Origin of the sequence: beta proteobacterium MWH-UniP1, assembly GCA_036362785.1 — a bacterium.
GTDB lineage: Bacteria > Pseudomonadota > Gammaproteobacteria > Burkholderiales > Burkholderiaceae_A > Lacustribacter.
Genome location: CP143625.1, coordinates 516,767 through 574,027 on the forward strand (window position 1 = coordinate 516,767; position 57,261 = coordinate 574,027).

Annotated in this window: 54 protein-coding genes, 2 pseudogenes and 2 riboswitches (1 of these 58 running past the window's edge); of the genes and pseudogenes, 40 read left to right on the forward strand and 16 right to left on the reverse strand. The window is 54.3% G+C overall.

Features of this window, described 5'->3' with window-relative positions:
• Positions 1–6: 6 nt before the first annotated feature.
• Positions 7–576 (reverse strand): hypothetical protein, encoded by a 570-nt coding sequence (locus AOB54_02515; protein ID WVN42273.1) that lies wholly within the window; start codon positions 574–576, stop codon positions 7–9.
• Positions 577–738: 162 nt separating this feature from the next.
• Between AOB54_02515 and AOB54_02520 the strand changes: the two genes are divergently transcribed.
• The 6 genes from AOB54_02520 to AOB54_02545 all read left to right on the forward strand — a co-directional run bounded on the left by AOB54_02520 (position 739) and on the right by AOB54_02545 (position 11,083).
• Positions 739–960 carry a helix-turn-helix domain-containing protein gene (locus AOB54_02520; GenBank protein ID WVN42274.1) on the forward strand — a complete coding sequence of 74 codons (222 nt, stop codon included), beginning with the start codon at positions 739–741 and terminating at the stop codon, positions 958–960.
• Positions 957–1,142 carry a helix-turn-helix domain-containing protein gene (locus AOB54_02525; protein ID WVN42275.1) on the forward strand — a complete coding sequence of 62 codons (186 nt, stop codon included), beginning with the start codon at positions 957–959 and terminating at the stop codon, positions 1,140–1,142. Before AOB54_02520 ends, AOB54_02525 begins: the two co-directional genes overlap by 4 nt.
• A complete protein-coding gene (locus tag AOB54_02530; GenBank protein ID WVN42276.1) occupies positions 1,132–4,653 on the forward strand; it encodes a helicase-related protein in 3,522 nt (1,173 codons plus the stop codon). Before AOB54_02525 ends, AOB54_02530 begins: the two co-directional genes overlap by 11 nt.
• Positions 4,650–7,520, forward strand: a complete 2,871-nt coding sequence (locus tag AOB54_02535) for a DUF1156 domain-containing protein (protein WVN42277.1) — start codon at positions 4,650–4,652, stop codon at positions 7,518–7,520. Before AOB54_02530 ends, AOB54_02535 begins: the two co-directional genes overlap by 4 nt.
• An 11-nt stretch (positions 7,521–7,531) precedes the next feature.
• Complete coding sequence (locus tag AOB54_02540) at positions 7,532–10,420, forward strand: DUF499 domain-containing protein (protein WVN42278.1); 2,889 nt, start codon at positions 7,532–7,534, stop codon at positions 10,418–10,420.
• 312 nt (positions 10,421–10,732) lie between these two features.
• Positions 10,733–11,083 carry a hypothetical protein gene (locus AOB54_02545; GenBank protein WVN42840.1) on the forward strand — a complete coding sequence of 117 codons (351 nt, stop codon included), beginning with the start codon at positions 10,733–10,735 and terminating at the stop codon, positions 11,081–11,083.
• Here the strand turns inward: AOB54_02545 and AOB54_02550 are convergent.
• From AOB54_02550 to AOB54_02565, 4 genes and pseudogenes are all read right to left on the reverse strand, one after another.
• Positions 11,046–11,369, reverse strand: a pseudogene (locus tag AOB54_02550) (GTP-binding protein). The gene AOB54_02545 and the pseudogene AOB54_02550 sit on opposite strands and share 38 nt — an antisense overlap.
• Positions 11,366–12,334, reverse strand: coding sequence for a zinc ABC transporter substrate-binding protein (locus AOB54_02555; protein WVN42279.1), 969 nt, complete (start codon positions 12,332–12,334; stop codon positions 11,366–11,368). Before AOB54_02555 ends, AOB54_02550 begins: the two are co-directional and overlap by 4 nt.
• A gap of 2 nt (positions 12,335–12,336) precedes the next feature.
• A complete protein-coding gene (locus tag AOB54_02560) occupies positions 12,337–13,239 on the reverse strand; it encodes a metal ABC transporter permease (protein ID WVN42280.1) in 903 nt (300 codons plus the stop codon).
• Positions 13,236–14,021, reverse strand: coding sequence for a metal ABC transporter ATP-binding protein (locus tag AOB54_02565; protein WVN42281.1), 786 nt, complete (start codon positions 14,019–14,021; stop codon positions 13,236–13,238). The genes AOB54_02560 and AOB54_02565 overlap by 4 nt, the downstream gene beginning before the upstream one ends.
• 189 nt (positions 14,022–14,210) lie before the next feature.
• On the opposite strand from AOB54_02565, the gene AOB54_02570 reads away from it, so the two are divergent.
• From AOB54_02570 to AOB54_02595, 6 genes are all read left to right on the forward strand, one after another.
• Positions 14,211–14,579, forward strand: a complete 369-nt coding sequence (locus AOB54_02570; GenBank protein ID WVN42282.1) for a transcriptional repressor — start codon at positions 14,211–14,213, stop codon at positions 14,577–14,579.
• A gap of 452 nt (positions 14,580–15,031) precedes the next feature.
• Positions 15,032–15,535 carry a copper chaperone PCu(A)C gene (locus AOB54_02575; GenBank protein WVN42283.1) on the forward strand — a complete coding sequence of 168 codons (504 nt, stop codon included), beginning with the start codon at positions 15,032–15,034 and terminating at the stop codon, positions 15,533–15,535.
• 9 nt (positions 15,536–15,544) lie between these two features.
• Entirely contained in the window at positions 15,545–16,432 is an 888-nt protein-coding gene (locus tag AOB54_02580) for an MbnP family copper-binding protein (protein WVN42284.1), read from the forward strand.
• A 4-nt stretch (positions 16,433–16,436) separates the two neighbouring features.
• A complete protein-coding gene (locus AOB54_02585) occupies positions 16,437–17,579 on the forward strand; it encodes an MbnH family di-heme enzyme (protein WVN42285.1) in 1,143 nt (380 codons plus the stop codon).
• 380 nt (positions 17,580–17,959) lie between these two features.
• Positions 17,960–18,370: a BrnT family toxin gene (locus AOB54_02590; protein WVN42286.1), complete on the forward strand. Its 411-nt coding sequence runs from the start codon at positions 17,960–17,962 to the stop codon at positions 18,368–18,370.
• Positions 18,354–18,656, forward strand: coding sequence for a BrnA antitoxin family protein (locus AOB54_02595; GenBank protein WVN42287.1), 303 nt, complete (start codon positions 18,354–18,356; stop codon positions 18,654–18,656). The genes AOB54_02590 and AOB54_02595 overlap by 17 nt, the downstream gene beginning before the upstream one ends.
• A gap of 6 nt (positions 18,657–18,662) precedes the next feature.
• On the opposite strand, the gene AOB54_02600 is transcribed toward AOB54_02595, so the two are convergent.
• From AOB54_02600 to AOB54_02610, 3 genes are read right to left on the reverse strand one after another with little or no spacing between them, the layout of a single operon-like run.
• Complete coding sequence (locus tag AOB54_02600) at positions 18,663–19,559, reverse strand: DMT family transporter (protein ID WVN42288.1); 897 nt, start codon at positions 19,557–19,559, stop codon at positions 18,663–18,665.
• Positions 19,560–19,614: 55 nt separating this feature from the next.
• A complete protein-coding gene (locus AOB54_02605; GenBank protein ID WVN42289.1) occupies positions 19,615–19,950 on the reverse strand; it encodes a hypothetical protein in 336 nt (111 codons plus the stop codon).
• Positions 19,951–19,956: 6 nt separating this feature from the next.
• On the reverse strand, positions 19,957–20,307 hold the full coding sequence (locus tag AOB54_02610; protein WVN42290.1) for a DMT family protein: 351 nt from the start codon (positions 20,305–20,307) through the stop codon (positions 19,957–19,959).
• A gap of 50 nt (positions 20,308–20,357) precedes the next feature.
• Here AOB54_02610 and pxpB point away from each other — a divergent pair, with 50 nt between their 5' ends.
• The 7 genes from pxpB to AOB54_02645 all read left to right on the forward strand — a co-directional run bounded on the left by pxpB (position 20,358) and on the right by AOB54_02645 (position 26,694).
• The gene (gene pxpB / locus AOB54_02615; protein WVN42291.1) at positions 20,358–21,098 is read left to right on the forward strand and encodes a 5-oxoprolinase subunit PxpB; all 741 of its coding nucleotides are present in this window, start codon (positions 20,358–20,360) and stop codon (positions 21,096–21,098) included.
• Positions 21,083–22,138 (forward strand): biotin-dependent carboxyltransferase family protein, encoded by a 1,056-nt coding sequence (locus AOB54_02620; protein ID WVN42292.1) that lies wholly within the window; start codon positions 21,083–21,085, stop codon positions 22,136–22,138. The genes pxpB and AOB54_02620 overlap by 16 nt, the downstream gene beginning before the upstream one ends.
• A gap of 3 nt (positions 22,139–22,141) precedes the next feature.
• Positions 22,142–22,900 carry a 5-oxoprolinase subunit PxpA gene (locus tag AOB54_02625; GenBank protein ID WVN42293.1) on the forward strand — a complete coding sequence of 253 codons (759 nt, stop codon included), beginning with the start codon at positions 22,142–22,144 and terminating at the stop codon, positions 22,898–22,900.
• A 92-nt stretch (positions 22,901–22,992) separates the two neighbouring features.
• On the forward strand, positions 22,993–23,967 hold the full coding sequence (locus tag AOB54_02630; protein WVN42743.1) for a TRAP transporter substrate-binding protein: 975 nt from the start codon (positions 22,993–22,995) through the stop codon (positions 23,965–23,967).
• 28 nt (positions 23,968–23,995) lie between these two features.
• Positions 23,996–24,505: a TRAP transporter small permease gene (locus tag AOB54_02635; protein WVN42294.1), complete on the forward strand. Its 510-nt coding sequence runs from the start codon at positions 23,996–23,998 to the stop codon at positions 24,503–24,505.
• On the forward strand, positions 24,498–25,799 hold the full coding sequence (locus AOB54_02640; GenBank protein ID WVN42295.1) for a TRAP transporter large permease subunit: 1,302 nt from the start codon (positions 24,498–24,500) through the stop codon (positions 25,797–25,799). Before AOB54_02635 ends, AOB54_02640 begins: the two co-directional genes overlap by 8 nt.
• A 13-nt stretch (positions 25,800–25,812) precedes the next feature.
• Positions 25,813–26,694: a DMT family transporter gene (locus AOB54_02645; GenBank protein ID WVN42296.1), complete on the forward strand. Its 882-nt coding sequence runs from the start codon at positions 25,813–25,815 to the stop codon at positions 26,692–26,694.
• Positions 26,695–26,764: 70 nt separating this feature from the next.
• On the opposite strand, the gene AOB54_02650 is transcribed toward AOB54_02645, so the two are convergent.
• On the reverse strand, positions 26,765–27,718 hold the full coding sequence (locus AOB54_02650) for a LysR substrate-binding domain-containing protein (protein WVN42297.1): 954 nt from the start codon (positions 27,716–27,718) through the stop codon (positions 26,765–26,767).
• A 228-nt stretch (positions 27,719–27,946) separates the two neighbouring features.
• Here AOB54_02650 and ahpC point away from each other — a divergent pair, with 228 nt between their 5' ends.
• Positions 27,947–28,510: an alkyl hydroperoxide reductase subunit C gene (ahpC, locus tag AOB54_02655; GenBank protein ID WVN42298.1), complete on the forward strand. Its 564-nt coding sequence runs from the start codon at positions 27,947–27,949 to the stop codon at positions 28,508–28,510.
• A gap of 68 nt (positions 28,511–28,578) precedes the next feature.
• Positions 28,579–30,171, forward strand: a complete 1,593-nt coding sequence (ahpF, locus tag AOB54_02660; GenBank protein WVN42299.1) for an alkyl hydroperoxide reductase subunit F — start codon at positions 28,579–28,581, stop codon at positions 30,169–30,171.
• A gap of 78 nt (positions 30,172–30,249) precedes the next feature.
• On the opposite strand, the gene AOB54_02665 is transcribed toward ahpF, so the two are convergent.
• Positions 30,250–31,002: a pseudouridine synthase gene (locus tag AOB54_02665; protein ID WVN42300.1), complete on the reverse strand. Its 753-nt coding sequence runs from the start codon at positions 31,000–31,002 to the stop codon at positions 30,250–30,252.
• A gap of 61 nt (positions 31,003–31,063) precedes the next feature.
• Positions 31,064–31,450 (reverse strand): fluoride efflux transporter CrcB, encoded by a 387-nt coding sequence (crcB, locus tag AOB54_02670; protein WVN42301.1) that lies wholly within the window; start codon positions 31,448–31,450, stop codon positions 31,064–31,066.
• Positions 31,451–31,591: 141 nt separating this feature from the next.
• On the opposite strand from crcB, the gene AOB54_02675 reads away from it, so the two are divergent.
• A complete protein-coding gene (locus AOB54_02675) occupies positions 31,592–31,786 on the forward strand; it encodes a DUF2892 domain-containing protein (protein WVN42302.1) in 195 nt (64 codons plus the stop codon).
• Positions 31,787–31,819: 33 nt separating this feature from the next.
• The gene (locus AOB54_02680; protein ID WVN42744.1) at positions 31,820–33,448 is read left to right on the forward strand and encodes a peptide chain release factor 3; all 1,629 of its coding nucleotides are present in this window, start codon (positions 31,820–31,822) and stop codon (positions 33,446–33,448) included.
• A gap of 74 nt (positions 33,449–33,522) precedes the next feature.
• Here the strand turns inward: AOB54_02680 and AOB54_02685 are convergent, their stop codons facing one another.
• Together AOB54_02685 and AOB54_02690 are read right to left on the reverse strand one after the other, a co-directional pair.
• Entirely contained in the window at positions 33,523–34,377 is an 855-nt protein-coding gene (locus AOB54_02685) for a GGDEF domain-containing protein (GenBank protein WVN42303.1), read from the reverse strand.
• Positions 34,374–35,156, reverse strand: a pseudogene (locus AOB54_02690) (type IV pilus twitching motility protein PilT). Before AOB54_02690 ends, AOB54_02685 begins: the two are co-directional and overlap by 4 nt.
• A 34-nt stretch (positions 35,157–35,190) precedes the next feature.
• Here AOB54_02690 and AOB54_02695 point away from each other — a divergent pair.
• Positions 35,191–36,189 carry an aldo/keto reductase gene (locus AOB54_02695; GenBank protein WVN42304.1) on the forward strand — a complete coding sequence of 333 codons (999 nt, stop codon included), beginning with the start codon at positions 35,191–35,193 and terminating at the stop codon, positions 36,187–36,189.
• A gap of 147 nt (positions 36,190–36,336) precedes the next feature.
• A complete protein-coding gene (locus tag AOB54_02700) occupies positions 36,337–37,617 on the forward strand; it encodes an aspartate aminotransferase family protein (protein WVN42745.1) in 1,281 nt (426 codons plus the stop codon).
• Here AOB54_02700 and AOB54_02705 read toward each other — a convergent pair.
• The gene (locus AOB54_02705; protein WVN42305.1) at positions 37,606–37,950 is read right to left on the reverse strand and encodes a hypothetical protein; all 345 of its coding nucleotides are present in this window, start codon (positions 37,948–37,950) and stop codon (positions 37,606–37,608) included. The genes AOB54_02700 and AOB54_02705 overlap by 12 nt on opposite strands.
• A 146-nt stretch (positions 37,951–38,096) precedes the next feature.
• Here AOB54_02705 and AOB54_02710 point away from each other — a divergent pair, with 146 nt between their 5' ends.
• The 12 genes from AOB54_02710 (at position 38,097) to AOB54_02765 (ending at position 51,480) form a co-directional block, all read left to right on the forward strand.
• Positions 38,097–39,287 (forward strand): amidase, encoded by a 1,191-nt coding sequence (locus AOB54_02710; protein ID WVN42306.1) that lies wholly within the window; start codon positions 38,097–38,099, stop codon positions 39,285–39,287.
• Between the two features lie 14 nt (positions 39,288–39,301).
• Positions 39,302–40,165, forward strand: a complete 864-nt coding sequence (locus AOB54_02715; GenBank protein ID WVN42307.1) for a DMT family transporter — start codon at positions 39,302–39,304, stop codon at positions 40,163–40,165.
• Between the two features lie 260 nt (positions 40,166–40,425).
• A complete protein-coding gene (locus AOB54_02720) occupies positions 40,426–42,012 on the forward strand; it encodes an ABC transporter substrate-binding protein (GenBank protein ID WVN42308.1) in 1,587 nt (528 codons plus the stop codon).
• Positions 42,013–42,041: 29 nt separating this feature from the next.
• On the forward strand, positions 42,042–42,983 hold the full coding sequence (locus AOB54_02725) for an ABC transporter permease (protein ID WVN42309.1): 942 nt from the start codon (positions 42,042–42,044) through the stop codon (positions 42,981–42,983).
• A gap of 1 nt (position 42,984) precedes the next feature.
• Positions 42,985–43,857, forward strand: a complete 873-nt coding sequence (locus AOB54_02730; GenBank protein ID WVN42310.1) for an ABC transporter permease — start codon at positions 42,985–42,987, stop codon at positions 43,855–43,857.
• 24 nt (positions 43,858–43,881) lie between these two features.
• The gene (locus AOB54_02735) at positions 43,882–44,871 is read left to right on the forward strand and encodes an ABC transporter ATP-binding protein (protein ID WVN42746.1); all 990 of its coding nucleotides are present in this window, start codon (positions 43,882–43,884) and stop codon (positions 44,869–44,871) included.
• Entirely contained in the window at positions 44,868–45,851 is a 984-nt protein-coding gene (locus tag AOB54_02740) for a dipeptide ABC transporter ATP-binding protein (protein ID WVN42311.1), read from the forward strand. The genes AOB54_02735 and AOB54_02740 overlap by 4 nt, the downstream gene beginning before the upstream one ends.
• Before the next feature lie 14 nt (positions 45,852–45,865).
• Positions 45,866–46,993: a M20 family metallopeptidase gene (locus tag AOB54_02745; GenBank protein ID WVN42312.1), complete on the forward strand. Its 1,128-nt coding sequence runs from the start codon at positions 45,866–45,868 to the stop codon at positions 46,991–46,993.
• Positions 46,994–47,004: 11 nt separating this feature from the next.
• Positions 47,005–48,291 (forward strand): amidase, encoded by a 1,287-nt coding sequence (locus AOB54_02750; GenBank protein WVN42313.1) that lies wholly within the window; start codon positions 47,005–47,007, stop codon positions 48,289–48,291.
• A 2-nt stretch (positions 48,292–48,293) separates the two neighbouring features.
• Complete coding sequence (locus AOB54_02755) at positions 48,294–49,544, forward strand: Zn-dependent hydrolase (GenBank protein ID WVN42314.1); 1,251 nt, start codon at positions 48,294–48,296, stop codon at positions 49,542–49,544.
• Entirely contained in the window at positions 49,544–51,019 is a 1,476-nt protein-coding gene (locus tag AOB54_02760; GenBank protein WVN42315.1) for a M81 family metallopeptidase, read from the forward strand. Before AOB54_02755 ends, AOB54_02760 begins: the two co-directional genes overlap by 1 nt.
• 80 nt (positions 51,020–51,099) lie before the next feature.
• Positions 51,100–51,480, forward strand: a complete 381-nt coding sequence (locus tag AOB54_02765; GenBank protein ID WVN42316.1) for a SirB2 family protein — start codon at positions 51,100–51,102, stop codon at positions 51,478–51,480.
• A 55-nt stretch (positions 51,481–51,535) separates the two neighbouring features.
• Here AOB54_02765 and AOB54_02770 read toward each other — a convergent pair whose 3' ends face one another.
• A complete protein-coding gene (locus AOB54_02770) occupies positions 51,536–52,813 on the reverse strand; it encodes a D-amino acid dehydrogenase (protein ID WVN42317.1) in 1,278 nt (425 codons plus the stop codon).
• 60 nt (positions 52,814–52,873) lie between these two features.
• A riboswitch (glycine riboswitch) is annotated at positions 52,874–52,964 on the reverse strand.
• A gap of 3 nt (positions 52,965–52,967) precedes the next feature.
• A riboswitch (glycine riboswitch) is annotated at positions 52,968–53,057 on the reverse strand.
• A gap of 51 nt (positions 53,058–53,108) precedes the next feature.
• Positions 53,109–54,017, reverse strand: a complete 909-nt coding sequence (locus AOB54_02775) for an IclR family transcriptional regulator (protein ID WVN42318.1) — start codon at positions 54,015–54,017, stop codon at positions 53,109–53,111.
• A gap of 17 nt (positions 54,018–54,034) precedes the next feature.
• Here AOB54_02775 and AOB54_02780 point away from each other — a divergent pair, with 17 nt between their 5' ends.
• The 3 genes from AOB54_02780 to AOB54_02790 all read left to right on the forward strand — a co-directional run.
• Positions 54,035–55,633 (forward strand): choline dehydrogenase, encoded by a 1,599-nt coding sequence (locus tag AOB54_02780; GenBank protein ID WVN42319.1) that lies wholly within the window; start codon positions 54,035–54,037, stop codon positions 55,631–55,633.
• Positions 55,634–55,702: 69 nt separating this feature from the next.
• Positions 55,703–56,812 carry a TRAP transporter substrate-binding protein gene (locus AOB54_02785; GenBank protein ID WVN42320.1) on the forward strand — a complete coding sequence of 370 codons (1,110 nt, stop codon included), beginning with the start codon at positions 55,703–55,705 and terminating at the stop codon, positions 56,810–56,812.
• 54 nt (positions 56,813–56,866) lie between these two features.
• A protein-coding gene (locus AOB54_02790) for a TRAP transporter small permease subunit (GenBank protein WVN42321.1) crosses the window boundary here: on the forward strand, positions 56,867–57,261 show its 5' portion. It continues 151 nt past the right edge of the window; only the first 395 of its 546 coding nucleotides appear in the window; the start codon lies at positions 56,867–56,869; its stop codon lies beyond the right edge, outside the window.

Consider the following 57,261-nt stretch of genomic DNA (forward strand, 5'->3'; position numbering starts at 1 on the left):
ATAGATTTAACCCCCCGCCCGAATGGCGATCACAAGGTTATCAAGCAAGGCATCCCTGATTTTGTAGGGCGTGGTACACAGCTTTACTGGGTTCGAGCAGTCAGCACAGAAGCGGATACTTGGATCTTTTGCAGCAGGTAGGTTATCCCAGGTTTCCGTGCAGTTTGCGCCATTGGGGCAGTTACGAATAACAACACCCAGCTCGTCGGGATTGGAGTAGGCTCGTACATCGGTCGACATGGAAGCGATCCAGTCTGCCGCATTGACCCAAGGTGCAGGCACAGAGAAGGTATCAATGTAGATTCGGCCGTCGCGATGAACGATTCGAACAGCGGGCCCCTGCAAATTCAGTGTTCGGAAGCTAAGAATGGTGCCAAGGTCGACGGTGGTGTAGCCCGACCACTCCCCAGACAAAATAGGTAAGGACGTTTGCACGCCTGGGCGTGTGATGACAAAGTCCGTGCCCTTGGCTGAGAGATCGACAGGCAGTTGGCGACTTTGCTTGGTTAGCCGCTTGGGCGCAATGACCTTCAGAGCCTCGACGAACTGTTTTCTGTCTAAGTGAACCTCAGTCATAAGAACTCCCAGCAGCCCTTAAGCATCACGGGCCAAGATAACCTCCTTCAGTATCACCCAGTGAGCCTGCTGCACGGCATCATGATTATTCTTTGCAAAGATTGGACTGGTTTGCCCTATCTTCCACTATACTGACCATATCCATTATGTGGGAGAAATCCGATGGCCGAACAGCCGCCGCCCGCCATGACCGTCCGCGACGTTGCAGGGTTCCTAGCCGTGGATGAGAAGACGATCTACCGCCTGGCCCAACAGGGGAAGCTACCCGGCTTTAAAGTGGCAGGTACCTGGAGATTCCAGCTGCAGGATATTCAAGGGTGGATTGATGCACAAAAAGTAGCCGTGAAAGCGAGGAAATTAAACAAAGCGGGGAGCCCAGCATGACCATCGGGGCAGTCGCCGACTACCTCAAGGTCACCGAGCGAACGATCTATCGGCTAGCAGGAGCCAAGCAGATCCCGGCTTTTAAGGTGGGCGGGAGCTGGGGGTTTTCTAAGGCCGACATCGACTCTTGGATTAAAAGGCAATCAGAAGAAAACTCCCAAGGAGGCGCCCTTGAAACTTGAAGAAATCACAAAGGGCGCTTTGGTCGCAGGCATTGAGCCGGGCAAGACAGTCCGCGTGGTGAGCGTGGATCCGGTCGGTGACAACGCCATCACTGTCGTCTATCGGACGGAAGACGGGAGCCTTCGCGATCGGATGCTGTTCCGATCAAACGAAGTAGATCTGTCCATCGCTACTGCTGGTCGGCCATGGAGCTTCGACGCCGACGGGGAGGGTTTCAAGCTCGCGGCGGAGGCTATTCGGATCAACCTGGCTCACTTGTTCGATCCGATGATGGCGGTGCACACCTCCAACGTGGAGCCGCTACCCCACCAGATTACGGCAGTCTACGAATCAATGCTTCCCAGGCAGCCGCTGCGCTTTGTGCTCGCCGACGACCCCGGCGCCGGCAAAACCATCATGGCGGGCCTCTTAATCCGCGAGCTCCTGATGCGCGCAGACGCTGCTCGCGTGCTGATCGTTTCCCCCGGGAGCCTGGTCGAGCAATGGCAGGACGAGCTTTACGAGAAGTTTGGCCTGTCGTTCACGGTCTTCTCCCGTGAGCTGGTGGATCAAAGCCGCACAGGTAACCCCTTTGAAGACCATGACCTGGTGGTCGCGCGACTTGACCAGCTCTCCCGCAGCGAAGAGCTCCAGGAGAAGCTGAAGCTCAGCCGCTTCGACCTGGTAGTGGTCGATGAAGCCCACAAGCTATCGGCCACCTGGTTCGGCACCAAGATCAACGAAACCAAGCGATTCAAGCTGGGACAACTCCTGGGCTCGATCACGCGCCACTTCCTGCTGATGACCGCCACGCCTCACAACGGGAAGGAAGAGGACTTCCAGCTTTTTCTGTCGCTGCTGGACTCCGACCGCTTCTACGGCAAGTTCCGCGACGGCGCCCACAAGGTTGACGTCTCCGACCTCATGCGCCGAATGGTCAAGGAAGACCTCTTGAAGTTTGACGGCACCCGTCTATTCCCTGAGCGCATCGCCTACACCGCCAACTACAAGCTCTCCGAGGCCGAGGCCGAGCTCTACAACTTGGTGACGACCTACGTGAAGGAGGAGATGAACCGGGCCGATGCGTTGGATGGGAAGCGCAAGGGCACGGTGGGCTTCGCTTTGACGGCCTTGCAGCGCCGACTCGCCTCTAGTCCCGAGGCCATCTATCAATCCTTGAAGCGCCGCCGCGACAAGCTCAAGCGCCGCATCGAGGAAGAGAAGATCAAGCAGCGCGGCGGCAAGATCGCCGCCTCCGAAATTTTCGCCGACCAAGCCCCGGAGAACATCTGGGACTCCGAGGACGATATGGCCCCGGAGGACTACGAGAACTTCGAAGAAGAGGTCGTTGACCAGGCGACGGCGGCACAGACCATCGCCGAGCTCGAAGCGGAAGTCTTCACCCTCGAGCACTTGGAGAAGAAGGCCAAGGCGCTACGCGATGGCGGCCAGGACCGTAAGTGGGAAGAGCTCCGCGAAATCCTACAAAACACGCCGGAGATGCGCGGGCCCGATGGCTTGCAGCGCAAGCTCATCATCTTCACCGAGCACCGCGACACTCTCAACTACCTGGCCGACCGCATCCGCGGGCTGCTGGGCAAGCATGAGGCCGTCAACATGATCCACGGTGGCGTGCATCGCGAGGACCGCCGCAAGGTCCAGGAGCTATTCCGCAACGACAAGGACACCCGGGTCCTTTTAGCCACCGACGCTGCCGGCGAAGGCGTGAACCTGCAAAACGCCAACTTGATGGTCAATTACGACCTGCCGTGGAACCCCAACCGCTTGGAGCAGCGCTTCGGTCGCATCCACCGCATTGGCCAGACGCAGGTTTGCCATCTCTGGAACATGGTGGCGAATGAGACTCGCGAGGGCGATGTCTTCCAGAAGCTCTTCGACAAAATCGAAATCGAGCGGAAGGCCCTAGGCGGCCGGGTTTTCGACATCCTAGGTGAAGTCTTTGATGGTGTGAGCCTCCGCGACCTTTTGATCGAGGCCATCCGCTACGGCGAAGATCCCGACCGCAAGAAGCATTTACAGGAGGTGGTCCAAGGAGCTCTCGACACCGACAAGCTGCGCGAGATCATCAGCCGCAACGCCCTGGCCGAGGAGGTCATGGACGAACGCAGGCTCTTCGCATTAAAGGAAGAGATGGAGAAGGCCGAGGCGAGAAAGCTCCAGCCCTACTTCATCCGGGCCTTTTTCTCGCAGGCCTTCGACCGCCTAGGGGGCGACTTGAAGCTTAGAGGCTTCGGCCGCTTCGAGATCACCCATGTCCCGGCTCTGATCCGAGAGCGCGACCGCCAGATCCAAGGCCGCGATCGGCGCAACATGAACCCGATCACGCCCAAATACGAGCGGGTTTGCTTCGAGAAGAGCCGCATCCGGGTCGACGACAAGCCCGGCGAAGCCCTGGCGAGCCTTCTGCACCCAGCCCACCCGCTGATGCAATCGGTGGTCGACCTGACCATCGAGCAGCACCGCAGCAAGTTGAAGCAGGGCTCCGTCTTGCTTAATCCCAACGACGAAAGCGTAGAGCCCAAGTTAATGCTCATGCTTGACCACTCCGTCAAGGAAGGTGGCGAGTCTGGCGTGGTGGTGTCGCGCAGGCTTCAGTTCGTCACGATCGACCAGGCGGGTCGCATCGAAAACGCTGGATGGGCTCCACACTTGGATTTAACCCCACTCGACGAGGTCCAGTCGAAGATGGTGGCCGACCAGCTCGATGCCCCATGGATCAAGAAGGATTTGGAGCAGGTCGCGCTGGCCCATGCTTCCGACAAGCTCGTCCCCGAGCATTTTGAAGAGGTCCGCTCCCGCCGCGAGCTGCAAGTGGACAAGAACCTGGCCGCCATCCGCGAACGCCTCGTCAAGGAGATCGACTATTGGTCGGATCGCCACGAGAAGTTGAAGACCGACTTACAGGCCGGCAAGGATGTCCGCCTACCGTTGGAGAACGTACGCCGAACCATCGACGAGCTCACCGTCCGTCTGGAGAACCGAAGCAAAGAGCTGGAAGCCATGCGCCATGTGGTCTCGGCGATGCCGGTGGTGGTCGGTGGCGCGCTGGTGATCCCCGCCGGACTCTTGGCTCAGCGTAACGGCGAGCCGCAGGGCCAAGCCTGGACAGCCGATGCAGATGCCCGCGCGCGCATCGAGCGTGTTGCGATGGAAGCCGTCCGCAAAGCCGAAGAGGCCCTGGGCCACCAGGTGATCGATGTTTCGGCTGAGAAATGCGGTTGGGATTTGACGGCCGTTGTGCCCGTATCCGACGGGAAGCTACCGCAGGCCCGCCACATCGAAGTCAAAGGCCGAGCCAAGGGCCAGTCAACCATCACAGTCACCCGCAACGAAATTCTCTACGGGCTCAACCAGGCGGACAAGTTCATCCTGGCTGTGGTGATCGTCGATGGCGACAGCCACGAAGGACCGCACTACATCCGTAACCCATTCACGCAAGAGCCCGACTGGGCGGTGACCAGTATCAACTTGGACCTCGCGTCCTTGCTCGAAAGGGCACAAGCAACATGACGACACCAATCAAAGCACCGAAGAAGCTGATCGAAGTGGCTTTGCCACTCGACGATATCAATATCGCCGCTTCGCACGAAAAATCAGTTCGCAACGGGCACCCGTCAACCCTTCATTTGTGGTGGGCTAGACGTCCTCTAGCAGCGGCGCGTGCTGTGATATTTGCTCAGATGGTCAACGATCCAGGCTATGAAAGAAACCTTGGTCGTGGGGTGAACAAGGAAAAGGCAAAACAAGAGAGAGAACGTCTCTTCGGAATCATTCGCAAGTTGGTTCTTTGGGAGAACACGAGCAATCAAGATGTTCTTGCGGAGGCGCGGCAGGAAATAAAAAAGAGTTGGCGAGAGACTTGCGAGCTCAATCGTGGGCATCCTAACGCCAATGAGCTCTTCAATCCAGATGTTCTCCCAGAGTTTCATGACCCGTTTGCGGGTGGTGGTGCATTGCCGTTGGAGGGCCAAAGGCTGGGGTTTTCAAGTTATGCGACGGACTTGAATCCAGTCGCAGTCTTGATCAACAAGGCAATGATTGAGATTCCGCCGAAATTTGCTGGAATGAAGCCGATCGGGCCGGAAGCACCAGACGAGCGCCAGATGAAACTTGGCTCCGAATGGTCGGGCGCAAATGGTTTGGGATTGGACGTCCACAGGTATGGGATATGGCTACGTGATGAGGCGTTTAAGAGGATTGGTAAGTTCTATCCCCAAGTCGAGTTGCCGAAAGAGCATGGAGGCGGCAAGGCAAATGTGATTGCATGGATTTGGACTAGAACAGTCAAGAGTCCGAATCCTGCCTACTCGCATGTGGACGTGCCGCTGGCGTCCACATTCATCATTTCCAGCAAGAGTGGGAAAGAAGCCTATGTCCAACCAGTAGTCAAAGGTAATGAATATTTCTTTGAGGTAAGGCTGGGGAAACCTCCCGAGAGTGCGAAAAGCGGTACGAAGCTAGGCCGTGGCGCGAATTTCAAATGTCTCATATCCGATTCGCCGATTGACCCAAAACACGTCATCGCCGAGGCGAATGAGGGTCGTTTGGGTGAGAGATTAATGGCAGTAGTCGTGGAAGGGCGCCGTGGACGCGTTTATTTGTCAGCAAGTCCAGAGATGGAACGTCTTGCAAAGACTGCGGTTCCGAGCTGGAGGCCAGAAGTTGAGATGCCTGAGAACCCCCGCTGGTTTTCGCCGCCGCTATTTGGATTGAAAAGCTACGGCAGCTTGTTCACCAACCGCCAACTCTTGGCACTCAATACGTTTTCAGATTTGATTCATGAAGTTCGCGCAAAGGCAAAAGCCAATGCGATAAAGGGCGGCATGAAAGATGATGGTTTGGGTTTGCGCGATGGTGGAAGTGGAGCGACCGCATATGCGGAATCGATATCGGTTTACTTGACATTCGTTCTCGACAAGATGGCTGACATCGGGAACACGCTAGTGAGGTGGGAGCCTGTGGCGCAATGTCCCCGACAGCTATTCGGTCGTCAGGCGATACCGATGATTTGGGACTTCGCCGAAGCAAATCCATTCTCGACAAGTTCAGGCGCCTGGGAAGTATTCTTGGACGGCGTAACGAAAGCGTTCCTCAAAGCGTTCGCCGATGTTGAAGGATGGTATCGAGGGACTGTTCAGCAGGCCGACGCCCAAAGGCAGACCGTGTCTCAGGGTAAGGTTGTGTCGACCGATCCCCCCTATTACGACAACATTGGCTATGCGGATCTATCGGATTTCTTTTACGTATGGATGCGGCGTTCGCTTCGAGAGGTATTCCCTCACCTATTCTCTACGATGGCAGTTCCGAAAGCAGAGGAACTAGTGGCGACGCCGTATCGACACGGAGGGAAAGAGAAAGCCGAGCTCTTTTTCTTGGATGGGATGACCGATGCGATGAGTCGAGTGGCTGATCAGGTGCACCCCGCCTTTCCGACGACTATCTATTACGCGTTTAAGCAGTCGGAAACCACTGATGTAGGCACCGGAAACACAGGTTGGGAAACATTCCTTGAGGCTGTGTTGCGGGCAGGGTTCTCCATTACTGGCACGTGGCCGATGAGAACAGAGAACGAGAGCCGCATGGTGGGGCAAGGAACAAATGCTCTTGCGTCAAGCATTGTCTTGGTTTGCAAAAAGCGCGATCCCACCGCAGGGACCATCTCTCGACGTGAATTCTTGAAGGAGCTCAAGGAGGAGATGGCCGAAGCCGTCGAAGTGATGATCGGCGGAGGCGACGGCGTTTCACCGGTTGCCCCAGTGGACCTCGCTCAGGCTGTGATTGGGCCTGGTATGGCGATCTTTTCCAGATATACCGCCGTGCTAGAGGCGGATGGCAGCCCAATGACCGTCCATACCGCTCTCACTCTTATCAACAGGATGCTGACCGAAGGGTCCGATGAGTTTGATGCAGACACTCAGTTTTGCTTGGGGTGGTTTGATGAGCAATCATGGGTCGGAGGAGAATTCGGAAAGGCAACAGTTCTAGCGCGCGCAAAGGGAACAAGCGTAGATCGGCTGAGAGAAGCTGGGGTCGTAGAAGCGACGTCAGGGCAAGTTCGACTGTTTAGACCTATCGAATATCCACCAGATTGGTTGCCAGAGAACGATAACAACACGCCTGTCTGGGAGGCTTTGCATCAAATGATCCGTGAACTTCGTACCGCGGGTGAGTCGGCAGCAGGTGCGCTGCTCGCCGGTATGCCCCAGAGAGCAGAGCCGATTCGGAACCTTGCCTATCGGCTCTACACGCTTTGCGAGCGCAAAGGCTGGGCGGAGGACGCCAGGGCCTACAACGAACTGATTACATCCTGGACTGGCATCGAAGCCGCATCCCATGAGAAGGGGCACTTAGGATCGCAGACCAAGCTCGAAATTTGAGGGAAGAGAACATGGCACTGAAACCTTGGCGCGAGATCGCCGTTCCGCATGAGGACGTGCTTAAAGGCACGTTCCAACAGGCTGAGTTCGCAGCCGACATTTCCAAGGTCCATCAAGGGATCGCGACGCCTGAATATCAGGATGCTGAGCTCTTTTTTCAGCGGACCTTCATCACCGAAGGCATGCGCCTGCTGCTGGACTCTGTGGTCAAGCGGATCGCCGGTAAAGGCGGCGACCCGGTGGTGCAGTTGCAGACGGCGTTCGGTGGCGGCAAGACCCACACGCTGCTGTCGGTCTACCACCTGGCCAAAGGCGAGAAGCCGTCTTCCAAGCTGCAAGGCGTCAGCAAGATCCTCGACGACGCAGGCATCGCAGAGCTCCCAAAAGCGAAGGTTGCGGTGCTCGATGGCGTCGAGCTGCTGGACATGGCCAGCAAGCCGCGCTCATACGGCAAGACCACGGTCAAAACCATCTGGGGCGAGCTCGCCTGGCAGCTTGGCGGCGCCGAAGCCTTCGCCAAGATCAAAGAAGCCGACGCCGATGGCACGGCGCCCGGCAAGAGCGCGTTGGCCGACATCCTGGCCTCCGCGGCTCCCTGCATCGTGCTCATGGACGAGCTGGTGCGCTACGTCTCGCAGTTCGAAGAGGGCAAGGCCCTATCCGGCGGCACCTACGACACCCAGCTCTCCTTCATCCAGTCGCTGACCGAGGCCATCAAAGGCGTCCCCAACGCGATCCTGCTGGCGTCTCTGCCGTTCTCGGACCGTGAAGCGGGCAGTCAACAGGGCGTCAAAGCTCTGCGGGCCTTGGAGCACTACTTCGGCCGCGTGCAGGCGCTCTGGAAGCCCGTGGCGACCGAAGAGGCCTTCGAGATTGTCCGCCGCCGGCTGTTCACCAACGTCAGCGACAAGCTCGCGGCCGAGGAAGTCTGCCGAGCCTATGCCGACTTCTACACGGGCAACTCGGGTGACTTCCCACCAGAAACTCAGGAGTCGGGCTACTTGCAGCGGCTCCAGCACGCCTACCCCATTCATCCCGAGGTCTTCGATCGGCTCTACGAGGACTGGTCCTCACTGGATAATTTCCAGCGCACCCGCGGCGTCTTGAAGCTTATGGCGAAGGTGATCCATCGCCTTTGGACTTCTGGCAACAACGACCTGATGATCCAGCCAGGATCGCTTCCCTTATTCGACCCTGACTGCCGAAACGAGGCCATCTACTACTTACCTCAGGGTTGGGATCCAGTGCTCGAGCGCGACATCGACGGCGAGCGAGCCACCACGACAGAGCTCGACAACGCCAAGCCCCTATTCGGCGCGATCCACGCCTGTCGGCGCATCGCTCGGACGGTCTTCCTGGGTTCAGCTCCTGACGCGGGCATTGTGGGTGGCTCCAAGCACCACCGCGGAGTCGAGCTCGAGCATGTGCTCCTGGGCTGCGCTCAGCCTGGCCAAGTCTTGGGGCACTACAAGGATGGGGTGCGGGCCCTCGTTGATCGCTTGCAATACATCAACAGCGCCGACAACCGCTATTGGTTCGACACGCGCCCAAACCTCCGCCGCGAGATGGAGGATCGCAAGCGTCGCTTCGATCTGCGCGAAGACGTCTACCCGTTCATCAAGGACAAGCTGCGCTTCGCCAGCGGCATCTTTGGCGGCATACATGTCTTCACTGACTCGGCCGACGTGCCTGACGATTGGCAACTGCGCCTGGTGGTGCTCACCCCCGAGGCCACCTTCTCGCGCTCGGCGCAGGCGACGGCGATCGATGTGGCGACCGCGATCTTGAAGACCCGCGGCGACCAGCCTCGACAGAAGCAGAACCGGCTGATCTTCTTGGCTCCCGACTCAGACTCGATGTTGCGGCTGAAAGACCAAGTCACTTCAGTGCTGGCCTGGAAGTCCATTGTCGACGACGTAAAGGAGGGGCGCCTCAACCTCGACGTCCACCAGAGCAAGCTGGCCGGCCACAGCCACGACCAAGCGTCGGAGGCCTTGAGCCGCATGATGCGCGAGACCTACAAGTGGCTCTTGGCGCCATTGCAGGAGGTCAAGCCAGGCAAGGGTATTGGCGACCTGCAGTGGGATCACTTCCAGATCAATCCTGCCGCGGTCAACCGCACCGAAGAGATCGAGAAGGTTCTGCGCGAGCACGAGCTTCTCATCACAGAGTGGGCTCCCATCCACCTGGCGAGGATGCTGCAAGCGTGGTTCTGGAAGGAAGGCCAGCCTGCCGTGTCGGCGGCCGAGGTGTGGCAGAAGACTTGCTGTTACCTCTACTTACCCAGGCTAAAAGACGACGACGTTCTGCGCGCCACCATCGGAGCCGGTGTTACATCGCGCGACTTTTTCGGCATCTCTTACGGTGTGGTGGAAGGCCGCTACCAAGGCTTCCACTTCGGGGAGCCTACGACAGTCATCTTTGATGATGCTCTCCTACTGGTCGAGCCATCAGCGGGTGCCAAGTTCGCGGATCTGCTGGCCAAAGAGAAGGCTGAGCGTGATGCAAAGGCAAAGGGCGAGGCTGGTGGTGCTGCGGGCGGAGCCGGTGCGGTCGGTGAGGCAGGTACTGGCGGCGTTGGCGGTGGCGCAGGCAGCGAAGCAGGAGCTGGTGCTGGCGGCAATCGCGGAGCCGGTGGCGACAGTCCGCCTAAGACCCTTGCCGAGAAGAAGACAGTGTTCTTCGGCCAAGTCGAGCTCGACCCTGTCAAAGCCAAGCTTCAGTTCTCGGATTTTGCTGAGGAGGTGCTCATGCTCTTCACGTCCAAGCCAGGTGTGAAGGTCAAGGTGAGCCTTGAAATTCAGGCGGAGGCGCCAACCGGTTTCGACGAGTCAACCCAACGAGCGGCCCGCGAAAACTGTAACCAGCTCAAATTTAAAAATCACGGCTTCGATGACTAATGGCACCGATAGGCCAGTAGCCTGTCCACCCATCCAATCGGTACGCACCGGAACACCCCATTTTTGAGAGGCGTACCTAGCCTTGCTCAGGTCAACAGGTTTTGGCTCTTCATCATTAAAGGGGGACAGCGGTATTCATTAAACTAGTTTTTGCGAAGAACGGGTTTAATGGAGGTAATACCGATGTCCCAGAATAATTCTATATTGGGGTTGTCCGATTTAGTCATTGATCGGGTGGAGCAGCGCCGTGATATTCATGTGTGGGCAAGGCCCAAGTCTAGACCGGCGTGCTTGCACTGTCAGCAAGGGCCGGTGCGGGTTAAAGCCACCTGCCAAAGGACGCTAAAACACACCCGCCAGGGCAACCAGCTCATCGTCTTGCACCTGAGTGTTCCCAAGTACCACTGCCCGGCCTGCAATCGATACTTCCGGCACCGGTTTGCGGGCATCCGCCCAAGGCTTCGGGCCACCGAGAGCTTTCGGCTCGAGGTCTTTGAAGCCCATGACGGTGGGGTGAGCCAGAGTAAGTTGTCATCGACCCATCGGGTGAGCTGCGCAACGGTTGAGCGCTGGTATCAGCATCATGTAAAGCGTCGGGTGTCAGAGCTCTCTGGCAGAGACTGCCCACAGGTGCTGGGTCGGCAAGACCCGTGGTCTCAATAATCACCCGATCAAATCGAATCTCGCCATTGTCTTTCTTTCGATGAAGGTCTCCAAGAATACGTACAAGGTCGCCTCGTACGGTGCAGCAGATACAGCCGTTGTTCATCTCAACGATCTGCTCATCCCGATTCTTTACCAGTAGTTCGTTGTCAATACCCGCTTCTCCAAACTCATTTTCAATGACCGCAATCCGCTGCCCGTGCTTCTCCGTAAGAATGCGATTTAGCAGCGTTGTTTTTCCGCTGCCTAGGAAGCCCGTAAGAATGGTTACCGGAATTTGATTCATGGTTTTGCTCCCTGCAAACGAGCCTTGTTAATTGCTGAAGTGAGCAGGCGGGTGTTGTGGCGCATCATGTCGCTATAGGTTGTTGCTGGCCCCCCGGGCTTGGAGAGCGCATCGGAGTAGAGTTCTCCTGAAGGCTGAAGGCCGGTCTCGCGCGCGATCTGCTCAATCAGGCGTCCATCGGAAATATTCTCAACAAAGAGCGCCTGTATGCCCTCCTTTTTGATCTGTCGAATCAGGCGGCCTACGCCCTTTGCGCTGGCCTCCGCCTCTGTACTGACGCCCTGGGGGGACAGGAACTGAACCTGGTAGGCATTGCCGTAATAAGCAAACGCATCATGCGATGTGACAACCTTGCGACGCTCGATTGGTATCGTTGCCCAGGAGGACTCGATTTCGCGATGCAACGCGTTTAAGGATTCTGAGAGCCTCTCAGCATTGGTCTGATAGCTGGGGCAGCCAAAGCGGTCAACAGTGCATAAGCCAAGTGTGATGTTTTTCACGTACACCAACACGTTGCGCACGTCTTGCCAGGCATGCGGATCTTGATTGCCGTGAGAGTGACCATGTTTATGCCCGTGGCTGTGGCCAGGCGACGAGGACTTCAGTGGCACGATCCCCTTGGTAACTACAACGTGCTCGCCCTTGAAGTTTGCGGACTTCAGAAGGCGGTTCATCCAGCCCTCAAAGCCAAGGCCATTTGATAAGACCAGGCGGGCTTGTGCAACCTGCTGGGCCTGAGCAGGCGTGGGCTGAAATACATGGGCGTCCTCTTCAGGACCCGCTAGAACCGAGACCGAGATGCGGCTGCCGCCCACCTGCGAGACCAGATCGCCCAGAATGCTAAAGGTCACCACCACACGAACCGGCGGCTCGCTCGCCCGCCCAAGAGATACGCTTGCAAGCAAAACAACGGTAACAAGAAGCCAGCGAGTGGACCGAATGACAGGGGCAAGATTGTTTATCACGTCTAAGCCTCTAAGTGTTTGGGATGGCGCACTAGAGGCTTGAAGATGCCTCTTTGCCCTAGCGACATGGAAAGCAGATAGATCAGGCCCAGGGCGAGGATGATTGCAGGACCGCTAGGCAGATCGAGTTGATATGACGCCACAAGACCTAAGGCACTGCCCAAGGCTGCAATTGCGACCGACAGAAGAATCAGGCGGGATATCTCATCGACCCAGAACCGGGCCGAGGCGGCAGGAAGCACCATAAATCCCACGGCAAGCAGTGTTCCAAGGGCGTGGAATCCTGCCACTAGGTTAATTACAACCAGCACCAGAAAACCATAGTGGGCCGTGGCGCTCCAACCACTGACCATGCGCAGATACTTCGGATCAAGACACTCCAGCACCAAGGGTCTAAACATCAGGGCAAGGCCAATACAAGAAATGCTGCAGATCCCCACTAGCAGAAAAATCGCCTCATCATTAAGTGCCAGGACACTTCCAAACAGGATGTGCAGTAGATCCACGTTACTGCCTTGTGTAGAAACAATCAGTACCCCGAGGGCAAGCGACAGAAGATAGAAGACGGCAAGGCTCGCGTCCTCTTTCAGTACAGTGCTTCTTGCAACCCATCCCGAGGCCACTGCCACCAATAGGCCTGCACCGATTCCCCCAAGGGTCATGGCCCAGACCGACAGGCCCGAGGCCAAAAACCCGATCGCCGCCCCAGGCAGAACCGCGTGGGCCATGGCGTCACCGGTAAGACTCATCCGTCTGAGCATAAGAAAAACGCCAATCGGTGCGGCGCTGATTGAGAGCGCTAGGCAACCGAGCAGGGCTCGCTGCATGAAGCCAAACTCAACAAAAAACCCTAGGCCAAGAATCTCCAAAGGATTGGCCAACGGGGCTACTTCGAAGCCGGTCATGAGAAGACCCTTTGCGCATCAGAGGCTGCCTGGGTGTCGGCCGGGCGGTGGCAAAGTGAAGCCTCCTCATCAAAGGCTAGCCTACTGCTCTGGGCACGCTGCAGGTTCTCAGAGCTGAGCGCTTCCATCGGAGGGCCATAGGCAATGAGCTCACGGGCCAGCAGCAGGCAGAAGGGAAAATAGGCCTTAATCTGTGCGTGATCGTGCAGCACAACCAAAACAGTCTTGCCTTTGCGCTGCCAGTCCTGGGTGACATGCAAGAGGATCTCGGCACTTGCAGTGTCAATGCTCGAGAAAGGCTCATCAAGTAAAAGCAGGTCAGCGTCTTGCAGGATCATGCGTGCAAAAAGCGCCCTCTGAAACTGCCCCCCGGATAGTGTTGCAATTGCGCGTCTCTCATAGCCTTGCAGCCCCACCGTGCTAAGTGCCGCAGCGATTTGCTCTCGATGTCTTGGCAGAAAGCCCCTAAAGGCGCCCAGTTCATGCCAAAGGCCAAGACTCACCGCATCAAACACGGTGATGGGGAAGCTGCGATCGATTTCGTTTACCTGCGGCAGGTAGGCCAGGCGAAGTCCCTGGGTGCCTTCGATCGATCCACTCATTGGGGCTATCAGCCCAGCGATACTCTTTAAAAGGGTGGATTTGCCCGCGCCATTGGGCCCTGCAATGGCAACGAGGCTCGATCCTGAAATATCGATACTCAGATGGTGCACAGCCGGATGTCGGTCATAGCCCACCGTGAGGTCGCGCAACGTGATGGTCGCCACAGGCAAGGTCGGCATGATCAGGCCCGAACCAACTGAAGAGCCAATAGCCAGAGAGCCGCAAGTATCAAAGCCACCCAGCGCAATCGGTGGATGGCTGAGCAGGCAATCAAGGATAGTTTTAGCTTGGGAGGAGTCATGCACTTGATCTTAACGCAAACGCGTTTGCAATTGCAAACAATCTGGGGTGGCCTTAAGATGGAGAGCATGAATCGCACAACCAAACAGCGCACCGCCATTCAGGGCGCTCTACTTGAGGCAGCGCGCCCCTTGCTGCCCCAGGAGATTCTGGTGAGCGCTCAGCGGGAGGTGCCGAATCTGAACCTAGCCACGGTCTACCGCAACTTGAACCTATTGACCGATGAGAAGGCCATCACCCCCGTGCACCTTCCGGGACAGCCCACGCGCTTTGAGTTGGCCGGGCATCACCACCACCATTTCCAGTGCAGACAGTGTGACCGGGTCTTCGATGTGCATGCCTGTACCGCGGAGATCTCAAAACTTGCCCCCAAAGGATTCGAGGTGATCGACCATGATGTGATTCTGTATGGCCGGTGCCCTGATTGCAGAAACTGATGTAATACACTTCAGGGCTATGTTGAAAACGAATCAACTTCGTCAAATTGCGGTGTGGGCAGTTGCGTTCATGCTCTTGGCGGTGCTGTCTCCGGTAATTACGAAGACGGTCACCAAGAGTTATCAATTAACCGAAACGGTTGAGGTCTGCACCACAGTTGGCACACTAAGCGTCTCAATTACGACTAACCACAACCCCTCAAAGCATGATCACCAAGCCGGGGACTGCCCTTATTGCTCTTTTTCTTTTTACTCTATTTTGCTGGACCGTCCGTCGCTCCGATCAGCAACAGTCGATCCGCCCCTGTTTCCGGACCTCTCTTATCAATCCCTTAAGCCTCTTTTTGCCTGGGCACTCCAGCCCGCTCGGGCACCGCCACTCTCTGCATAGCTAACGCTTTAATTCTTGCTGTCGCGTTAGTGCGATAGCGGCTCTATCAGAGGGGAAATATATGTTGATGCATTTTTCGGTGCGCTTTGCACTGTTCATTGGCCTTTGCACGACCTTCTTGCCGACAACACTTGTACATGCCCATTCCTATAAGGCCGGCGAGATCAAAATCGATCATCCCTACGCCACGCCAACCCCGGGAGGGGTGAAAAATGGTGCGATTTACTTTCGTGCGATCGAAAACGGCGGTAAGCAAGCTGACCGACTGCTATCCGCACGATCGACCGTGTCAGAACGGGTTGAGCTTCATCATATGCAGATGGATGGCCCAGTGATGCGCATGCGAGAGGTAGAAGCGATTGTGTTGCCTTTAGGTGCAGGACCATCGTTTCGGAATGGGCAACCAAACGCCTATCACCTCATGCTGATTAACCTCAAGGCACCACTAAAAGAGGGCGATCGCTTCCCCGTCTGGCTCAGGTTTGAAAACTCCGGTGAAAAGGAAGTCACGGTTTGGGTTCAAAAACCCAAAGGGTCCTCATCTGATCACCATCACAAACATTAAGGATTCATCATGAAAAGGCTATCTGCATTCGTTATTCCATTTGCACTCTCGGCTTGTGCCGTCACACCCTCTCAGCAGTCTGGCACTCAGCCTGTTGAGATCCGATTCGCAGCTCAGATCAATGGGCAGGCGTTTGAGTGTGGCAAGTCGTACTCGGGCGTGGGCACCACAAAGTCGAGCATCACGCCAAGTGACTTCCGGCTGTATGTAAGCCAGGTAGAACTGTTAACTGCCGATGGCAAGGCGGTGCCTGTCGCACTGAATCAGGATAAGACCTGGCAGCTCGAAAATATCGCCTTGCTTGATTTTGAGAATGGCCAAGGCCCTTGCCGAAACGGAACGCCTGCGACCAATATGTCTGTGCGTGGCTCTGTCCCGGTGGGGAATTATTCCGGTGTGAAATTTACCGTGGGCGTGCCGTTTGCACGCAATCATGGGGACCCAACCGTTTCGCCCGCGCCGCTGAGCTCAACCGCCATGTTCTGGAATTGGCAGGGTGGCTATAAGTTCATCAAATTTGACATGGCAAGTTCAGGGCAGCCTGCTGTCACTGCACCGCCTGCAGCCCATGGTGGTGGGAACGCATCCGGATTCTCGGTACATCTCGGGAGCACGGTATGTGCATCAGCATCGAGAACGCAGGCTCCCTCTGGATGTCAGAACTCAAACCGCATGGAGATCCGCCTGTCTGACTTCAATCCCGCAAACAATGTGGTGGTGATTGACATGGGTCGGGTGCTTGCCAATTCCAATGTGGACATCAACACTGCAGGCACGTCACCGGGTTGTATGAGTTTCCCGAAGGATGCGGATTGTCCAGCCGTGATGGGTGCCTTGGGGCTGGCCTACGACGGCGTACCCGCCGCTGGCTCGCAGCAGTTGATATCCAAAAAGTAGAGTCATGCGACGTTGGTTGGCTGCGGTTGTCTCCGCACTGGTGATTGCCACTAGTGCGGGGGTAGCCTATGCCGTGTCGAACCAGACCTTCGACTGGGGGCTGCCGGACTGGGTGCCGCTTCCAGTCGTTCCCCCAGACAATCCAATGACCAGAGAAAAAGTGGAGCTTGGACGGCATCTGTTTTATGACAAACGGCTTTCCGCGGATAACACGATGTCCTGTGCGACTTGTCATCAGCAGGACAAGGCCTTTACTGATGGAAAGAAATTCTCTAAGGGAATCACCGGGCAGGAGGCAAAGCGCAGTGCCATGTCATTGGCCAATGTCGCGTATTTGCCGGTTTTAACCTGGGCTAATCCGCTACTGACATCCCTGGAGGTTCAGGCCCTGATTCCGCTCTTCGGTGAGCATCCCGTCGAGATGGGTATGGCCGGCAAAGAGGAAGTTCTGTTTGAGCGGCTCAAGGCGGACCCCAATTACAGGAAACTATTCAGAAGTGCCTTTCCAGCGGAGGCAAAGACCGGGGATAGCACGCTCTATTCCCTATCCACGATCACGAAGGCACTCGCGAGTTTTCAGCGCACACTTATCTCAGTGAGTAGCCCCTATGACCGGTATCGATACGGCGGTGAACTTTCGGCGATTAGCCCTGCCGCAAAACGCGGAGAGGCGCTATTTTTTGGCGAGAAGATGGAGTGTTACCACTGCCACGGAGGGTTTAACTTTACCGATAACGTCCAGCATAGCCGTATGCCATTTGCAGAGTTCGGCTTTCACAATACTGGCCTCTATAACACCGACGGCAAGGGTCGATACCCTGAAGGGCACACGGGCATTACAGAATTCACTGGGGTTGCAGCGGATATGGGCAAGTTCAGAACGCCAACGCTTCGAAACGTCGCCAAAACAGCGCCCTACATGCACGATGGATCGATTCCTGATCTCGCCACTGTTATCCGAGCTCATTACGCAAAAGCAGGGCGATCGGCATCAACCGCTGGCGGCCCCAATCCGTTGCGCAGTGAGTTTATGGTTGGGTTTGAGGTTACTGAGCACGAGGTTAAGGATTTAATAGCTTTTCTGAATGCATTGACAGACCCAAATTTTCTTCTGAACCGCGCGCACTCCGATCCTTGGTTGAAGTAGACAGTTTTCGGAGCCAAATACACCACACCAACTAACCCCCGTTCAATCAGTACGCCCCAGAACATCCCATTTTTGAGATGCGTACCTAGCCTTGCTCAGGTCAACAGGTTTTGAGCAGAAAGCGGTTTGAGCACGGTTTTGGCGGTATTTTCGGCGGGGCGAGGTCAACAGCCCATAGCAAAAAGCCCCGCATGGTGCGGGGCTCAGTGCTAGCTCACGTGGCCATGAGCAAGTTAGTGCAGGTAATTTTGGCGGGCGTTGAAAGATTCGAACTGTTAGTGCGGTTCGCATTTTAATTATCGTGTGAATTTGTGAGTTCGCCCCAAGTACTCATCCTCCGTCGAGTGCCGCGCTCTGGCCGCCCGCGATTTATCGGGTAATTGGCAGCCACGTTGGCCGGTTGGTGCATCAGCGGTGATTCAAATGCAGTCCAACGCCCGTCAATCGGTGATGGCTTTGCGGGACAGACAACACTACCCGGCGGCACCTTGACTTTAGTATTTGTATATACAAAAATGTACCTCGTACTGGTGTTCGATCCTGAAAAAGATCGTGAAAATCGAATTAAGCATGGCTTCTCGCTTGGCGATGTCGTGTTTATGGACTGGAGTGAAATTTCCGAGGCGCCTGATACACGATTTAATTATGGGGAGCGCCGAATGATTTGCTATGGAATGCTTGAATCGAACTTGATGTGTGCTGTTTTTGTGGATCGGGGATTAGAGCGTCGAATTATCAGTTTTAGGAGAGCAAACCTTAGAGAGATTAAACGCTATGGAAAAGTTCATTAAAACAAAATCCGGCAAACTCATCCGCGTCCCCACGCCAGAAGAAGAAGCCTTCATTAATGCTGGTATCGCTGCTGACCCAGACACCTATGTCCCGTCAGACGCTGAGTTCAAGCGCATGCGCACTGTGGGGCGCCCTCCGGCGGTCATCAAACGTCCTTTGATGAGCATCCGCATGGACCCAGAATTACTCGAGGCCCTGCGGGCCACTGGCAAAGGCTGGCAGACCCGCGTACACGCAGTATTGATGGAAGCCTGGCGTAAGGGGAGATTTAAGCCTAAAAAATAAGCCAGATTACTCCGCCGGCACCGCTGGCTTTGCCTGCCGTTTGGGAAACAAGACCACGCCCATGGATAGCAGAATCAGCACTAAAGCACCCAGATCGTAAACGCCCACCTTTTCATTAAGTGCCCAGGCGCCACTAAACACTCCCAGCACAGGAATCAGCATGATAGAAAGACTGCTGGCTACTGGTGGCAGCTTGCGGGCGATGCGAAACCATACAACGTGGCAAAAGCCAAAAACCACAATGGCGTTAAACCAAATGGCGGCCCACTCGCCGGGGTTGGGCCAGCGCCATTGATCTCGTTCAATCAAGAAAGCACCGAAAAAAAGAAAGCTTGCCGTAATGCACATCATCCAAAACGTGAGCGATGCATTCGAGACGGTGAGCTTGAAGTAATTCATCATGGCGGTGCCCAGGCCCCATCCCATGGCAGCAATCAACATTAACGCCAAGCCCACGGGTTTGCCGATCAGCGAAGAAAACTCTTCGGCAGCCAACAGCATGGTGGCCGATAGGGCCAGCGCCACCCCGATACCACCGCGCCAAGTAAATTTACCTTTAAAAAAGAAAACGCTCGCTAATAGTGCCCAGACAGGCATGGTGTAGCCAACGATCGCTGCCCGCCCTGATGTAAGCGCTTTAATGGCGTAAATGGCAAACAAATGCCAGATCAGCATATTGCCCAGCGCCAGATGGATCACCCGGTGGCGCTCCGATCGAACCACTGCGAACTGTTCGCCCCGAACCAGCATATAAAGCCCCAGGCAAACGATGCCAATCCCCATGGACCATGTACGAAACATCAGTGGCGGATAATCCAGCACGGCGTATTTCATAACGGGCCAGTTAATGCCCCAAAACAGTGTCAACAGCGATAGCAACAAAAGGTCTACGCGCGTTAACACTGCTTATCGCCCCACCAGCATGGTCTTTAAAAAATGCATTTGGGTGGGGCTGCAGTTAGCGCCGAACATCTGGGCCGGGCCGCTCGGCGTCTTCCACAGGGTAAGAGTCTGCGGTGTAGCGGGGCCCTTTCATGATAAGCACCACCACACAGCCAATCGCAAGCGTGAAGATCACCGTCAAGTGAAAAATGGCTGCGCCAATCAGGGTGAACTCAAGCCGTTGAATCCGGCTGGCAATCTCGGCTTCGGTGCCCTCCCATGGCCAGGCATAAGCTGCAGCCCACAACACCCCCAGCACCAAAAAGCCAACTGCGGTCAGGAGTGGGATTTTCTTAAATAAAGCCCACTCGAGTCCGGCAGGGTATTTGCGATCAGGGGGGTGTTTTTGCATGGCGGGCTAGCTTCGGAAAATGAAGTATACCGCCCCAATCAAGCAAAGCCCGGCCCAAAGAAAGTCGGTTTTAAAGGGTTGTTGCATGTAAAACATCGAAAACGGAATAAAGATCGCCAGGGTGATGACCTCTTGAGTAATCTTCAGCTGGGCCAAGTTGAGCACCGTAAATCCGATTCGGTTGGCTGGTACCTGGAGCGCGTATTCGAAAAAAGCGATTCCCCAGCTCACCAGCACCGCGATCCAGATGGGGGCAGTGGAGAGATTTTTCAGGTGCCCGTACCAGGCAAAAGTCATGAAGATATTCGACAGCACCAGTAATCCGACGGTGCTAACTATAGTGATGTTGGTCGACATTTCAGTTCGTTTCCAAGTTATTTAGTATTTTTGGGTAGACTTTGATTGCCATGAAAAAAACGTCTTTATCAAGTGCGCAGTTGCAGCCTTCTGTTCAAGAAGGTGGTCTAATCACGGTCGCGCCGTGTGGCGATGACATGATTTTGATTGATTTTTCGGCAACGTCTAATGCCAATCAGTCCGTCAGGGCATTTTGGGCTCAATTAGAGTCGAGTCGACCAGGCTACTGCCTAGAATCAGTTGCAGCAGTAGCATCGTTGGCCGTGGTCCTGCGCAATGAATCTCGGTCGCCTGCCAAACGACAGTATTGCGCTCAGGAGCTTGGGCGTTTGGCAAGCGATAGTCTTGGCAAAGTGCCACCGGCTGGTGCCGAGAAAGTCATTCCTGTGTGTTACGACCAAGCGATGGCGCCGGATTTGGCAAGGGTTGCCGAACTAACGGGCTTAGATACCCATGAAGTGATCAAGCTTCACTCTTCGGGCGTCTATCTTGCGGAGGTAATGGGGTTTATGCCGGGTTTTGCCTATATGTCCGGATTAGATGGCCGTCTTTGTGTCCCACGGCTTCCAACACCCCGGCCGGTTGTGCCCGTTGGTTCGCTTGGCATCACTGGCAATCAATGCGCGGTCTACCCGAGTGCCACGCCGGGGGGGTGGAATTTGATTGGTAGATCCCCATTACGTTTGTTTGATCCCTGTCGCGCAGCCCCGTCTTTTTTGGGGCTGGGAGACACCGTAAAGTTTGAATCAATAACAACAGCGGCGTTTGATAGGCTATGGGCAAAACGTTGAGCGCCATTCGGATCGATAAGCCCGGTCTGCTCACGACCGTTCAGGACCAAGGCCGAGTTGGTCTTTTACACATGGCTTTATCGCGCGCTGGCGCGATGGATCGCCAGCAATTAGCGATCGCTAATTTATTAATCGGTAATGATGAAGCAGATGCGGGGCTAGAGTTGACCGGAATGGGCCCGACAATATTTTTTCCACAGGAAACGGCGATTGCGTTTGCAGGTGCTTGGATAGATGCCGTGTTGACATCGTCTAATGGCGCAACATGTCGGGTTTCGCCCGGCCGCCCGGTAATTGTGCCTCCGCATAGCAGTATTCGTTGGCCAGCACCAGCTGCCGGTTTTCGTGCATGGCTTGCGATTGCCGGCGGAATTGAGATTCCACAGATCTTGGGAAGTCGTGCAAGCCACCTTGCCGCCGAAGTCAGTCTTCCCCGTATCGCCGAGCCCACGACTCTAGCCCTGGGATTGAGTTCGGTGTCAGCCACCGCTCGACTCAAAGCATGCCTCTTGGCGGAATCAAATTCACACACTCCGAACCAAGGTGAATCAACCACAGTGCTAACCACACGGTGGTCGGTTCCCTCTGGTGTCCCAAAGACTTGGCCCATCATTGAACTTGCTGCGCTTCCTGGCCGACATTTCGATTGGTTAAGTGATGCAGATAAAAAACAGCTGCTCACTCAAGCCTGGCAAGTCAGCTCAAGGAGCAATCGACAGGGACTGGCACTCGAAGGACAGGCCTTACATACAGCGGGCTTTGTAAACCTTGACAGTGAGCCCGTCCGCGAGGGAACGGTCCAGCTTCCATCGGCAGGCAAACCTTTCGTACTTTTGGCGGAGCACCAGTCGACCGGTGGTTATCCGAGAATTCTCGAGGTGGTCGGCGGGATGGAGCGAGAGCTCGCCCAAGCGGGCCCCTCTGCCCGAGTAATATTCAAACTGGTAGATCTGCAGCAGGCTGATGCGCTTCGCAGTAACAGGGCGGCTGAAATGCTGCAATTGCGTCAGGCGGTGCGTTCGAAATTAATGGGGTTATAGGGTATGGCAACAGTTGATTTGAATGCGGATGTTGGGGAAAGTTTTGGCGCCTGGAAAATGGGCAATGACGCTGGTTTGATGCCTTATCTCACCAGCGCCAATATTGCCTGCGGTTTTCATGCTGGGGATCCTCGAACGATCGATCAGACCGTCGCCCTCGCAGTGCAGCATAACGTGGCGATTGGTGCCCACCCCGGGCTACCGGACCTTCAGGGTTTCGGGCGGCGAAATATGGCAATCAGCCCAGACGAGGCTTACCAGTTGGTGCTTTACCAGTCTGGGGCCGTACGTGCTTTTGCGCAGGCCCATGGTTCTCGGTTACACCATGTCAAGGCACACGGGGCCCTTTACAACATGGCCTCGAACGACCTGAACTTATCAAAAGGTATTGTGCGGGCTGTTCAGGCGCTTGGGGACAACGTGTCCATCACGGTGCTCTCGGGTAGTGTCACCGAAAAAGTCGCCCGTGATGTGGGGCTTACCGTAGCCTCCGAGGTTTTCGCCGATCGCCGCTATCTTGATTCCGGGTTGTTGGTACCCCGGACTGACCCCAGGGCTTTAATCACGGAAGAATCTGAATCGATCAATCAGGTCTTGACCATGGTCACCACAGGGCAGTGCACGTCTGTTACCGGCAAACAAGTTTCCGTTCGGGCGGACACCATCTGCCTGCATGGCGACCAGACCGGCGCCCTAGCGTTTGCCCAGGCATTACGGACACGACTCGCCGATCACGGGGTTGGTATTAAGGCGTTTCCCTAATTCGCCTTTGATTGCCGCATAAGCCAGCGCCACTCGTTTATGATCACGGGCTAGCGTTTTATTTGTTTTTTATAAGGGGTATTGCCATGCGTATGTTTTGGAAATCAGTTGCCGCGATCGGCTCTGCAGCGGCGATCATGATGTCTTCAGGCGCACAGGCGCAGACCAAATGGGATCTGCCGTCTGCTTATGCGCCGGGTAATTTTCACACTCAACTGCTGAATCAGTTTGCCGCAGAAGTGGACAAGGCAACAGCTGGTAAGTTGAAGATCACAGTGCACTCCGCTGCCTCATTGTTTAAGGCGCCTGAGATCAAGCGTGCTGTCCAGGGCGGGCAGGCTCAGGCTGGTGAGATCATTTTTGCAAACCTGCAAAATGAAGACCAAATTTACGGTGCTGACGGTATTCCGTTTTTGGCAGACACGTATGACTCGGCACTGAAACTGTGGAACGCCCAAAAGCCAATTTTGGAAAAGAAATTGGCAGCACAGGGAATCGTGTTGCTTTACTCCGTGCCCTGGCCCCCACAAGGCATTTATTCGAAAAAACCCATTAATAACATTGCCGATTTAAAAGGCATCAAGTGGCGTGCCTACAGCCCAGCAACAGGCCGTATTGCAGAGTTGGTGGGGGCACAGCCAGTCACGGTTCAGGCGGCAGAGCTATCCCAAGCAATGGCCACCGGTGTGATTGAGGCCACCATGACTTCGGGTTCGACAGGCGTTGACACAAAGATGTGGGACCAGATGAAGTACTACTATGATGTCCAAGCTTGGTTGCCTAAAAATGCAGTTTTGGTGAATAAAAAAGCAATGGATGCGCTTGATCCTGCCACCCGTAGTGCTCTTTTGAAAGTGGCCGCAGATTTAGAAAAGCGTGGTTGGGAAGTCTCGAAAAAAGTCACAGCAGACACTACCGCTGCGCTTAAGGCAAACGGCATGACGGTGTCAGCACCTTCGCCAGCGCTAAAAGCTGAACTTCAAAAAGTTGGCGCAAAGATGCTTGATGAGTGGCTGAAAAAAGCAGGTTCCGATGGCCAGGCAACGATTAATGCATTTCGGAAGTAATCAGGGCTGAAATATACTTATATAAAAAATGCGTCGATTTTTAAATGCACTTTATGACAGCGCCGCCGTGATGGCGGCGTTGTTTTTGGTCGCCTTGCTTGTAATGGTTTTGCTCACTATCGCAAGCCGTGAGTTCGAGTGGAATCTGTCTGGTCTGGACGGCTACGCGGGCTATTTCATGGCGGCCAGTGGTTTTTTGTCTTTGGCGCACACTTTTGTTCGAAACGAACATATTCGAGTGACCTTCTTTTTGGGTATGGCATCAGGACGTAGTCGGCACTGGGTCGAGGGGTGGGCTCTGGGCGCGAGCAGTTTGCTGGCAGTTTTGTTGGCGATTTTTAGCGTTCGCCTTGTGATGCAGTCGATTGAATTTAACGACGTGTCCACGTCAATGGATGCCACCCCGCTTTGGATTCCCCAGCTATCCATGGCGATTGGCGCAGTCATTTTTGCAATTGCGGTGATTGATCGCTTGATTAGCCACCTTCGTCATCCTGACCAGCTTGTATCACCCACGGAGGCGTTGCGGCATGAGTGATCCGTGGATTGCAGGTCTTTTAGTCTTAACCCTTTTCTTAATACTCGGTAGTGGGGTCTGGGTCGGGTTAACGCTGTCGGGTGTTGCTTGGATTGCGATGCAATTGTTCACATCCCGGCCAGCGGGTGATGCAATGGCTGTGACCATTTGGGGGGCCTCATCAAGCTGGACCTTGACAGCCTTACCGCTTTTTATTCTGATGGGCGAGATTCTCTTTAGAACCCGGCTCTCAGAAGATATGTTTCGTGGCCTAGCCCCGCTGCTGGGCCGCGTACCAGGCCGTTTGCTACACACCAATGTCTTGGGCTGTACGATTTTCGCGGCCGTCTCTGGTTCGAGTGCCGCTACTTGCGCCACGATCGGCAAGATGACTTTGCCGGAGCTGTTGCGTCGTGGCTACCCCGAGGGCCTGGTGATTGGAAGCCTTGCGGGCGCCGGGACCTTGGGGCTGTTGATTCCTCCATCCATCATCATGATTGTCTATGGGGTGACTGCCGAGGTTTCGATATCGAAGTTATTTATCGCTGGCGTTTTTCCTGGGTTTCTTCTCGCGGGCCTCTTTTCTGCTTACATCATCGTTTGGTCTTTAATATTCTCTTCGCAGATTCCAAAGAACACTGACGTACTTACTTTTGTTCAGAAATTCAAAGAGGTCTCACGCCTCTTGCCCGTGATGGCCCTGATTGCGAGCGTTCTTGGCTCCATTTATCTTGGGATTGCCACCGCTACCGAGGCTGCTGCAGTGGGTGTCGTTGGCGCCTTGGTTTTGTCGGCGGTACAGCGAACTTTGAATTGGAAGAGCCTGAAGGATGCGTTTATGGGTGCTACTCGGCTCTACTGCATGATCGCCTTCATTTTGGCGGGAGCCGCATTTCTCACGTTATCCATGGGGTACATCGGTCTGCCTCGTCATTTGGCTGAGTGGATCGGTACTCTGGGGTTGTCGCAGTTTGAGTTGATCCTGGCGCTCATGGTGTTTTACATCATTCTTGGGTGCTTCTTAGATGGCATCTCGGTGATTGTGCTGACCATGGGGGTGATTCTGCCAACCATTTCTGGCGCCGGAATCGATCTGGTCTGGTTTGGAATTTTTCTGGTGCTTGTTGTTGAAATGGCGCAAATTACACCGCCGGTAGGCTTTAATTTGTTTGTGCTCCAAGGCATGACGAAAAAGCCGCTCGGTTACATTGCAAAAGTGACACTTCCCATGTTCTTTTTGATGGTTTTTGCGGTGTTTATTATTTATCTATTTCCGCAGCTTGTAACTTGGCTACCGGCCCAAATGAAGCTTTAATCGGGCGGATCGCATGACGCATCAGACCGCGCAGATGGGGGCGGCCCTGGCTTTTTTTGTTGCTGGCGGGTTTTGTTTGAGCAGTATTGATGCCATGGGAAAGTTGGTGATCTCTGAGGTCAGCCTCTTGCTCTTGGTGTGGGCTCGTTACATTGGGCAGGTGGCTATTTCTTTGCCTTTGTCCTATCGGTTTGCTGGCAAAAATTTTTGGAAAAGTTCGCGGCCGAGGCTTCAGTTGGTTCGGTCTGTATTGTTGGCCTCGACAACCGTTTTGTTTTTTAGCGGTGTGCAATATTTGCCGTTAGCCGAGGCTGCAGCGATTTCCTTTACCGCTCCCATCTGGGTAGCGTTGTTATCCGCTCCGATGCTCAATGAGCAGGTTGCCAGAAGTGACAAGTGGGTTGCTGCGATTGGCTTCTCGGGTATTTTATTGATCGTCCGCCCTGGCACCGATGTTTTTCATTTCGGCGCTCTGCTGATTGGTTTGATGGCGTTTTTGAATGCCATTTTTCAACTATTAACGCGTAAGCTCACTGAAGATAATCCCTTCACCACTTTTTTCTACAGTGGCTTGGTGGGTGCCATTGGCGCGTCCGTGCTGCTTTTGACGGTAGGGATTGAGGCTATGCCGTCGATACGCCAAATCCTTCTGCTGGCTGGTATTGGCGTTTTTGGCGGGCTTGGCCACTTGCTATTTGTCTTGGCGTTTTACAGGGCGCCACCTGCCACGCTCACGCCGTTTGTGTATCTACAGATGGTTTGGGCCATTGGTTTGGGCTGGCTTGTATTTGCCACCTTTCCTGACAACTGGTCGCTGCTTGGAATGGCGGTGATAGTAGGGTCAGGGCTTTGGCTGGTCCAGCATCGTCACCGAAAGCGATCTAAACTTGCCTGAGTCCGTATCCATAAATCGATCACTGGGTGATTCATATAAGTCTCGCACCCAGCACAATCGCGTTATACGTTTACTGTTTTAGGGCTCTACGCCTCTGCAGTGTCGTCGTCACCGCTCGGTTGCTTTGCCGGTGTTGCGCAATAATTGCCGCTGAAATCAATTCAAACTCTCGGATATGGGGTGTCGATGTCCGCGCCACCAGCGCGATAGTGCGTTTGGGTGCTGGCGTCTCAAGTGGTCTTGCAACCAGTTCGGTGTTATTCAAAAGACCGCTGCGAATGGCCATCTCTGGAACCAGGGCGATGCCCATGCCCGATTCCACCATTTGAACGAGCGTGAGCAGGCTGGTGGCCTCGATATTGTCTGCACTCGCAATTTCCGCCCGCTTGCAGGCCTGCAGGGTGTGTTCGCGCAGGCAGTGGCCTTCTTCGAGCAGTAGCAGTCGCTCGGCCACCTTGGCCGGAAGTGTCACGCGTTTGCCCTGAAGCGCCGGGTCGTCTTTTCGGGCGGCAAGCCAAAACTCGTCATCAAACAACACCTTGGTCACGAGCCCTTCGGTCTCGTAAGGCAGGGCAATGATCGCCATATCCAATTGGCGATTACGCAGCCTGGCCAGCAGGTTTTCGGTCAAATCCTCGCGCAGGGCAAATTTCAGCTGGGGGTAGTGCTGGCGAAGATCCGGCACGATCTTGGGCAGGATAAAGGGCGCAATCGTGGGAATGATGCCCAGCCGGATCATGCCCTGCATGGGAGCGCCAGATGTGTGGGCCAGGGCGACCAAATCTTCAGCAGATGCCAGAAGCTCCTTTGCCCGCTCTAAAACGGCCTTGCCCGCAGGGGTGAGCGCCACCGATTGGCGGTCTCGCTCAAAGAGCTGTAGCCCCAGAGTGGATTCCAACTCTTTCAGTCCGGCGCTGAGCGTGGATTGGCTGACAAAGCAGAGTTCGGCGGCCCGGGTGAAATTCAGGGTCTCGGCAAGCGTGGCCAGGTAGCGGAGTTGTCGAAGCGAAGGCAGGGCGGCCATAGAAATCCTTTCGGTGGTTGTGTAGCGGGCGGTCGATTCGTCGTCTGGGCAATGCAGGGGGGACCCTATTAATCGATTTATTCGATTATTAATATCGTAATTATTTGTTGGACGAATGACAAGGTTATCTTCAGAATTCCGGTTGTCGCCTGTTCTCAGGCGCTGAAAACGAATTAACCCCGTAATTTCCCTTTGACTTAACGATCCCTTCTTTTTAAAGGAAACAACATGTCGATTATCAACACCGAAATCAAGCCTTTCTCGGCAACCGCCTATCACAACGGCAAGTTCGTGCCCGTGACCCAAGACACCCTGAAGGGCAAGTGGTCCGTGGTGTTTTTCTACCCCGCTGACTTCACCTTCGTCTGCCCCACCGAATTGGGCGACCTGGCCGACCATTACGACACCTTCAAGTCACTCGGTGTTGAGATTTACGGTGTGTCGACCGACACCCATTTCACCCACAAGGCATGGCACGACACATCTGAGACCATCAACAAGATCCGTTATCCGCTGATCGGCGACCCCACTGGCACGATCACCCGTAACTTCGATGTGATGATCGAAGAAGAGGGCCTGGCACTGCGTGGCACGTTTGTGATCAATCCCGAAGGCCAGATCAAGCTGTGCGAAATCCATGACAACGGCATTGGCCGTGATGCCAAGGAGCTGCTGCGCAAAGTGCAGGCTGCCCAGTACGTGGCATCCCACCCGGGTGAAGTCTGCCCCGCCAAGTGGACTCCTGGCGCACAGACGCTGGCCCCATCACTGGACCTCGTTGGCAAGATCTAAATCCATTAAGACGTATCCCCGGGGTGTCATGCCCCCGGGGCTTTGCCTGCCCATTGAAAGGAATTGCTGTGCTGACCGATGATTTAAAAGCCCAACTGAAAGCCTATTTGCAACGCGTCACGATGCCGATCGTGTTAGAGGCATCGTTAGATGACTCTGCCGCCGGCAAAGAGCTGCGTGATCTTTTAGAGCAATTGGCGATCTTGTCCGACAAGATCACAGTTCAGTTTGATGGCAACGATCAGCGCAAGCCGTCTTTCGGCATTCGTCGGGCTGGCACTGACATGCACCTTCGGTTTGCAGCCATTCCCTTGGGTCATGAGTTCACATCGCTCGTGTTGGCGTTGCTGTGGGCGGGTGGTCACCCACCGAAGGCAGAGCCTGCTGTGATCGAGCAGATCAAGGCATTGGAAGGTGACTTCAATTTCGAGGTTTACATGTCCTTGTCTTGCCACAACTGTCCCGATGTGGTGCAGGCGTTAAGCCTAATGGCGGTACTGAACCCCAAAATCAAAACGGTCACGATTGACGGCGCACTTTATCAAGACGAAGTGAATGCCCGTCAGGTGATGGCTGTTCCCATGGTCTTTTTGAATGGGCAGATGTTTGGCTCGGGCCGTATGACGGTGGAAGAGATCATTGCCAAGCTGGATACCAACTCAGCAGAGCGTGATGCTGCCCGCTTAAACGCCAAAGACCCGTTTGATGTGCTGGTGGTGGGTGGTGGCCCGGCGGGTGCTGCTGCCGCGGTGTATGCGGCACGTAAAGGCATCCGTACTGGTATTGCGGTCGAGCGCATGGGTGGGCAGACCAACGACACCATGGCCATTGAGAATTACATCTCGGTGCTTGAGACCGACGGCCCCAAGTTCGCTGCTGCCCTGGAAGCCCAGGTGCGTGCGTATGAGGTTGACATTATGAATTTGCAGCGTGCTAAGCGCGTGATCCCGGCAGATGTCGCTGGCGGTCTGGTGCAAGTCGAGCTGGAAAACGGCGCTATTTTGAAGTCGCGCAGTGTGATTCTGTCTACCGGTGCCCGTTGGCGTAATGTCAATGTACCCGGCGAGCAGGAATACAAAAACAAAGGCGTGGCTTACTGCCCCCACTGCGATGGTCCTTTGTTCAAAGGCAAGCGCACGGCGGTGATTGGTGGTGGTAACTCGGGCGTTGAGGCAGCGATCGACTTGGCGGGTGTGGTGGCCCATGTCACCTTGATTGAGTTTGCCGATCAGTTAAAGGCAGACGCCGTGTTGATTAGCAAGCTTAAGAGCTTGCCCAATGTCACCATTATCACCAATGCCCAGACCACCGAAATTACGGGGGATGGGAATAAGGTCAACGGTATTCGTTACAAAGACCGTGCCACAGGGGAAGAGCACCACATTGCGCTGGAAGGCATTTTTGTGCAGATTGGTTTGGTGCCGAACACCGAGTTTTTAAAGGGCACAGTCGAGCTCAGCAAATACGGCGAGATTGTGGTGGATGCCAAGTGCCACACCAATATTCCCGGAGTGTTTGCTGCTGGGGATGTGACCACGGTGCCCTATAAGCAGATTGTGATTGCTGCGGGCGAGGGTGCGAAGGCGGCCTTGAGCGCCTTTGATTACCTGATTCGCACACCGGCAGCGGCGGAGGAAGCCTCTGCGGCGGTTGCGGCCTAACGCTACTAGGGTGAGAAAAGTCTGAAAAGAAAACGGGGCAGCGTATCGTCTGCCCCGTTTTGTGTTGGCGTTGAGAACCTAGAATTTTTCCCAGGGTGCCAGGGGCCGCCACTGGCCCATGGGCAAGGCCCCGAGTTTTACTCGGCCAATCCGAATTCGCTTTAGCCCCACTACCTTTAGCCCCACCAATTCGCACATCCGGCGAATCTGCCGTTTTTTCCCCTCGCGCAAGACAAACCGCAGCTGGTCTTCGTTTTGCCATGACACTTTTGCGGGTTTCAGTTTTTCGCCATCCAGTGAGAGCCCGTGATTCAGCTTCTGCAGGCCGGATTCTGACAACTGGCCTTCCACACGCACCAGGTATTCTTTTTCGATTGGGGAATCTTCGCCAATGAGAAGCCGTGCAATTCGGCCATCTTGCGTGAGCACCAATAGCCCAGTGGAATCAATGTCGAGCCGGCCAGCCGGTGCGAGCCCCTTGGTGGCAATTCGCGGGGGGAATTTGATTTTGGCGGGGTTGGCTTGTGGGTCGCGCCAGAGATTGGCGGGCGTGATCAGCGATGCGGCTGGCTGATATTCGCGCTCATCATCGGCATGGGAAATAAAGCCAATCGGTTTATTGAGCAGAATTGTGAGTTGCGATGCCTGGTGTTGTTTTGCCGCTGCTGCTAATTCAACATTTTGACTCGGCAGGGCGCGTGCACCCAATTCGGACACCACTTCACCATCCACCAGCACCAATCCCTGCTCGATATAGCGATCTGCCTCGCGTCGAGAACAGATGCCACGATCCGCCAGAATTTTTGAAATACGAATGCGTTCTTGTTCCAAGGGGTATTTTTTCTAGTAAATCTGCGGGGCGTCGAGGCGTTGGCGAATAATTACTTTTGGGTCAGCGTATCAGCGCGTAAGACGCAAAGCCCAGTAGCGTAAACATAATCGAGCCCACGACATGGGCAGAGATTTCTATCCCTGCCCACAACCACTTGCCTTGTTGAAGCAGACCAACCACCTCAGCCGAAAACGCAGAAAACGTGGTGAGCCCGCCAAGAAAGCCCGTGATGATTAACAGGCGCCACTCTTCCGATAGCTTGGGCGTGTCACTAAAGTAGGCCACGGCAAGCCCGATCAAATAGGCACCCACCCAGTTCGCCGCCAGCGTGCCCATTGGGATCATGCTGAGCTTGCCATTTAAGCGCTCGGCCAGCTGCCAGCGAGCCAAGGCCCCAAGGCTTGCGCCGATGCAAATGGCGATCACGGACATCAACTTGATGGGCATAGACAGGTTTTTTGGTGTGGCTGATTGTTTCTCTGGGCAGTGTAGCCCGATTTGGGTAGACCTTTGATAATATTCGTCTAGGTGAATATTTAATCACAGGGTCGGTCTCGCCCTGCAAACTTCCTGTCAAAGGAGCAACACATGTTTCAAAAAAATATGGGTGGTATTGATCGTTTGTCCCGCATTGGTCTGGGCCTGGCCCTGATCGCTTCGGCCGCTGTGGGTGCTTTGGGCTCTTGGGCCTATATCGGCATCATTCCCGTGATCACCGGCGCCATTGGCAGTTGCCCACTTTATTCTTTGATTGGCATTAAAACCTGCAAGACCCAGAAGTAAATTCAGTACACTGCCGTTTTCGATTTCTAAAGGCTGTCCGTGAGTTCAGAATTAACGAGAGACCAAGAGGTCTCTCGCCGCAGAAGTTTTGCGATCATCTCCCACCCCGACGCTGGTAAGACCACCCTGACTGAGAAGCTTCTGCTCTATGCAGGCGCTATTCAGATTGCAGGCAGTGTCAAGGCGCGCAAGGCCAGCCGGCATGCAACCTCCGACTGGATGGAGATTGAAAAGCAGCGGGGTATTTCGGTGGCGAGCTCCGTCATGCAGATGGAATACCGCAACTGCATCATCAACCTTCTGGACACGCCGGGTCACCAGGATTTTTCAGAAGACACCTATCGTGTTCTAACTGCGGTGGATTCCGCGCTCATGGTGATCGACGCCGCCAATGGTGTGGAGCCCCAGACCCGTCGCTTGATTGAAGTCTGCCGGGCAAGAAATACACCGCTCATCACTTTCATTAATAAGCTGGACCGAGAAGTTAAAAAGCCGCTGGATCTCATGGATGAGATTGAATCAGAGCTCGGCATGCCTGTGGTGCCGTTTACCTGGCCAGTGGGCATGGGCAAGTCATTTGCCGGTGTGATTGATATTGCCCGCCAGCAAATGCGGCTCTTTCGCCCCGGCGAAGACCGGGTGGGCCAGGCGGAAGAAGACATCGTGTCGATCGACGATCCCGCATTAAAGGCGCGCCTTGGCACCGATTTGGAAGAGGCATTGGCTGAAGTGGAGCTTGTTTCAGGTGCCATGCCGGCGTTTGACCGACAAGAGTTTTTGGCGGGCCGGCAGTCGCCTGTGTTTTTTGGCTCAGCAATTAATAACTTTGGCGTTCAGGAAGTATTAGATGCACTCGCCGACCTATCGCCGCCACCCGGGCCAAGGGCCGCGGTGCAGCGCATGGTCTCACCCGATGAGCCAAAGTTCACTGCCGTAGTGTTCAAGGTTCAGGCCAATATGGATCCTGCCCACCGAGATCGGGTGGCTTTTTTGCGGATCTGCTCAGGCAAGTTTGAGCGTGGCATGAAGATGAAAATCAGCCGCAATGGCAAAGAGATTCGCAGTAACAATGCCTTGTCGTTTCTTTCACAACGCCGCGATATTCTGGATGAAGCCTATGCAGGCGACATCATCGGCCTGCCCAATCATGGCCTGCTTCGCTTGGGCGACACGTTGACCGAGGGTGAAACGTTGCAGTTCAAAGGCCTGCCGTTTTTTGCGCCCGAAATGTTCCGCATGGTTGAGACCGCAGACCCCATGCGCAATAAACAACTCCGCACCGGCTTAATGCAGTTGGGTGAAGAGGGGGCCATCCAGGTCTTTCGCCCCCACATGGGGGGTGCCATGTTGCTGGGTGCGGTTGGGCAGTTGCAGTTTGAAGTCGTGGCCCATCGGCTGAGCACCGAGTACGGTGCCGAAGTTCGCCTGATGCCATCGCGATTTAATGTGGCCCGTTGGGTCACATCGGATAACCCCAAAAAGTTAGCCCAGTTTCTAGAGGAAAACGCCCACCGTACGGCCGAGGATGTGGTTGGGGCACCGGTGCTACTGACTGCCCATAAGTCAGAGTTAGACGTGGTGCAGGAACGCTGGCCCGATATTCAGTTTCATGCCCTGCGCGAACACGCCGGATTAATCTTCCAATCTGAGATGGGCAACTAAGCCCAGGCAATCACAACTTTTTCCGTGATATTGAATTCGCTGGTGTGCGCGCAAACCAGTGATGTGTGATCAAGCTAGTTGGGCGGCGCCCAGATACAGACCCGGTTTCGGCCGGTCTGTTTGGCCAGGTACATGGCAGCATCTGCCCGATTAAAAAATGTTTCGCGAATTTCAATATCAAGCCCTTCGGCGTCGTGATTGAAATGCGGGGATTCGTGGCTGGGGTAAAACTCCGCAACACCAAGACTTACGGTGATGTGAAATGCTCGGCCATCACTTGTGGTAAAGCCTGTTTTTGCTACGGCAAGACGAATGCGCTCAGACACTTCTTTGGCCTGGGCTGCGGGCGTGTCGGGAAAGACAAATAAAAACTCTTCGCCACCCACTCGGCCAAAGATATCCATATTTCGAATCTGCTTGTGGCAGGTTTCCGCCAAGCCAGCCAAGACCCGATCCCCCATGGCGTGGCCATATTGATCATTCACTCTTTTAAAGTGATCAATATCCATCATGACAAAGGAAAGCGGCTCATTTTTGCGGCGGCTACGGGCGATTTCTTGCTCGGCCCGCGATAGCGCTTCCGATCGACTCAGGATGCCTGTGAGTGAGTCAGTCTGAACAAATTGAGATAACACTTTGTTTTGTGTGTCTAGATCGATCAAGATTTTTCTCAAGCCCGCGATACTGGCCGCCATGAAGATGGATAGCAGGGCGCCTAAGAGCACATACACGTCGGCATGCAGCCCTCCGACTGGCCCGACAAAGATCGGGTGAATCCGTCGTAGGCCCATCATGATCAGAGCTGCGATGACCAAAATCCAGCTGGCGCGATATTTTCCTGAGTAGCGATACGCACTGGTGGCAATCGCAATTGCCACGATCTGAGCGATCAGGGCGATGACATCAAGCGCGAAAATAAACGCGTTCATCCGGTAAAGGCCTCGGGGTATTTTGCTTTGGATCGTGCCTCTGCGATATCAATATGCCCCTGCAACACAAGCTGCTGCAGGCTCTGATCCAGTGTCTGCATGCCAGTGGTACTGCCTGTTTGTATGGCGGAGTACATCTGGGCGACCTTGCCCTCGCGAATCAAATTGCGAATAGCTGGCGAACCCACCATGATTTCATAGGCGGCAACACGGCCCTTGCCATCTCTGCGTTTACACAAGACTTGTGAGATCACGGCTTCAAGCGATTCCGAGAGCATGGCGCGAACCATTTCTTTTTCCTCTGCAGGAAAGACATCAATGATTCGGTCGATTGTTTTGGCAGCGCCCGATGTGTGCAGGGTGCCAAAGACCAGATGGCCTGTTTCTGCAGCCGTGATCGCCAGGCGAATGGTTTCCAAATCCCGCATCTCGCCCACCAAGATGACATCCGGGTCTTCACGCATGGCTGACCGCAGGGCATTGGCAAAGCTCTTGGTCTGACTGCCCACTTCCCGTTGATTGACCAGGCACTTGTCGGGCTGGTGCACAAATTCCACGGGGTCCTCAATGGTCAGAATATGTAGGGCCTTGGTTCGGTTCAAGGCATTGACCATGGCGGCAAGCGTGGTGGATTTGCCGGACCCGGTGGGGCCGGTCACAAGCACCAAACCCCGTGGCCTATCCAGAAAGTTTGAGAATATTTTCGGCGACCCGAGTGCCTCAAGCGTGGGCATGACGTTGGGAATGCCCCGAAAGGCTGCCCCGATGCCACGCGTTTGCAGTAACAAGCGGTTAAAAGGGCTATCTTCTGATATGAAGACTCGGCAGTTAGGGCCCTTTCAGGTCTCTGAAATTGGTCTGGGGTGTATGAATTTCAGTCATGGCTATGACAAACCGATCCCCGACGAAAAATCCTATGAGATTTTGAATCGTGCGCTAGAGCTCGGCGTGACCTTGTTTGATACGGCAGCAGTCTACGGTTTTGGGTTAAACGAAACCTTGCTTTCCAAATGGATCGGCCCAGTCCGTAACCGCATTACCTTGTGCACCAAGGGCGGCCTGTCGGGCAAGATGACTGAAAACGGATACCAAAGAAAAATTGATAGTAGTGCTGCCACCATTCGTCAGAATTGTGATGAGAGCCTGAGGCGTTTGGGCGTAGAGGTGATTGATCTTTATTACCTGCACCGCTGGGACAAAACAACACCGATCGAAGATGTGGCCCACACCATGGGGGAGTTGGTGCGGGCGGGCAAGGTTCGAACCATTGGTTTTTCCGAGATCTCTGCTGCGACCTTGCGGCGGGCCCACGCGGTCTACCCGGTGACTGCGGTGCAATCCGAGTATTCGCTCTGGACTCGAAACCCGGAAATTGCACTATTGAATACCTGCAAAGAACTTGGGGTGAGCCTGGTGGCCTTTAGCCCATTGGGCCGAAAGTTTCTGACGGGTCGATTCACCAGTCTTTCCGATCACGATCCCTTTGATCTTCGGCAGAAGATGCCGCGCTTTTTGCCGGGTGCTTTTGAAAAGAATGTCGCCTTGTTAAGCCCCTTTGAAGATCTGGCCGACGAAGCGGGGTGCACCATGGCCCAGTTGGCCTTGGCCTGGGTTCTGGCGCAAGGGGAATATGTTTTTCCAATACCGGGCACGACCCGCGTGGAACATCTGGAAGAAAACATGTCTGCCTCTGGGCTGATGATCACTTCCGATATTTTGCGGCGCACCAGCGAATTGATCCATCAAAACAGCGTCCATGGAAGCCGTTACGACATGGTGGCCCAGGCCAGCGTTGATACTGAGGACTTTTAGCTGGCCTTGCAGCAAAGCCCATCTGGGAGGAAGATTACGGCTGGCCTGACTTTTTTTGGAGAAGTAATGAATACCTTCACCGACTCCTTTGTGCGTAACGCGCATCATTCGGCGAGTGCAGATGAATTGTCCTTAGATGCTTTTTGGATGCCGTTTACCTTTAACCGGGCGTTTAAAAAGGCACCGCGTTTAATCGCCAAGGCATCAGGAATGCACTATTTCACGCCGGAGGGGCGGCAGGTGCTGGATTGTGTGGCGGGCCTGTGGTGTGTGAATGCGGGCCATGCCAATCCCCATGTTGTGAAGGCTATCCAGCAGCAGGCGGCCGACTTAGATTTCGCACCCACGTTCAACATGGGTCACCCCAAGGCCTTTGAGCTTGCCAACAAGTTGGTTGAGCTTGCGCCGCCGGGTTTGAATAAAGTCTTTTACACCAACTCTGGTTCAGAGTCGGTCGAGACCGCTTTGAAAATTGCATTGGCGTATCACCGTACACGCGGCGAAGGGTCGCGCACCCGCCTGATTGGTCGAGAGCGCGGCTACCACGGTGTAAATTTTGGCGGCATTTCTGTGGGCGGTATTCCCGGCAACCGCAAAGTCTTTGGCGCTATGGTGAGTGGCACTGACCATCTACGCTCCACCCACGATTTGAGCCGTAACGCCTTTTCAAAGGGCCAGCCCCAGCACGGCGCAGACTTTGCCGATGAGCTTGAGCGCATCATTGCCTTGCATGACCCATCCAATATTGCTGCCGTGATTATGGAGCCCATGGCGGGTTCCACTGGTGTACTCATTCCGCCAGTGGGTTATCTGCAGCGTGTTCGTGAGATCTGTGACAAGCATGGCATCTTGCTGATTTTTGACGAAGTCATTACTGGGTTTGGCCGTATCGGCGCGCCGTTTGCTGCCCAGCGGTTTGGCGTGACCCCGGATCTGATGACTGCCGCCAAGGGCATCACTAACGGCGCCGTACCAATGGGCGCGGTGTTTGCACGGGAAGACATTCATGATGCCTTCATGCAGGGGCCAGAGCGTGCGATTGAGTTCGCCCATGGTTACACCTATTCCGGCCATCCACTTGCCTGCGCAGCTGGGCTTGGCGTGTTGCAAGCTTACGAAGAGGGCGAGCTCTTGACTCGGGCACTGAAGCTTGAGTCCGTATTCCAAGAGGCCGTGCACAGTCTGGCCGGCTTGCCCAATGTGATTGATATCCGCAATCTCGGCTTGGTGGCCGGTATTGAACTGGCCTCAAGGCCAGGTGCCGTGGGTCACCGGGCTTACGAGGCGTTTGTCGCCGCCTGGGAGGCCGGGATTCTGATTCGTGTGACGGGCGACATTATTGCCTTGTCGCCACCGTTGATTGTTGAAGAGTCGCAGATCCATCAGATGGTGGATGTCTTGGGCCGTGTTCTGAAATCAATTCCTTAATTTCTTTTCAATATCAAGACTGTATTTCTTGCAGGACCAGTCCTGCGCACTCACACGAAGTAGCCCACTGGCCGGATTGAATTCCAAAATCTGGCCAGTTTCTTTTTGTCCATAGATACGAAGTGCAGCCTGCTCACTACGAAATTCATAGCGGATCGATTGGAAACGTGCGCTGGTGGGTGACATGACCAACTCGTCATTGCCTGTGGGGTTCCCAGCCTGAACACAGTCAAAGGCCTGCTCGCGTGGCGCGCAGCCCGAGATGATTGCCGTGACAAGAACGGCCAGTATTTTGGGTGGCGTTACGCCTTGGGTGAGCAGCGATGTGGACATTGGTCTCATTCTTGAATCGGTGGAAATCATACTTCGGTACGCGGCGTGCTCAAAATTGGCTTTAAGATATTGCAGGCCAGAAAACGCTGATACAACAATGTTTCTTCTGGTAATAAGTCACAACAAATACACAAGCGAGGAGACAGATGTCAAAGTTAAGCGTTCAGTATGGATTTATGCCATATCCGCCTGTGCCTTCCCCCCATGCGGCATCGGGTCCTTTGTCTGGTCTGACATTCGCAGTGAAAGATCTTATTGATGTGCGCGGGTACCCCACAAGCGGCGGGCAGGCCACTATTCTTGCAAAATCTGGAATTAAAGACACCACGGCCCCCACTGTCCAAAAGCTATTGGATAGCGGTGCGGAACTGGTGGGCAAGGCCATCACAGAGGAGCTGGCCTATTCAATTGTTGGTAACAACATCCACTTTGGCGCACCCATCAACTCTGCAAATCCTGATCGATACACCGGGGGTTCTTCTTCTGGGTCGGCTGCGGTGGTCGCCGCTGGATTGGTGGATTTTGCACTTGGCACCGATACGGGGGGTTCGGTTCGGGCGCCGGCCAGCAACTGTGGATTGATTGGCATTCGACCCACTCATGGCCGAGTGAGTCTTCAGGGTGCTATGGATTTGGCGCCAAGCTTTGATACCTGCGGCTGGATGACACGCGACATGAACACCTTTGTTCGGGTAGCCGATGTCTTGTTGGGGGATGATTCCCATCCCTTACCCCAATCTCTGCGGGTGATCGAACCCTCAGATGCCTGGGCGGAACTCTCAGCAGAAATTGCTCAATCGCTATCAGCCCCAAGAGCCAAGATCAGGGGCTGTTTTGCGCGCCAGGAAACCACAACGGTTGCGTTAGAGTCGTTTGAACAGATGCTGACGCATTTTCGGTCGATTCAGGGCTTCGAAGCCTGGGCCACCTATGGTCAATTTATTCAAGAAGATCTTCCGGTGCTGGGTGAGGGAATCGCCGCCCGGTTTGAGATTTCTCGTCAGGTGACCCGCGCGCAATACGACGCAGGACATGAGTTTAGAAAGCGGTTCCAAGATCACATTGACGCGATTTTGAAAACGGATGGGGTTTTGTTGATTCCCACCATGACACAGGTAGCACCGCTTAGGGGCACGGCAGAGCCGGCCTTAGACCAATATCGGGCGACCAACTTCCGGGTTTTGTGTATTGCGGGCTACGGCGCCTTACCGCAAATCACTTTGCCGGTGGCGAATCATCAGGGGGCCCAGCTTGGTTTGTCGTTGGTTGGCCCGCGCGGCAGTGATCGTTCCTTGGTCAGTCTTGCCCAACAGATTATGCAGACGTTTGGTACTTAAACCGAGTGGGGCAGATGTCGCCACCGATCAAAGGCTTGGCGCTCGGGCTTTTGGGCGTGATTATCTTTGCCGCAACACTGCCGGTCACTAAGCTGGCCATGTCGGGCCCGGGGATGAGTCCGGTCTTTATCTGGGCGGGGCGCGCAACGATTGCGGGAATATTGTCAGGAATTTATCTCTGGGCCAGTGGTGCGCGGTGGCCTGGCCGTGATGCAGTTTTACCGATCGGCCTGGTCATGCTGGGGGTGGTGATTGCGTGGCCGCTGATGAGTTCGTTGGCCATGATGTACTCCACCCCCGCTCATCTTGCTGTCTTAAACGGTGTTCTTCCTTTTGTGACCGCAGCATTGGGCGCCTGGCTACTAAAAGATCGTCAACCCGCTCGGTTTTGGATATGTGCAGCGCTTGGTTCCTGCGTGGTCAGCTTGTATGCGTACAGCCGCGCCGATGGGGCATGGCAGCTGGCCGATGGTCTGATGGCCATTGGCATTATCGTTGGGGGCCTGGGGTATATCGGCGGTGCGATGGCCGCGCGGTTTTGTTCTGGACCGCAGGCGATTTCATGGGGGCTGTTGTTTTCTTTGCCGTTTACACTGCCGGCCGCTTTCTTAACGTTTGATAGTGCGGTCTTATCGAGCCCCGCCTTACCCTGGCTCGCCTTTGTCTACTTGGCCTTAATGAGCCAATGGATTGGCTTTTTCTTTTGGTACCAAGCACTACAGGTAGGCGGTGTCGCACGTGTCAGTCAGGTACAACTGCTGCAGTTATTTATCACGTTAGGCTTTGCGGCAATCCTGGCGGGAGACCAAATCGATGCAAGTCTCTTGGTGGTGGCGGTGTTGACGGTAGCCTTGATTGCGATTGGCAGGCGGCAATAAGTAATCGCTGAAAACCGTAAGCATTTGTTGCCGAAAAAAAGTTAGCGACGGACTGGTTTTTGCGATGCACCAAACCTGATCGCAATGCACTGCGTTAACAAAAAACGCACCAAGACAGTGGCGTGTTTAGTCCCGTTTTTCAAATTTTGCCTGTCATACGTTCGAAACGAAGTCTGGGTGCGCATCGGGCTTTCACCAAGATGGCTGGCACGTATTTTGCGATAGGCTGTGTGCGTTAACTTTCTTTGGGAGTTTCATTCATGAAATCAGTTGTTCGCCGCTTTATGCTGGTCAGCGCAGTCGTTGCGTCGGTGGCGGGAATGGGCGTTGCCCATGCTCAACCCCAAAAGACACTTCGATTTATTGCGCAAGCAGACCTGCGTATTCTCGATCCGATTGCGACTACGGCTTACATCACGCGTAACCACGGTTACATGGTGTACGACACCTTGTTTGCAATGGATGCCAAGTTTCAGATCCAGCCGCAGATGGTGGATAAATATACGGTCAGTGCCGATAAGCTTACCTATACGTTTACCCTGCGCGATGGCCTGAAGTTTCACGATGGTGCGCCTGTGCGCTCGGCAGACGTGATTGCCTCGATTGACCGCTGGTCCAAGCGTGATGCACTTGGCCAGAAAATGCTGGAAGCAACGGCAGGCTGGCGGGCGGTCAACGACAAGACCTTTGAGTTAAAGCTGAAGCAGCCTTTTGCTTTTGTGCTGGATGCGCTGGGCAAGCCCTCGTCAAACGTTCCGTTCATCATGCCGGAGCGCATTGCCAAGACCGATCCGTTTACCAACATCACCGACCCAACAGGCTCAGGCCCCTTTAAGATGATTAAAGATGAGTGGGTGCCGGGTAATAAAGTGGTCTATGTGAAAAACAAGGACTACATTCCTCGTAAAGAGGCACCGTCTTGGGCGTCGGGCGGTAAAGTCGTGAAAGTAGACCGCGTTGAGTGGCTCTACATTCCTGACTCCGCTACTGCCGCAGCCGCGTTAAATGCTGGTGAGGCCGACTGGTGGGAGCAACTGCCCCCAGACTTGATTCCAATTCTGGCCCGCAATAAGAGTGTGAAGGTCGACAACATCGATCCCTTGGGGTCCATGGGCATGATCCGATTTAACTTCATGCACCCACCGTTTAACAATCCCAAAATGCGTCAGGCTGTTGCCATGGTCTTGAACCAGCAGGACTATGTGCTTGGTATTGCCGGTAGCCCCAAAAACGGTAAAGTCTGCACATCATTCTTTACCTGTGACACGCCTTTGGCCAGCGATGTTGGCGCCGAGGCCATGAAGGGTCCCCGCAATTTCGAAAAAGCCAAGCAGCTGATCAAAGAGGCCGGCTACAAGGGCGAAAAGATCGTGATCATTTCGGCAACTGACCAGCCGATCGTGCAGTCGCAGTCCTTGCTCACCACCGAGCTTTTGAAAAAACTTGGCTTAAATGTTGAGCTGCAGGCAGGTGATTGGGGCACCCTGATTACTCGTCGCACATCGAAAGAGCCAGTTGCCAAAGGTGGCTGGTCGATCTTCCACACCTGGTTGGTGGGTCCAGACCTCTTGAACCCAGCAGTGAACTTTGCTGTCCGTGGCAATGGCCAGAAGGCGTGGTTTGGCTGGCCAGAAGATCAGAAGCTGGAAGATTTGCGCGAAGCCTTCTTTAAGGCGCCTGATGCTGCCGCTGCAAAGCGTGCTGCAGAGGCCGTTCAACGTCGTGCATTTGAGTTCCTCCCCTATGTGCCAACGGCCCAGTTCATCTTGCCCACGGCTTATCGCACCAACCTGTCTGGCGTGATCGTTGCGCCAATGGCCTTCCTTTGGAACGTCGAGAAGAAGTAATCGGTATTTACTGAAAAAGGATTTAGGCTTTGTTTAGTTATGTTTTAAAGCGTTTGGGTGCAACTGTCGTCGTTATGGCGGTGGTTGCATTCTTCGTTTTCTCCCTTCTTTATTTGACCCCCGGTGATCCAGCAGCAGTGATCGCTGGGGATATTGCAACCGACGAAGACATCAAACGGATTCGCCAGTCGCTTGGCCTCGACGATCCCTTTCTGGTTCGTTTTGGTAACTGGGTCTGGGCGCTTGCCCACGGGGATCTGGGCACCTCTATCTTTACCAATCTGCCGGTGTCACGTCTGATTGGCCAGCGGATTGAGCCGACTATCTCGTTGACGCTGTGCACCTTGGTGGTGTCCTTGTTACTGGCTGTTCCCCTGGGCACAATCGCAGCAGCTCGTGCAGGAAGCTTTCTAGATAAGACCGTGATGGGTATTTCAGTGATTGGGTTTTCATTGCCGGTCTTTGTGCTCGCCTTTGGCCTGATTCTGATTTTCTCGGTCACACTGGAGTGGCTGCCGGTGCAGGGCTATCGTCCGATCAGCGAGGGCCTTTGGGATTGGCTGCGGCACCTGATTCTGCCCAGTATTGCCTTGGGAACGGTCTATGCGGCGTTGATTGCGCGGATTACGCGGGCGAGTGTGCTGGATGTTCTGGCCCAAGACTATATCCGGACCGCAACTGCAAAGGGTATGAAAGAAAAGCAAGTCCTCTGGGGCCACGCGCTTAAAAATGCGGCGGTGCCAATTGTCACGATTGTGGGTATTGGTATCGGCTTGTTGATCAGTGGTGCCGTGGTGACCGAGACGGTCTTTGCGATTCCGGGTGTGGGCCGTCTTACGGTGGATGCGATCTTGCGTCGTGACTATCCCATCATTCAGGGCGTAATCCTGATCTTTTCTGCTGCCTATGTCCTGATCAATTTATTAATTGATCTCTCTTACATGATTTTCGATCCAAGAATTCGGTATTGATATGTCCACAACTGGTTTGAGTTTGTGGTGGTCTGGGTTTCAGAAGCAGACCGCCACGCTGTATCGGCGACATCCATCGGCGTTAATTGGATCCATCGTCTTGATCTCTATGTGCCTGATGGCCTTCTTAGCCCCATACCTGGGGACGGTTGATCCACAGGCGGTTGCGCCGATTAACCGCCTACAGTCCCCAAGCGCTGAGTTTTGGTTTGGCACCGATATGTTGGGCCGAGACGTCTATAGCCGGGTGGTCTATGGTGCGCGCGTCTCGTTAACGGTTGGTATTGCGGTCGCCATTCTGAGCACAATTATTGGGTTGGCCATTGGATTGGTTACGGGCTTTTTGCGCTGGGCAGATTCAGTGATCATGCGCATCATGGACGGATTGATGTCGATCCCATCAATTCTGTTGGCGATCGCCTTGATGGCCTTGACCAAGGCCAGTATTGAAAACGTGATCATTGCGATTACGATTTCCGAGGTGCCACGGGTTGTGCGATTGGTGCGCAGTTTGGTGCTGTCTCTGCGTGAACAGCCCTATGTAGAAGCCGCGACCGCATCCGGCACGCCGCTCATCAAAACACTGGTGAAGCACATTTTGCCCAACACGGTTGCACCGCTTCTGGTCCAGGCGACTTATGTCTGTGCGTCGGCCATGATCACGGAAGCGATTCTGTCGTTTATTGGTGCAGGAACACCACCGAATATTCCGAGCTGGGGCAACATCATGGCAGAGGCTCGCAGCATGTTCCAGATTGCAAGCTACTTGATCATTTTTCCCGCCATTTTCCTATCGCTTACGGTATTGGCCGTGAACTTTTTGGGCGACGGAATGCGCGATGCGCTTGATCCACGGCTTTCGCGGAGAATGTAAATGGCAGCTCAATTAAATAAATCAGTGCCCGTTCTCGAAGTTCGGGATTTAAAAACTTATTTTCATACCCGAGACGGCGTCGTACGTGCCGTCGACGGCGTATCGTTTAAGGTTAATGCGGGCGAGACCCTGGCTGTGGTCGGAGAGTCCGGCTGTGGCAAGAGCGTGACATCGCTTTCAATCCTGCGCCTGATCGCATCGCCACCAGGTCGAAACGAAGGTGGTGAGATTCTTTTTCAGGGTGAAGATCTGCTCAAGGCCAGCGAGGCACGGATGCGTGACATCCGTGGCAACAAGATCTCCATGATCTTTCAAGAGCCGATGACTTCGCTGAATCCCGTGCTCACTATTGGCAAACAGATTTCGGAAGTGTTGGTCTTGCACCAGAACATGACCGAAGCTCAGGCCAAGGCCAAGGCCGTCGACTTGTTAAAGCTCGTTAAGATCCCCGAGGCCGAAAACAGAGTGAATCAATACCCCCACCAACTCTCGGGCGGCATGCGGCAGCGGGTCATGATTGCCATGGCGTTGGCCTGTGACCCAACGGTGCTGATTGCGGACGAGCCAACGACCGCATTGGACGTAACGATTCAGGCTCAGATTCTGAACCTGATGCGGGAGCTGCGCGATCGCACTGGCGCATCCATTGTTTTGATCACGCATGATCTTGGGGTTGTCGCCGAGATGGCTCAGCGGGTGGTGGTGATGTATGCCGGCAAAAAAGTCGAAGAGGCCGACGTGAAAGAACTTTTTGCCTCGCCCCTGCACCCTTACACCCGTGGTCTGATGAATTCCATGCCCAAGCTTGACGAAGAAGAATCCAAACGCCTGGAAGAGATTCCTGGCATGGTGCCATCACTTCGTGAGCCAATTGTGGGCTGTGCTTTTGCGCCCCGGTGTTCCCACGCGACTGAGAAGTGTCGCAAAGAGACGCCAGTCTTGGAACAAAAAAAATCAGACCACCTTGCTGCCTGTTGGCATTCTGAAAAATTTCTGTCTGGAGTTCATGCATGAGCCAGCCTCAGCCTTTGCTGGAAGTTAAAGATTTAAAGAAGCACTATCCGATTCGCAAGGGGCTTTTTGGCCGTGTGTCGGGTCAGGTCCATGCGGTGGATGGGGTGTCGTTCACGATTGGCGAGGGCGAGACCCTTGGTCTGGTGGGGGAGAGTGGCTGTGGCAAGTCAACGGTGGGTCGAACTGTTCTCAAGCTGATTGATCCCACATCGGGCGAGATTAGCTGGCGCGGTCGACGCATTGATGGGTTAAGTCGGGCCAATATGCGGCCATTTCGCCAAGAGATTCAGGCGGTTTTTCAAGACCCCTACTCATCGCTCAACCCCCGCATGCGGGCAATCGATATTGTGTCTGAGCCGCTGATCAACTTTGAGAAGTTCTCAAAATCGGCAGGCAGGGACCAGGTCGCCTATTTGTTTGAGAAGGTCGGCCTTCGCCCCGATCAGATGATTCGTTTCCCGCACGAGTTTTCTGGCGGTCAGCGTCAGCGTCTGGGCATTGCACGTGCGCTCTCGGTGAAGCCTCGGCTGATCATGTGTGACGAGCCCGTCTCAGCACTGGATGTATCCGTGCAGGCCCAGGTGATTAACCTGCTGATTGATTTGCAAAAAGAGTTCGGCCTGTCCTATCTGTTTGTGGCGCATGACTTGGCAGTGGTCCGGCATATCAGTCACCGTGTGGCGGTGATGTATCTGGGTCGAATTGTGGAGTTAGCCGAAACGCGCACCTTGTTTGATAGCCCTAAGCATCCCTACACGGAAGCTTTGCTGTCAGCGGTACCCATTCCAGATCCAACACTTAAGCGTAAACAGATCGTGTTGCAGGGGGATGTGCCAAGCCCGATCAATCGACCATCGGGTTGTCATTTCCACACCCGCTGCCCTTATGCCCAGGAGCGTTGCCGCAACGAGGAGCCGGTCACGCGCGAGCTGTCACCTGGCCATATCGTGGCCTGTCACTTTCCAGTTAACGCCAAATAACCGTCGGGGGTCCTATGGCTGCATTGACGAATCCGGTCTCGTTAACACAAGACTTATTGCGGTTTAACACCATCAATCCCCCTGGCCAAGAGGCAGCCTGTGCCCGTTATCTTGGCGATGCGTTAAGCAAGGTCGGGTTTTGCTGCAAGTACAAAGAGCTCGCCCCGAATCGACTCAGCCTGGTGGCCACCATCGGTGGCCAGGAGGGTCGTCTGCCACTTGGGTTCACTGGCCATATTGACACGGTTCCCTTGGGTGGCGCTACCTGGACGAAAGACGCTTTTGGTGAATCACTTGAAGGCGGAAAGCTCTTTGGTCGTGGTTCCTCGGATATGAAGAGTGGTGTTGGTGCCTTTGTCGCAGCGGCTATCGCCAGTGCCGATGAACTGCGCGACTCTGCAGGGGTAACTATGGTGATCACGGCAGATGAAGAATGTGGCTGTGGCGGTGCTAAGCAGTTGGTAGAAGACGGAACGCTTCTTGGAAACGTTGGCGCATTGATTGTGGGCGAACCAACCAACAACTATCCGTTGGTGGGCCACAAGGGCGCACTCTGGTTAGAGGCGGTCGCCAAAGGGGTGACGGCCCACGGCTCAATGCCTGAGCGCGGCGTGAACGCCGTCTACAAAGCGGCCAAAGCGGTGATGGCTTTGGAAAATTTCCATTTCCCAGATTGCAAGCATCGGCTGATGGGATCGCCAACATTAAACGTGGGTAATTTCTTTGGTGGCATGAATATCAATTCGGTGCCGGATTCTGCCCGTATTGGCATTGATATTCGTACGGTTGCGGGCATGAACCATGCGGATGTGAAAGCCCGAGTGCAAGAAACAATTGGACCAGACTTAGAGCTCAATACCCTGGTTGATGTCGGCCCGGTCTTCACCGAGCCAGACAACGACTGGGTTCAGCAGGTCTTTGGCGTCATGGAAAAGCAGCTTGGCGAACCGCCACAGGCCAAAACCGTGTCGTATTTTACAGACGCCGCTATTTTGCATCAGGCCTATGTCAATACCCCCACGGTTGTGCTTGGTCCCGGTGAGGCCCAGATGGCCCATCAGACCGACGAATACTGCCTGGTCGATCGCTTGGAGCAGGGCTTTGACGGCTATCGTGATCTGATCCGTGCTTGGATTAAATAAAGAAATAAATCATGAGTAATCTGATTCGAGTATCCGCAACACAGGCCGCAACGGAAATAGCTCAACAGCGCCTGAAACCCTCAGCATTAGTGGCTGCTTATCTTGAGCGAATTGATGCGCGTGAGCCGCAAGTTGGTGCCTTTGATCACGTGGCACGTGACACAGCGATGGCCTTGGCAAAGCAATTTGATCAGCAAGCGCCGAGCGGACTGCTCTTTGGTATTCCGATTGGTGTGAAGAATCTAATCGACACCAAAGATATGGTGACGACCTATGGCTCGCCGATTTACCAGAACCATCGTCCTGCAGTAGATGCGGCCTGTGTGGTGCAGTCGAAAAAACAGGGTGCAATCGTCTTGGGTAAAACCGTGACCACTGAATTTGCGGTCTTCAATCCCGGTAAGACCGCAAACCCCCACAATCTCGACCATACGCCCGGCGGGTCATCGAGCGGATCGGCTGCGGCAGTGGCCGATCGTATGTTGCCCCTGGCTTTTGGCACCCAGACCGCGGCATCGATTTATCGGCCGGCATCGTTTTGTGGTGTGGTGGGCTACAAGCCAAGCTTTGGCACGATTGTCCGTGCAGGCGCAAAGCCACTTGCAGACTCACTCGACACCATCGGTACGCTTGCGAATTCAGTACAAGACGCCGCTTTATTTGCTGCAGCGGCTGGCGCCCGTCACGACTTGGTGCTTAAAAGTGGTGTGACCAAGAGTACGCCACGTATTGGTGTATGCCGAACCTATGAATGGGCTTTTGCGCAACCTGAGACGCAGCAGACGCTCGAAGCCTGCGCACATCAGTTAAGTGGTTCGGGTGCGAAGGTGGTGAAGTTTGAGCTTCCCAAGCCATTTCAGGGCTTGGTGGCCGCCCAGATCGATATCATGACCAAAGAGTCTGCCATGGCGTTGAGCGCTGAATATGAGTACAGTCGTTCCATGCTGTCGACCAAACTGATCGAAGTGATTGAGCAGGGCCTGCGTGTGACCGATGCTCGATTGTTGGAGGCTTATGCGATCGTGGATCAATGCCGCCGTTTACTTAACGACATTTACAAAGATTTTGACGCGCTGTTGGCGCCTGCCGCCCGGGGCGAAGCGCCGGAAGGCTTGGCTGCAACTGGTGATCCAATTTTCAGCCGTATGTGGACGGCTTTAGGCAATCCTGGCGTGGTGTTGCCCTGGGGTAAAGGGCCCAATGGCCTGCCAGTGGGCGTGTTGTTGGCCGGCCGTTATCAGGCAGACTACGCATTATTGGAAGTGGCCCGTTGGGCCGAGCAACAACGGGGAGACTAATCATGCTGGCACCGGTGAATCCCAAAATTAATGCTGATCGGCTTTGGAAAAGCCTGATGGACCTGGCCAAGATTGGCGCCACCGAAAAAGGGGGTGTCCGTCGATTGGCCTTGACCGCATTAGATGGTCAAGGCCGTGATCTGGTGGTGTCTTGGTTTAAAGAAGCCGGTATGTCAGTCCGCGTGGATCGCGTCGGCAATATTTTTGCCCGGCGTGCTGGCAAAAAAGACCTGCTACCCGTAGCAACCGGTAGCCATATTGATACCCAGCCATCAGGCGGCAAATTTGATGGCAACTATGGCGTATTGGCGGGCCTGGAAGTCGTGCGCACACTCAATGATCTTGGCATTGAAACCGATGCACCGATCGAAGTCTGCGTCTGGACCAATGAAGAGGGTTCTCGCTTCACGCCCGTGATGATGGGTTCTGGCGTCTGGGCGGGCGTTTTTTCTGCGGAGCATGTTCTTGCGCAAAAAGACATCGATGGCAAGCTGGTGGAAGACGAACTCAAGGCTATTGGCTATATGGGCCCAGAAGTGCTTGGCCCCGGTGGCAAGCAGCCCGGGTTCAAGGCCTATTTCGAATCGCACATCGAGCAAGGCCCTGTATTAGAAGACGCCAAGCTGCCGATTGGTGTGGTGACTGGCGCGCTGGGTCAGCGTTGGTTTGATGTGGTGGTGACCGGCATGGAAGCCCACGCGGGGCCTACGCCTATGAATCTTCGCAAAGACGCACTCTTAGCGGCGTCGATACTGGTTCAAGAGGTGAATCGAATTGCGCTTTCAGAGTCGCCTTATGGCCGAGGCACGGTGGGCTCTATGCGGGTGAGCCCAAATTCGCGAAATGTGATTCCAGGTCAGGTTGTTTTCTCGGTTGATTTTCGCCACCCCGATAATAATGGATTGGATCGTATGCATGCGCTCCTACAGCAGGCCTGCGATCGGGTCAAAGCAGCATGCGCCGTTGAGATCAGTCTCACCATCGTCTCGGAGTTTGCGGCAAGTGCCTTTGATGCGGGTTGTGTTGCCGCAGTTCGCAAGGCTGCTGATCAGCATGGCTTGTCTTCCATGGAAATCGTCAGCGGTGCGGCCCATGATGCGGTGTATGTCTCGCGGGTCTGCCCAACCGGCATGATCTTTATTCCGTGCAAAGACGGCATTAGTCACAACGAGATTGAAGATGCCTTGCCCGAGCATGTGGAAGCGGGCTGCAATGTGCTGCTTGGTGCAATGCTGAAGATGGCCAATGCTTGATGAAGGTACTGGTCGCCCGACTTAATCACGAGACCAACACCTTTTCCCCGGTAATCACCGATCGGGAGAGCTTTGAGCCAAAGCTTGGCCGTGCGGCTAGAGAAGAGCAGGTGGTTGGCAATACCGCGATGACTGCTTTTCTTCGGTATGCCGAGTCGCTGCCGAATGTACGCGTAGTGACCCCTTTATCGGCGATGGCCAATCCGAGTGGGTCAGTGCTGGTGGACGCTTATGAGTGGCTTTGTGATCAGATCCTGAGCGAGGCTAGCGATACGGATCTTTTCTTGCTGGATCTGCACGGCGCCATGGTGGTTGAGGGTGGTCGTGATGGCGAAGGCGAATTATTGGCTCGAATTCGGCAGGCGGCACCACAGGCAAAGATCTATGTGGCCCTGGACCTGCACGCCAATGTGACCCAGCTCATGGTTGACAATGTAGACGCCATGTTAAGTTTTAAGACGTATCCCCATGTGGATATGCAAGAGACTGGTGCACATCTGGTACGAATAGCGGAAAGCGATCTTAACGGCAAGACACGTTCCATCACCGCATGGCGCCAATTGCCATTGCTATCGCACACGCTGCACAGCAATACCCAAGAGGGTGCCATGCAGCGGGCGGTCGAGGCTGCCAAACGTGCCGAGCAGACACCGGGAGTTCTTGCGGTGTCGATTCTGGCTGGCTTTTCGTTGGCGGACTTTGCCGATGCTGGCGTGTCGGTCGTGGTGGTGGCGGATGGTGATGCGGCCTTGGCCCAGCAGGTGGCCAATGAGATTGGCGATCAGATCTGGTCGGATCGCGAGGGCTTTGTCTATCGGAGTGCAGCGCTAAAGGATTCTCTTCAGGAAGCCAAGCAGTTGTCTGAGGGTTCTGCAGGCAAACCCATTTTGCTCTTGGATCATAGCGATAACGTCATGTCGGGCGGCACCTGTGACACGCTAGATGTTTTGTCCGCCGCTCTGCGTGCGGGTCTTGAATCGATCACGGTTGGCCCCGTCTGTGATCCAGCTGCAGTAGCCCAGGCGATTTCAGCTGGCCTGGGCGCAGAACTTGAATTGGCGCTGGGCAATCGCTTCCCGCGCCCCATCCCTGAATTGAGTCCTAGCCCATTAATGCTTCGTGGCCGGGTAGTTCATATTAGTGACGGCACTTTTAAGGTTCGCGGCCCAATCTACACGGGTGCGACATTTTGCATGGGCCGCTCAGTTGCGTTTGATATTGGTACAGCCATCATTGTCGTGACCGAGAAGCGGATGGAGCCACTGGATATTGGGATCTTTGAGTGTGTCGGTATCGACTGCACCCAATATCGGTACATCTTGCTAAAGTCCAGAATGTACTGCCGGCCGGTCTTCGGTCCACTTTGTGCCGCCATGGTGGAATGTGATTCCGATATCGGAGGCCCCACCTCTTCGGATTACAGATTCTTCCGGTTCGAAAAATTGCGGCAGCCGATTTTTCCGCTAAATCACTGATTGCTGCAGCTTTTACAATCTTGTGGCCGCTTTTGTCGCGGCCAGAGCCGAAGTAAACTCTGGGTTTTAATTGGCTAAACATGCTTTATTTCTGGCTCTACAAAATTCACATCACCAGCGTGATTCTCAGCGTGTCTCTCTTTGTCGCGCGTGGATTAGGCGTGCAACTAAAGCAAGCATGGCCTATGCAGGCCATGTGGCGGCGTTTAAGTGTTCTGATTGATGTGGTGTTGCTAAGTGCAGGTAGCGGCCTGTGGTGGGCGGTCTCGCACAACCCGCTGAATGAGCCGTGGCTCGCGTTAAAGCTGTTCTTGGTGGTGGTGTATATCGTGCTGGGCTCTTTCGCTTTGAAGCGGGCAAAAACACTAAATCAAAAGCGAATCTTTTTTGCCATGGCCTTAATCACGATTTTCTGGGTTGCGGCAATCGCACTCAGCCGCGATCCACTATTCGGACTCTAAGTCACGTCAGTGCTGAAAACCCAGAAAAGGGTTTTCAGCGCGTTGACATCAGCTTTTAGGCGGGGTGTGTTTTCAAATTACTCGATGGCACGCCAGCATATGCGTTTTCGAATTCGGATGTTGCGCTGATGATCTCAGCAAGCATTTCCGCCGTACCCGCCGACAGCGTCCAGCCCAGGTGACCATGGCCAGTGTTGTAAAACACATTAGGTTTGGTCCCCATGCCGACTCTGGGCATCATGTTGGGCATCATGGGCCGCAGGCCCGCCCAGGGTACAACTGATCGTGTGCTGACATTTGGGAAGCACTCATTTACCCACTTAATGAGCGGTTTAATCCGGTCTGCACGAATATTCCAGTTTTTGCCATTGAACTCAGCTGTGCCAGCAACACGGAAACGATCAACGCCAAGCCGGCTGGTAACGAGTTTGGTCTCATCATCCAGCAGGCTGACATTGGGGGCCCCTTGTTGGCTTACTGCATCGTTTAGGTTAACGGTGATGGAATAGCCCTTCACCGGGTAGACATTGAGTCGATCACCGAGTTGTGCTGCCAAATTACGGCTCTCAATTCCCGCGCACACCACAACATTGTCAAATTGTAGTGATTCGGTTTTTCCGTCTCTGCGAATAGTTAATTTGACTTGCTTTCCATCCGAAGAAAGGCTTTCTACTTCGCAGCCAAACAAAATCTTGACCCCATGGCGTTGGACTGCTTGTGCAAGTCCGTGGGTGAATTTGTGAATGTCGCCCGTGGAATCGCTCTCTGTGTAATAACCGCCGTAGTATGTGCCGCTTAGCGTGGGCTCGATTTGTTTCATCTCCGCTGGTGACACGGTCTGCCGCGCCAGGCCACCCACAGCCAGCAGTTTTGACACCCGCCCTGCGTGATCAAAGCCGGCTTTATTGCGATAAATATGCAAGATGCCTTCTTTTTTTAAATCAAAGTCAATCGATTCTTCTTTTGCCCAGTCAAAGAGGTGTTGCCGGGCATCGATAGCCATTTTGGCGGTAGCGATCGTGTTGGCTTCGTAGTTTGGGATGGATGCGATGAACTCGGCAAACCAGGAGAGCTTGTGCCAGCTGGGTTTCAAGTTGATCAGCAGTGGCGCGTCTTTTTTGAAGATCCACTTGATGCCTTTGTAGACCGTGGACCAGTGATTCCAAACCTCAGCGTTTGATGCCGAGAGCTGTCCGCCATTGGCAAAGGATGTTTCCATTGCCGCATAACGCTGGCGCTCGATCAGCGTGACGTTGTAACCGCGTTTAATTAATGCATAGGCGGTGGTCACACCCGTGATGCCACCACCAATCACTACAAATGAATTGGTCATGTGAAGGTCCTTGTCACGTCGGGGGTTGGGCCTAATCGCGACATGCGGGTCAGGCGCCCCCTCTGTTTTTGGACCTGAGAGATTCGCGGGCCAGGGCGGCCTGCTTGCTCCTGCGGTGCTTTGGCGGACGTGCGCCAAAGGCTCTTCAGAGAATTATTCGGTAGCGGTCCTTTTGCCTGAGAGTTTCCGGGGCGGTTGCTCCTTCGGCGCCACCGCTTTGGGTGGGCTCTCCCGATACCTACTGGCTTTGCACTCTAGGCAGGAATTGAGAGCCAGTCAAGCCCCGTAGCGGGCTTCAGAGCAAGGAAGTCAACTTTTTGGCGGTTTTTTTCAGGGGCGGCAGCCACTCCATGATGCGAGAAAGGGGGACACGAGACGTTGGCGCGTGAACCGCAAGCGCCGCAATGACCTTGTTATCCTCGTTTTTTATTGGGACCGCCAGAGCGATGAGGCCGGGGATAAATTCCTCTGCATCAATTGAGAAATCTTTGCGCTGAATATCAGTGATTACTTTTTCAAGTTTTTCTTTATTCGTAATAGTGTTAGCAGTAAATTTCTCTAATTTCAGGTGATCCAAGATTTTTTTTCTATCACCCGTATCAAGCTGAGATAAGAATAACTTTCCGCTCGCGGTGCAATGTAGGGGCACCCGGGATCCGATCTCCAAGGTCAATCGAAGTGGCCATCGTGCCTCAACACGGTCGAGATACAAGACTTCAGTGCCATCCAAGATTGTTAAGTTACAGGTCTCTCCCACCTCGCCAACCAGTTGGGCAAGTGCCTGGTGCCTTAGGCTTCTCAAGGTGTCGTTGTTCAGTGTGTTGAGCGCGAGCGTTCGAAGTTCGCGCCCCACACCAAAACCTTTGGCGTTCACGCTTTGGGTCAGAAACTGCTGAGCAGTAAGTTGCAGGCAGAGACGATGGACGGTCGTCTTTGGCAATTGCAGGCCATCTGCAATATCTGCGAGCGCAACTGGACTTGATGCGCGCGCTATAAATTTCAATACATCCAGGCTTCGGCGAGCTGTGCTCTGCTGCCGCGAATCTTGCTGAAATTCACTCTCAGGGGATTGGTGCACTACGGCTTTTGTTGCGGTGCGTCGAGAAGGGGTAATTCGCTTTACTAGATTTTTCTTGATTTTCGGTACGCTGCGTTCCACTTTATTTCCTTGGGCTCTTTCTAAAATTGGAACAAATTGTTCCATAGTTTTCGAGAGGGTGTATGGTGGTTTTTGATTACATAGTGGTGGGGGCGGGTTCCTCGGGCTGCGCCCTGGCAGCTCGACTGTCAGAAGACCCCCGTGCCCGTGTCTTGCTTTTAGAGGCAGGGCCGAGTGATGACTCTATCTGGATTCATCTGCCAATCGGCTATGGGAAAACGATGTGGAGCAAGAAGTACAACTGGTGCCTTCACACCGACCCCGATCCCAACATGAACAACCGCCAGATCTATTGGCCCCGTGGTAAGACCCTGGGCGGCTCCAGTTCAATCAATGGTCTGATTTACATTCGTGGCCAGCGCGAAGATTTTGATCATTGGGCGGCGCTTGGAAATAAGGGATGGGGGTACCAAGACTTGTTGCCGTACTTCATTCGCTCTGAATCGAATCAGCGCGGTGCGAGCGAGTTTCATGGAGGATCAGGGCCCCTTAAAGTGTCGGATATCGGTGCTGAGCACGAGCTTATTGAAGCGTTTATACGTGGCGCGAACGCTCGCGGAATTCCACGAAACGATGATTTCAATGGCGCAAAGCAAGAGGGCGTTGGTTACTACCAGCTCACCACATCCAAGGGCTTACGCTGTAGCTCGGCTGTGGCTTATTTAAAGCCTGCAAAGCACCGTTCAAACCTGACAATCCTTACTGAAGCGCAAACGACTGGCCTGGTGATGGAGGGCAGACGGGTGGTGGGGGTGCGTTATCAGCGCAATGGTGTTTTAGAGACTGCGCGTGCTGATCAAGAAGTAATTCTCTCGGCCGGGGCCATACATTCGCCGCAGATCCTGATGCTTTCAGGAATTGGTCCTGCGGCTCATTTATCTTCACTGGGGATTCCTGTCGTGGTGGATAGCCCGGGTGTGGGCGAGAATCTTCAGGACCACTTGCAGATCCGAATGATTTACGAGTGCGCCAAACCAATCACGACCAACGACCAACTCCGGTCATGGTTTGGTCAGATGAAAATTGGCCTGCAATGGCTTTTGATGAGAAGTGGTCCTTTGGCAGTGGGAATCAATCAGGGGGGGTGCTTTGCCAAAACTGAGCTAGTTCGTGACGGCAGGCCCGATATTCAATTCCATGTGGCAACGCTGTCGGCAGATATGGCCGGTGGTAAGGTCCATCCATTCTCGGGCTTTACCGTGTCTGTGTGTCAGTTACGGCCCGAATCCCGGGGACGTTTGCGACTCAAGTCAACGAATCCGTTTGAAGCACCCTCGATGATGCCGAACTATTTGGCGACTGAATTAGATCGCGCCACGGCCGTTGCCTCGGTGAGGCTGGCACGCTCCATTATTAAGAGTGACGCGATGCGCCCCTATATCAAAAATGAGCACAAACCCGGATGGGAATCGCAATCTGATGATGACATTCTGAACTTTGTTCGGAATACAGGCGCTACTATCTTCCATCCCTCGGGCACCTGCAAGATGGGCGTAGACGGCATGGCCGTTGTTGATGATCAGCTGCGTGTTCATGGTGTTGATCACTTACGTGTCGTGGACTGTTCAATCATGCCAACACTTGTTTCAGGAAATACAAACGCTGCTGCGATCGCAATTGCTGAGCGGGCGGCTGACCTTATTCAGGCAGATCGGCATTAGGTTCGATTTGTGTGGATCACGTCCAGCGATCTTGGGCGCTTATAACGAAGTAATAAATAGGAGACGAGCATGTACAAACTAGTGAAGAAAGTAGTGGCGGCAGCTTCTGTGGTCGCCATGAGCTTGTTAGCGACATCGGCTTACGCTCAGCAGACCTACCGCATGAAAATACAGACAGGTGTGCCAACGGCGAGTATTTATTTTGATCTGATGAAGAAGTTTGGTCAGCGGGTTGAAAAGATGTCGAATGGGCGCATCAAAATGGAAATTCTTCCAGATGGTGCAGTTGTCGGTGCCTTTGGAATTCTAGATGCGGTAGATAAAGGTGTGGTGGATGGTGGATTTGCATGGACCCACTACTGGTCCGGCAAGAACTCGGCAGCGGCACTCTTTTCCAATCCAGCTGCTGGTGCTGGTACGGGTATGGACCAACTCTCGCACATGGCCTGGCTGAGCGAGGGCGGCGGTAACGCATTGTATAAAAAACTTTATACCGAGGGTCTAAAAGTCAACATCGAGCCTTTCATGATTCAGCCAATGGGCCCTGATCCATTTGGTTGGTTCAAGCAGCCCATTAAATCAATTGATGACATGAGGAAGATGAAGTACCGCTCACCACCTGGATTGACCGGTGAAATCTTCAAAGAGATGGGCATTACAGCCGTTGCGATGCCAGGCGGAGAGATCGTGCCTGCTGCCCAGCGCGGCGTGATTGATGCTGCGGAGTGGATCGGTCCCGCTGACGACATGATTCTTGGTTTTCACAATGTCTTTAAGCACTACTATCTTCAGGGTCTGCATCAGTCGACAGATGTGGGTGAGTTGCTGATTAACAAGACATTCTGGAATAAGCTGCCCGCTGATTTGAAAGCAGTGGTAGAGGGCGCTGTCTTGGCAAGCCAGGCAGAGACCTACACCTACAACGTCTATCGCAATGCGACTGCTTTAGATAAGTTGAAGCGGGATCACAAGGTAACCGTTCACGACACACCCAAAGAGTTCTATCCGGCCTTTATCAAAGCGACCAACACCGTCTATGACCGCGAGGCTGCGAAGAATCCTTTGTTTAAAGAAGTTCTTGAGTCGCAGCGTAAGTTTGCAAAAGTTGTAGTTCCTTATTGGACCAAGATTAATGGTCTCTACTACAACATTGGTAACGATTCGCCCAATAAGCAGTAAGCACTAAGAGCGGGGGGAGAAAAAATCTCTCCCCATCTTTATCTGGGGATTTTCATGGTTAATTCTTCTCTTGCGCGGTTTAGCAAGACACTCGATCAGGTGGCCATCTGGTCCGGGGAGTTGGTGTCTTGGATGATCGTGCCAATGGTGTTAAGCCTTACTTACGAGGTCATCGCACGGTATGCCTTTGGTGCGCCGACCCTGTGGGCCTATGACATGACATTCATGCTTTACGGTTCGTTTTTTATGTTAGGTGCAGCCTACACGTTGCAACGTAAAGGCCATATTCGTACCGACTCTTTTTATGGGTCATGGCGCCCACGCACCAAAGGGATCGTTGACACAATTTGCTATATCGGTTTCTTTTTCCCTTTTGTCTACATTTTCATGGTGACAGGCTTTGAATACTTCTGGAAGGCCTTTGAAACCAACGAGAAATTTGTATCTAG

What these genes read in the sequence shown, in the direction of transcription:
- AOB54_02740 (WVN42311.1), top strand. Translation starts at nt 44,868, where the DNA reads ATGAGCCAGCCTCAGCCTTTGCTGGAAGTTAAAGATTTAAAGAAGCAC.
- AOB54_02560 (WVN42280.1), bottom strand. Translation starts at nt 13,239, where the DNA reads ATGACCGGCTTCGAAGTAGCCCCGTTGGCCAATCCTTTGGAGATTCTT.
- AOB54_02605 (WVN42289.1), bottom strand. Translation starts at nt 19,950, where the DNA reads ATGCAAAAACACCCCCCTGATCGCAAATACCCTGCCGGACTCGAGTGG.
- AOB54_02705 (WVN42305.1), bottom strand. Translation starts at nt 37,950, where the DNA reads ATGTCCACATCGCTGCTCACCCAAGGCGTAACGCCACCCAAAATACTG.
- AOB54_02730 (WVN42310.1), top strand. Translation starts at nt 42,985, where the DNA reads ATGTCCACAACTGGTTTGAGTTTGTGGTGGTCTGGGTTTCAGAAGCAG.
- ahpC (WVN42298.1), top strand. Translation starts at nt 27,947, where the DNA reads ATGTCGATTATCAACACCGAAATCAAGCCTTTCTCGGCAACCGCCTAT.
- AOB54_02610 (WVN42290.1), bottom strand. Translation starts at nt 20,307, where the DNA reads ATGTCGACCAACATCACTATAGTTAGCACCGTCGGATTACTGGTGCTG.
- AOB54_02580 (WVN42284.1), top strand. Translation starts at nt 15,545, where the DNA reads ATGAAAAGGCTATCTGCATTCGTTATTCCATTTGCACTCTCGGCTTGT.
- AOB54_02750 (WVN42313.1), top strand. Translation starts at nt 47,005, where the DNA reads ATGAGTAATCTGATTCGAGTATCCGCAACACAGGCCGCAACGGAAATA.
- AOB54_02540 (WVN42278.1), top strand. Translation starts at nt 7,532, where the DNA reads ATGGCACTGAAACCTTGGCGCGAGATCGCCGTTCCGCATGAGGACGTG.
- AOB54_02785 (WVN42320.1), top strand. Translation starts at nt 55,703, where the DNA reads ATGTACAAACTAGTGAAGAAAGTAGTGGCGGCAGCTTCTGTGGTCGCC.
- AOB54_02715 (WVN42307.1), top strand. Translation starts at nt 39,302, where the DNA reads ATGTCGCCACCGATCAAAGGCTTGGCGCTCGGGCTTTTGGGCGTGATT.
- AOB54_02570 (WVN42282.1), top strand. Translation starts at nt 14,211, where the DNA reads ATGAATCGCACAACCAAACAGCGCACCGCCATTCAGGGCGCTCTACTT.
- pxpB (WVN42291.1), top strand. Translation starts at nt 20,358, where the DNA reads ATGAAAAAAACGTCTTTATCAAGTGCGCAGTTGCAGCCTTCTGTTCAA.
- AOB54_02595 (WVN42287.1), top strand. Translation starts at nt 18,354, where the DNA reads ATGGAAAAGTTCATTAAAACAAAATCCGGCAAACTCATCCGCGTCCCC.
- AOB54_02775 (WVN42318.1), bottom strand. Translation starts at nt 54,017, where the DNA reads ATGGAACAATTTGTTCCAATTTTAGAAAGAGCCCAAGGAAATAAAGTG.
- AOB54_02625 (WVN42293.1), top strand. Translation starts at nt 22,142, where the DNA reads ATGGCAACAGTTGATTTGAATGCGGATGTTGGGGAAAGTTTTGGCGCC.
- AOB54_02745 (WVN42312.1), top strand. Translation starts at nt 45,866, where the DNA reads ATGGCTGCATTGACGAATCCGGTCTCGTTAACACAAGACTTATTGCGG.
- AOB54_02620 (WVN42292.1), top strand. Translation starts at nt 21,083, where the DNA reads ATGGGCAAAACGTTGAGCGCCATTCGGATCGATAAGCCCGGTCTGCTC.
- AOB54_02585 (WVN42285.1), top strand. Translation starts at nt 16,437, where the DNA reads ATGCGACGTTGGTTGGCTGCGGTTGTCTCCGCACTGGTGATTGCCACT.
- AOB54_02720 (WVN42308.1), top strand. Translation starts at nt 40,426, where the DNA reads ATGAAATCAGTTGTTCGCCGCTTTATGCTGGTCAGCGCAGTCGTTGCG.
- AOB54_02710 (WVN42306.1), top strand. Translation starts at nt 38,097, where the DNA reads ATGTCAAAGTTAAGCGTTCAGTATGGATTTATGCCATATCCGCCTGTG.
- AOB54_02520 (WVN42274.1), top strand. Translation starts at nt 739, where the DNA reads ATGGCCGAACAGCCGCCGCCCGCCATGACCGTCCGCGACGTTGCAGGG.
- AOB54_02630 (WVN42743.1), top strand. Translation starts at nt 22,993, where the DNA reads ATGTTTTGGAAATCAGTTGCCGCGATCGGCTCTGCAGCGGCGATCATG.
- AOB54_02780 (WVN42319.1), top strand. Translation starts at nt 54,035, where the DNA reads ATGGTGGTTTTTGATTACATAGTGGTGGGGGCGGGTTCCTCGGGCTGC.
- crcB (WVN42301.1), bottom strand. Translation starts at nt 31,450, where the DNA reads ATGCCCATCAAGTTGATGTCCGTGATCGCCATTTGCATCGGCGCAAGC.
- AOB54_02755 (WVN42314.1), top strand. Translation starts at nt 48,294, where the DNA reads ATGCTGGCACCGGTGAATCCCAAAATTAATGCTGATCGGCTTTGGAAA.
- AOB54_02700 (WVN42745.1), top strand. Translation starts at nt 36,337, where the DNA reads ATGCCGTTTACCTTTAACCGGGCGTTTAAAAAGGCACCGCGTTTAATC.
- AOB54_02535 (WVN42277.1), top strand. Translation starts at nt 4,650, where the DNA reads ATGACGACACCAATCAAAGCACCGAAGAAGCTGATCGAAGTGGCTTTG.
- AOB54_02575 (WVN42283.1), top strand. Translation starts at nt 15,032, where the DNA reads ATGTTGATGCATTTTTCGGTGCGCTTTGCACTGTTCATTGGCCTTTGC.
- AOB54_02675 (WVN42302.1), top strand. Translation starts at nt 31,592, where the DNA reads ATGTTTCAAAAAAATATGGGTGGTATTGATCGTTTGTCCCGCATTGGT.
- AOB54_02770 (WVN42317.1), bottom strand. Translation starts at nt 52,813, where the DNA reads ATGACCAATTCATTTGTAGTGATTGGTGGTGGCATCACGGGTGTGACC.
- AOB54_02650 (WVN42297.1), bottom strand. Translation starts at nt 27,718, where the DNA reads ATGGCCGCCCTGCCTTCGCTTCGACAACTCCGCTACCTGGCCACGCTT.
- AOB54_02645 (WVN42296.1), top strand. Translation starts at nt 25,813, where the DNA reads ATGACGCATCAGACCGCGCAGATGGGGGCGGCCCTGGCTTTTTTTGTT.
- AOB54_02685 (WVN42303.1), bottom strand. Translation starts at nt 34,377, where the DNA reads ATGAACGCGTTTATTTTCGCGCTTGATGTCATCGCCCTGATCGCTCAG.
- AOB54_02765 (WVN42316.1), top strand. Translation starts at nt 51,100, where the DNA reads ATGCTTTATTTCTGGCTCTACAAAATTCACATCACCAGCGTGATTCTC.
- AOB54_02515 (WVN42273.1), bottom strand. Translation starts at nt 576, where the DNA reads ATGACTGAGGTTCACTTAGACAGAAAACAGTTCGTCGAGGCTCTGAAG.
- AOB54_02565 (WVN42281.1), bottom strand. Translation starts at nt 14,021, where the DNA reads ATGCCGACCTTGCCTGTGGCGACCATCACGTTGCGCGACCTCACGGTG.
- AOB54_02640 (WVN42295.1), top strand. Translation starts at nt 24,498, where the DNA reads ATGAGTGATCCGTGGATTGCAGGTCTTTTAGTCTTAACCCTTTTCTTA.
- AOB54_02760 (WVN42315.1), top strand. Translation starts at nt 49,544, where the DNA reads ATGAAGGTACTGGTCGCCCGACTTAATCACGAGACCAACACCTTTTCC.
- AOB54_02695 (WVN42304.1), top strand. Translation starts at nt 35,191, where the DNA reads ATGAAGACTCGGCAGTTAGGGCCCTTTCAGGTCTCTGAAATTGGTCTG.
- AOB54_02525 (WVN42275.1), top strand. Translation starts at nt 957, where the DNA reads ATGACCATCGGGGCAGTCGCCGACTACCTCAAGGTCACCGAGCGAACG.
- AOB54_02635 (WVN42294.1), top strand. Translation starts at nt 23,996, where the DNA reads ATGCGTCGATTTTTAAATGCACTTTATGACAGCGCCGCCGTGATGGCG.